This window comes from Lysinibacillus sp. RC46 (assembly GCF_041262385.1).
Taxonomy (GTDB): Bacteria; Bacillota; Bacilli; order Bacillales_A; family Planococcaceae; genus Lysinibacillus.
In genome coordinates, this window is sequence record NZ_JBGCCF010000043.1 from 1 (window position 1) to 40,841 (window position 40,841).

Sequence of the window (40,841 nt, forward strand, 5' to 3'; positions counted from 1 at the left end):
TTTGTTCTTCTGAAGGAGGATGTCGATAAAAATTAAAAGTTAGGTGATAAAACGTGAAAGTTGGTAGATAAAATTTAAAAGTTGGTAGATAAAACGTAAAAGCGGCTCATCGGACGCCCCCAGAAGCTTTGCTTTGCGTGAAAGCGAAGCGACAGCGGCAAAGCCCAGTCGGAACGGAAATCAACCCCGTAGTTTTGTCGAAGAGCATTACTTTATTGCAAATAATTTCATTGACATAGTCTTTCAATAACATAAAGAGCAGACGAAAGTATATTCATCTGCTCTTCCATTTTTTTATTTCATTTGAGCGAAATGCAAAAGTTATACGCTATGTGAAATGGTTGATTGGAGTGGAGGCTGGGCGACTCCTCGGGGATCAGCAATAGAGGAATGAAGGCTAGAACATCACGTCCTGTGAAAACGCCTTCGTGACCAACATCGGTGCTACTGCCGCTACGTTAGCACTACGCTTTCGAGCAAAAAACATTTGTTGGCCCGAGACCCTGCAGCGAAGCGGATGTTTTCTGTGCGAAAGCGAAGCGACAGCAACAAAGCGGCTCATCGGACGCCCCTAGGAAAGCGCCCAGCCGGAACGGAAATCAACCCCACGCTACAGAAAAAACTTTATTTCGGCTGTAACTGTTTTAAATATTCGATCGCATCATCCACAGTTTTAACCGGAACTATTTTCATTTTTGTTCCAATTTCTTTCGCAGTCTTTACTGCTGTAGCATAATTAGATTCCAGTTCAGGATATTTAGCTTTCATTTCTGGAGTAATTTCATCATCTGGTGCAAAAAAGATTTCCATACCATCGCGATCAGCAGCAATGACTTTATAGTCTATTCCACCAATTCTTCCAACAGAGCCATCAACCAGCATTTCCCCTGTCCCTGCAATAGCATAACCTTTCGTTAAATCTTCTTCGAGAAGTTGGTCTAAAATTTCTAAGGTAAACATTAACCCAGCAGACGGACCTCCAATATCCTCCGTTTTCATTGACACATTTGGATTTGTTTCAATAGATTTACTTTCAGTATAAGTAATACCTAACCCTGCCCTTTTCTCTTCTGACTCAGGGATTTCCTTTAATGCAATCGTTACCTCTTGTTCTTTTGTATTACGATCAAATTTAATTGTCACCTTATCACCAAGTTGCTTCGGCTTTAAAAGGTCTACAAGCATTTGTTGGTTTTTAATTTTTTGTCCATCAACCTCAATAATTTCATCACCAGCTTTTAACAAATTATCCGAGGCACCGCCATCTAATACATTTAATACAAAAACACCATTAAAGAGAATTTTTGTTTGGAGGCCAGCCCTCTGAAAAGCTACATACTTTGCATTAAATTGAGAATCAGACATTAATTTTAACTGTCGAACATTATATTCCTCTTCATCCTCTAATGGATTTCGAACTTGTTCAATATCCATTAATTTTTGATATTTTTGAGTTTTCGCCCATACATATGAAAAAGGCGTAGCTTGCTGCATAGCCACCGTCATTAAACTCAAGGATCCTTTATCATCGGTATGGCTATTTTCGACGTTAACAAATTTACTGACATCATAAGCACTTCCTGGCTTCATGATATAAGCGTCTAGTCGGTACAACATTAAAAAACAAATCACGACTAATAACACTGCATAAATACTAATTTTTTTCTTCAAAGAAAAACACCTCCTAGGACGCTCACAAAACCATACGTTCATGTTTTTGCCTTTTTTACATATATTGATTTTAGCATTTGCCTATGTGAATGACAAAAAGTTGAAACGAGATGATAACATGTATGCGATAATTCAAATAGCGATTTGCATAGTTCTTATTCTATTACTCTTGTTATTCCCACAAACTGCTCATAACGGTACTGATTTAGGTTTAAACCTATTTATGGAGGCCCTTTTCCCGTATTTATTACCTTACCTTATTTTAACGCAATGGCTTCTCCGTTTAACGGCTCCTATGCGAACGAAAACAAAAAGAGCTTCTCTATACGTACAAGCCTACATTATTAGCGCACTCGGGGGGTATCCATCTGGAGCAACAACGATTGTTTACTTAAAAAACAGTGGGCAACTACATCCAAAAGAAGCAAATTTTTTATTAGCCGTATGTCACGCACCTAGTCCTCTTTTCGTTCTAGGATTTGTAAGCCTTGATTTATTACACAGTAATACGTTCGGATGGATGTTTTTATGTTTACTACATAGTTTTAATATTTGCTGTTTAATAACTGGTTACTTCTTATTTCGTAAAACAGATCCTCCTAGCATCTCCATACACAATACACCTTTGCATACAGCACCATTTTCTGAAAGCATTAAAGAAACAGCACCGACAATACTATTAGTTGGAACTACAATAATTTTTTTCACTACCATCCAGACGATTGTCCAACAAGGCTTAGACTCACTGCTACCTAAACTTCCCTATACAGCTGAGCTTTCCATAGCCGCTATTCTTGAAGTTACAAATGGTCTTAAAATGACCGTCTCAGCTTTTCCAAACTTTCCATATTTACCGTTACTAGTTGTTATGTTGTTAACAATGCAAAGTATAAGCATTCACTTACAAATTTTCGTAATCGCGAAATCAGCCAAGCTTTCCGTTCGACCCTATATAAAATTCCGCCTACTTAGCATAATCATTGTACCCACTATTTATGCTCTTTTTTTCTTAAAATAAATAATCGTTCTTTAGAGTAAAAAAAGGTTTAGCATTTAAGTTTTTTTGATTGGAGCGAGGAGTAAAGATCGGACTTAGGAGTAAGCACAGCAGAGGAATTCAATCATTTCCCTACTCTTATAACTTCCCTCCGAAGAACCACATAAAATAGCAGAAAATATTATGATAATTCTAGAATCCATTTTTTGTCAAATAAATAAAAACAGGGAAAAATTCACATCCAAAAAGCGCGAGAAATCAACATTGCTAAAATTGATTTCTCGCGCTTTTCAAGGCTTTGGCCAGTTTTGCCCTAGCCTCTCTTTTTTAGTTTATTTTTCAAACCCATACTTTTCTTTTAAAGCTTCTACAACACAAGCAGGAACAAGCTCAGTAACATCACTACCATATTTCGCAACTTCTTTAACAATGCTTGAGCTTAAGAATGAATATTGATTTTTTGTCATGATGAAAAACGTTTCAATGGTTTCATCAAGAAAACGGTTCATCGAAGTAATTTGCATTTCGTATTCAAAATCCGAAACAGCACGTAAACCACGAACAATCGCTTTTGCTTTTTTTTCCTTAGCATAGTCTATTAATAGCCCCGATGAACTTTCAATACGTACATTAGGCAATGCTTTAGTAACCTCCGCCATTAAAGCCATGCGCTCTTCTACTGAAAATAACGGCTGCTTGGATGAATTATTTAAAACAGCAACATAAACTGTGTCAAATACATCTGCCGCCCGTTTTATAATATCTAAGTGACCAAATGTCACTGGATCAAAACTTCCAGGAACTACAGCAATCTTCTCTGACAACTTATTCTCCCTCTCCCTCTATGCAACGATCAATTTCCACGGGTGTTTAGACACCCTCTGAATGAAGATAAACGGATATAATCGTTCCGCCATATGTTTCTTGTCTTTTTAATACAAAATCCCCAAATCTCTGTGGTAATTCTACTTCTTTTGCATGCTCACATAAAATAATGCCATCATGTTGAATTTTATCATTGTCGACAAGAATCTGCACTAAGTCATAATATTCTTTGAGATGATATGGTGGATCTAAAAATACTAATTTAAACGTAATATCACGTTTTAATAACGCTTTCACAGCACGCTTCGCATCGATACGAAAAAGCTCAGAGCAATCCTCGTAACGACATTTTTTTATGTTTTCCTGTAGTACTTGGAACGCCTTTGCATCCTTTTCAATGAAAACGGCGTGTTCAGCCCCTCTACTTAAAGATTCGATACCTAAGCCACCGCTCCCTGCAAATAAATCGAGCGCTATACCTCCATCAAAGAATGGACCAATAATATTAAATATGGATTCCTTTACTTTATCAGTTGTAGGTCTCGTCGTGTTCCCTGCAATTGCCTTTAAAGGCATCCCTTTACGTTCTCCTGCTACAACTCTCATAGGCAAATCACCGTACTTTCTTTTTCCATAAATCAATTTCGCCTTAGCGTAATTGTTGTTGCTGTCGCTTCGCTTTCGCACAGACAAAAAACCTGTTGTTGCTGTCGCTTCGCTTTCGCACAGACAAAAAAACTGTTGTTGCTGTCGCTTCGCTTTCGCACAGACAAAAAAACTGTTGTTGCTGTCGCTTCGTTTTCGCACAGACAAAACCCTGTTGTTGCTGTCGCTTCGTTTTCGCACAGACAAAACCCTGTTGTTTCTGCAACAACAACCTGCTGATTGAAGATAAAAGCATTTTTGCAGCGAAAGACGAACCTCCGCTGCAAAAAATTTATTCTTGTTCTTGTGTTAATAACTTAATATTGATACGACCATCACTTTTTTGTAATTCTACTAAAAATAATCGTTGTAGCCAAGCTTCTTCAACATAATAATTATTGGCAATTTTAATAAGCGGTTCTGAAATAGTCGAATATCTACGTTGATTAAATACATAAAATCCTGGTTCTTTAGGGAAACGGAAGGTACGATTATCACTATTGATATAATATCCATTTTCACCTTCACCAGCAGTATAACCTAAATAAGGTAACAATTTATCAGCGTTATATAATACTTGCCCTTCATAAAGTATCACATGAACATCTTCTCTCAAAACATCATTCACGTAAATACTTCGGTCATCCTCAAATAATAGTGGATATGTGCCACTTTCTTGGGCAGCATTCAACTTAAAATAAGACGTTTTTGCATCTAATACCTCGGATAAAAGATCGTCCATTGAAGCAGGGGAAATCGGCTCTTCCCCAAGTTTATTCAAAGCTTCCTGCCATGCCGACTCTTGATTAGCCGTCATATATTCTTTTAACGTCTTCACGATTTTCTTTGCTTTATCTGAGCCAATCGTATCCTTCACTAAATAGGATGCCACCACTTCTGGCAACCATGCCGGTGAATCTTTAAACTTATATTGCGACTTTATTTGTGACAGTATAACTTCCTGTTCAACAGCTTGTTCAGTTAGCTCTGGTAAAAATAAAAGTCGGTCATCATGTTCTTTCACTGGATTCTTTTCTTGAATAATAGCAATATGTTGATCATTCAAAAACTTAAAATTCTCCAATGATTTCAAGAAATCCTTCGAAATAGCTCCCGGGGCATAAATAGACAACACAGGAGTTTGCTCTTGTACTTTTAAATTACCCGTCTGCCAATAAATATCACGAACTGTACCATAACCACTAAACATTGTATAGTTAACAAGTGATAGTTTTTGCTGACCTACTAAAGGCAAGCCTGTTATCCACTGACCAACAATTTTACTATCCGTTGAAATATGTACAACAGAATAAGATGATTCACCATTCGTTAATGTGGCGAAAACATTTTGGATGAGCATTTTATCTTTTAAGCCACCCTTAATCGGAATTATGTATGAAACAGATTGTGATTTAGTCTCCCCTTTTTCAAAATATGAGACTTCTTTTGATAAGCGATCACAGCTTTTTTCGTTATCGATAAAGCAACTAGGATTTATCGCATTTTCTGGCCACTCTATCTTCACTTTTTGGTTGGGTAAATTTTTAAAATGTTGACGAATATCCAAGCTATTTTCTCGATAGACAATTTCTATCTCTTGTGAATAACGGAATTCGCCATTGCCTGTCTCTAAGTCAGACGAATAAGCATGGTACTGAAAAAATAACGTTCCGGTAATGATTAGTGCTAGAATGGAAAAAAAACTCATTGCAAATTTCATGTGCTTGACCTCCCGCAGCATGATACTATGTGTATTGGAAAGGATGTGCAATTTTTATGCCACAACAATTTATAGAATTAGGTGAGGGCTATGGTGATGTTTATGAGCTACTTGAAATAGTGAAAACCAACCAAGATCGCTTCCACCAAGCCTTTATACTAACATCCACTAAAGAAGAAAAAAAGGTTGCCTCTTTAGCAGTCGCTTTAAAACCAGTCGGTGAAAGTAAATTCATGCCGATTTATATTTGTCGAGAAGGCATCCCTTATAATGAAGAGCAGCCTTCACAGCGACAAAAAATGTTTGAAGAAAGTATTAAACGACTAGATAGAAAAGCGGTTGTTGTAGAAATAAAGCACTCTTCTATATTTTCGGAATCAAAACTATTTTATCAATACCTGATTGGAATAATGAGACTTCATCACTACATCCCGGCGTTGACATAGTATTATAGACCTGCTTTATAGTCATATTCTTTCGCTTTATCTGGTTTTGCATTTTCATACTCAGTTTTAACAAATGGACGATAAGATTTTACAACGTCTTTCACGAATGGAAGGCGTTGTAGTTTTGTTGTCATTGATTCTATTTCCTCTCGCTCGCAATAAATCACCACATATTTTTGCCTCCGAGAAATATAAAGAACATGACCATATTTTCGAAGAGACTTCGCATGTTTTAATTGATGGACGTAAACGATTAGTCCTTGGCGTTCGTTCATAGTATTCCCCTCATTTCTTACATAAAAGAATACCATAGACCGGAAAATGATAGCAACAGAGTTTAGCTGACAGAACGCTCAATTTTCCGTTATAATGGTAAAGCATACAACGTTGACTTAGAGTTTTATATTCACTTATGCAAGTTATAGAGTACTAGTTTACGTAGAACTTTTGTTTGCTCACAATTATGCCTCGGCATAATCGTAGCTGACGCTTTGCTTTCGCTACAAAAACAATTGCTAAAAAAAGTTAAAAAGTGAAATTGCCAGTACTATTTATATTAATTTAATTGTTAAGGAGGACGAATATGGGTAAGAAAACAAAGATTGCGCTTGCAATCGCAGCGGCAAGTGCAGCGGCTTGGGCAGGTAGTAAAGCTATTTCTAAACCTCAACAACGAGAAGGTAAACAAGCATTACAATTTGATCACCCAATTATTCTCGCACATCGTGGCGGTGCTCATATAGCACCTGAGCATACAATGCCTGCTTTTGAAAAAGCCGCACAGTTAGGTGTTGACGGCTTTGAAATAGATATTCGCTTAACCAAAGATGAGGAAATTATCGTTTTCCACGATGATACTGTCGATCGTACGACAGATGGCTATGGACTTGTTGCAGACATGACTTTAGCGGAAATAAATGCACTAAACCACGGCTATCAATTTGAAGATTTAGATATGGAATTTCCTTATCGAGATGAAAAAATAGATGTTGTCACATTACGTGAACTATTAGAAACTTATCCAAACTTGTTAGTAAATATTGATATTAAAGATGCACCAGATACGTATGAAGGAAGTTTAATGCCATCTAAACTATGGCGTTTAATTGAAGAGCTTGGTGCTGAGAATCGAGTAGTTGTCACAAGCTTTTACGGTGAACAGATCGATCGCTTTAATTTATATGCACAAAATCAAGTAGCGCTCGGTGCAGGTGAATCAGATGTTCGTAAAGCATTTGCTTCTTTCTCAAGCCAGTTTGGACACTTATATCATCCAAAGGTAGACGTATTCCAGATACCGCCTAAATCAGGAGTAATCACACTAGAATCTCCAAAGTTTATCCAGTTTCTGAACAATTTAAACATCCCTGTTCATTATTGGACTATCAATGACGTAGCAACAATGAATAAACTAATTCAAAACGGTGCAAAAGGTATTATTACAGATCGACCTGATATTGCTGTAGAATTACTACAAAAATAAGAATAATAAAATGGAGCCTAATCTCCATTTTATTATGGTTAACACATTGATTGGTGAGGGCCTTCTTTTAACAGCCCTTACCTTTTATTAATTTCTCTACCTATATAATTATTGGGTACCGGGGATAAATCTAACTCTCTTACCTACACAGAAAGCTTATATACAAGAATTCACTCTGGAAATTCTAGACGTAATGCTTCTAAAAATATCTCGGCTATCCCATTAGGGTTTCCATTTTTCGTTGTTTCTTCTGAAAACCAAGAATACTCCAAATCGTGAATAATTATGGGTATTTCTCTGTTAAAAGTATGTATAATAACTTTATTGTCGTGTAATCTTTTTGCTACATTAGAAACTACCTGTAAAAACTCAAAATATCCGTTTGGTCCTTTTCCTATATAATTATAATCCTCATCATACATTAATGTTTCGTCCTCGTACCCAATATCTTTTATGCCATTTTCCTTAAACCATTGTAATAATATGTTTGTCGATTCTTCATCGCCAATAATTTCATTTTCATCTTGTCTCCAAAAGGCGTAATTCCATCTTTGCTCACTGAGCTGTGAACTATACTCACAATCTTCCTCGGTATTATAACTGATTACAAAAATAGGGATATTATCTGAAGCTTCATTTGTATATACAAAAAAAGATAATGCATATATTCCTTCCTCATTCCAATTTTCAATAATCGGTTTTATCTTTTTGTACAAATATTCCGTTAAGTTTAACATAGTAATCCTCCTACAAAAGTAGTTAATATATAATCGTTAGTTTATTAAATAATTGTTCATTTGTCTTATCTTTTTATTATTCTACCACGAAGTTGAATAAAAAAAGAGCTGTCTGAACAGCTCAAAGTTCTGCTACTAAAGAACTCGTTAATTTAAGAAGAACAGCGAAGCTTATATTAAACAATCGCGACCTATTGTTGAAGATCACAAAATATAAAAAGTGCATACATACGTCGTAATGAAGTAAACTATATTATTAAAAGCACGAATGATTTTGTGCTTTATTTCTCTTCAACAAGGGTTGGATAATTACAGAATATAAGGTAGGAATTATTAAAAAAAGAAGGAGAGATACGATGTTCGATCAAGTTGCGTATTTTATTTTTCAAGCCCTGGTAATTCTAACGGTTTTGGTTGTTGTGGTTGGAATCCCTCTTGGGGATACATTGTTAAGGAAAAAATAGAGGCTGGGACAGAACTCGTTTATTTTGAAAAATAACAAAAAGAGATAATAATTTTTCGCTTCACCAAAGTGAATTCCCTATTTAAAATCAAAAAAATGTTAGACCGATTATATCTAGGTCTAACATTTCTTTTTGTCCCAGCCTCTTTTGATTTTACACCTCGCTTCGTTTCTATAATAGATTTAGGGATTGGTGTTAATAATTCCTACCCAAAATTAGAAACCCCCACTGTTCCAAAAGTTTTGCTTTATTGTAGATGATGTAATACGGCATCCGTTACATCACGTAATGTCGCTTTTCCTCCCAAATCACCTGTTTTAATACCTTCAGCTAATGTTGCTTCCATCGCATTTAGCACTTTGGCGCCAAGCTCATGATAACCTAAGAAATCAAGCATCATTTTGCCTGTCCAAATTTGTCCAAGTGGATTTGCTATCCCTTGTCCTGCAATGTCAGGAGCAGAGCCATGGACTGGTTCAAACATAGATGGATATTGTCGTTCTATATTTAAATTTGCAGCTGGAGCAATTCCGATACTCCCCATAATTGCACCACCTAAGTCGGTTAAAATATCTCCAAATAAATTGGATGCAACAATAACATCAAAGTTTTCTGGCTTCATTACTAAAAAGGCAGCTAAAGCATCAATATGATTAGATACTTGTCCTATATTCTCGTAATCTTTACCTACTTCTGCAAATACTTCATCCCAAAAAGGCATACTGTATGTAATTCCATTAGATTTTGTGGCACTTGTAACATGCTGGCGTCGAGTTTTTGCCATTTCAAATGCATATCGCATTGCACGTTCTGTTCCCTTCCTTGTGAAAATAGCATTTTGGATCGCAACCTCATCCTGTCCACTATGTATTCTGCCACCACTCTCAGCATACTCTCCCTCTGAGTTTTCACGTACAACAACAAAATCAAAGCCATTTGGATTACGTAAAGGTGAAGGCAAACCTTGAAGTAGCTTTGCTGGACGCACATTAATAGATTGCTTCATCTCACGGCGGATTTTAATAAGTAGCCCCCATAATGAAATGTGGTCTGGTACTAGATCTGGCATGCCTACAGCACCTAAAAAGATTTGATCGTAACCTTTCAAAATTTCAATACCATTATCAGGCATCATTTTACCTGTCTCTAAATAATAATCACAACCCCAAGGGAATGTTGTCCATTCAAATTGAAAGCTGCCATCTAATTGAGCGGCTTTATCAAGAACTTCTATCGCCGCTGGTACAACCTCTTTACCAATCCCATCTCCTGGTATAACGGCAATTCGATAAGTCTTCATCTGTTAATCCTCCTTTAATTTCCATAACGCCTATACAATTACTATACAATTTTTCTGCAGTAATTACACTCTGATGTTTATGGCTGTCGCTACTGTAGCATAGTATAAAAAAGACTGTATAGAAACTCACCCGAGTTTACATACAGTCTAAAAAAAGTATTACCTTGTTTATGCAGAGCAAGAGCATGAACCGCCTGAGCCACATCCTCCACCACATGAAGAACCTGATGCAAAGAACGGATTACTTACAGGAACTTTTACCGCTTCTGAAACAGTTTTCCCTATAAGTAAGCTTATTTGATCAAGTAAATCTTGAAAATCGTTCTCAGCAATTCTTAAAGCTGAAACCTTTTCATTTAAATCGAGTGCGCGCTTTTGCTGACGAATCGATTTCATAATTGTATGATAGTCCGGATGATATTTTCCGAAACGTTGTACATCTTCATACTGCTCTTTCATGCGATTAAATGCATAAATAGCTTCGACTATTTGGACATCGCTATACACAGCATCATATGCTTGCTGCAGCATTTTCGCAGGCTCAGAGGAAAGAATCATCTCACAAAGCGCATCGGCCTCATCCAAAATGATTGCCCAGTCAGAGGTCATCATCATTTTTAATTCCCCCAATCTCTTTCCCATCATAACAGATTTTATGGTAATTTTACATTATTGATATTTTTAAAAGAAGGAGTTTTTAAATTGGTACCATCGTCTAAAAAAGAAATAGAACAATTACTTGCAGAGATTTTACAACATAGTACAGCTGAAGATGAGGAAGTTTTACTACATTTATTGTCTGGCCTTCACGATAAACAACAAGGTATTCATCGACGTTATATTAATGCTGCTTTACACATGGTTGGCAAATTTGAGCCTGAAGTTAGCGAAGTTCGCATTCCCATTACACCTGTTATCCATAATACCATTAAGGTACCACACGGTGGGATTATTGCAACAATTGCAGATGCAGCAATGGGAGGACTTGCTTCACGTTCAGTACCAGAAGGCTTTAATGTTGTCACAACCAATATGAATATCTCTTATATTGCTACAACCACTAATAAAGAACTAATCGCTCGTGGACGTTTCGTACATAAAGGGCGTCAGACACTTGTGATGGAATGTGATATCGAGGATGAGACAGGACGAAAACTTGCTATTGCGACTGGTTCTTTCTTTGTCATTCAACGCCGTCCTTAGACATAAGATTTAAAAAGTAATCTCGAATACATTGTTGATCGGAAAAAGGGAATTTTTGATTTTTTATTTGTTGGGTCTGTTCATGCCCTTTTCCGGCAACAAGTACAATATCACCTTTTTCTGCCTTTGCTATTGCTTGATGAATAGCAACTTTCCGATCTAGATAGATTTCATAATATTGCTGCTCAGTAAAACCAGCAATAATACTTTCATTAATTAAAATTGGGTCTTCATCGCGCGGATTATCAGTTGTTAAAAAAATGACATCCGCATACTTACTAGCTACTGCTCCCATCGCAAAACGTTTCGCCTTATCTCGATTTCCCCCACAGCTAAATACAAGGTAAAGGGTTTTCGAGCGATCAAAAGTTTGCAGAACAGCCTGTAATGCCTCTGCAGTATGTGCATAATCTACATACACATCAATCCCAAATGGATTGTCTATTTTCTCAAGTCTTCCTTCTGGTAGCCTTAACAACCACATATGCTCTGCTATCTCTTCAATTGAGAAACCTAGACGCCATAAAGTCATCAACGCAGCTACAGCATTTTGCACATGATATTTACCAACAAAAGGGATTTCTACAATATGCTCAGTCGATGATGTTTGTAAACAAAGTACCGTTTTTCCAAATGATTCACTGACAATTTGGATATGTAAATCATTATGATTATCAAAGCCAAATGAGCAGGATTTTTTCTTATCATAAATACCGACGGAACGGCAAAAATTATCATCTCCATTTAGCACTAGCTTTTTCGATAAATCTGCCAACCTTTTTTTCGCACGCTTATATGCCTCAAGTCCTCCGTGATCTTCTAAATGGTCCTCCGATAAATTTAAAAAAACACCACAATCGATATCACAATGATCAAGTCTATTTTGCTGTAATCCCATTGATGAAGCTTCTAAAACAACATGTGTAACACCATTTCGTACACATTGCTTTAAAATCGGATGCAACTCTTTTGCCTGTAATGTAGTTAATTGCTCATACACAGTTTGTTGTTTCTGTTCATTGATGAAAAATCCTACAGTTCCAATAACTGCAACGTTTTTATGTAGGGCTCTTAATAATTGGCTCACAAAATGACTCACTGTTGTTTTACCATTTGTACCTGTAATCGCAATGACTGTTAATGCTTCTGCGGGAAAGGCTGAAAGCTTTGCACTCGCATACGATAAAAATAAGGATGTATTTGGAACCCAAACAAAAGGAATATTTTGATCGGTAATAGGCATTGAAATACTTTCCTCTGATACTATCGCGGCAGCACCCCGAGCTAATGCTTCTTTTACAAAACGACTTCCCGATGTTTTCTTACCTTTACGTACAATAAAAATGTCCCCAGGTTTTACTGCCTGAGCATAATCCTCGACTCCTGTAATAGTTGTGCGAATAGATCCTCCAGTTACGCTACATGGCCAATCTTTTAATAGCTCCGCTAATTGCAAGCTTCATTCCCCCTTTCGGTTCTCTATCATATGACGGCGTATGTAACGATGTGACGAAAAATGTAGGCGATTATTGTGCTTAATCTCACCTATAGAGGTGGGAGTCTTATGTACCTTTTCTACGCTTTTCGGTACAAAAGACATTTGTAACTGACGTTTCACTTACGTTACATAAAACATTTGTAGCTGACGCTTCGCTTTCGCTATACAATACAATTGCTGAAAGAAGTTAAAAATGAAAAAGACTGAAAATAAACTTGATTTCGCCAAGTTTATCTTCAGTCTCAAATTTCTATTTATGGTGATGATTCATCAATATTTTCTACTGGTTCCTCAGAGTCTTTATTCTCACTATCCAGCCCCTGAGAAGAAGATTCTAAAAATATTTGCGTATAATAGTTTAAAAATACTCCAGATCCCACTGTCGTATATTTATCATTTAAAATGACATTTCGATGCTCAGGTGAATTAAGCCAGCCATGCATTGCTTCAATCGCATCAAAATAATCAGTCGCAAGATTTTCATTCGCCTCACTATATTCGATTCCCTGTGTTCCTAATCTCTTTTTTAAATCTCCATTTGTTGGTGATTCATGAGCAAGGAAATTGTGAACCTTCATATCTTCACTATGCATTTTTGCAACTTCTTCTAATGAATCATCAATATTTAATGGTGTTAAATCATGTTGAACTCTTGTTACATTTATTAAATCGTCAAGCTGTGCAGCACTTGCTACATTAATTTCCTGCTGTAAAAAGGAAGATGGTGGTGTTGGTATAACTAGCTCACCTTGATAAGTCATTTCATACGGTTGATGAAGAACAAGGGTTTTACTATTAGTAAAGCGTATTCCTTGTAGCTTACCCGTTTCTCTATCTATATAAAGTTGTGCAAAAAGCCCATCGAATTTTACAAGCAGCCGTGTCTGCATATCTTCTTCACTCATCGAGAAAACGAAAATATTTTTACCGACATTCGCAGTTACTTCATAATCAATAATTGTCATTCGGTATATATCATCGCGCTTCTGACCAACCTTAAAAGGAGAAGCATCCAAACCTTCACCAGCAATGTAAACTTGTGTCACAATATTATTGTCAACGCCTACCATAAAAAATGTAGAGGAACTGGAGTTATAGACCCACCAATCATATCCAAAGGAGGATGGTTCCTTTCGTGCTGGTTCACCATATTTCTCCAAAACTACCTTCGCTTCTTGACCGATTAATGTCGACATCCCGCTTTTCGGACGTGTCGTTGCTCCCATTTCAGGCTGTTTTAATTCGGTTTTGGGAATAATATTTGAATTGGCATTTGGGCCTTTTAATGGCTCATTTTCACGTGGTGGTGTATTAAAAAACATAAAGCCAATCAATGCAATTGCAGCACATGCCATAAAAATGCGAAATAAAGCTTTCATACATGACTCCTTCTTATCACATTATTCTATTTACTATATCAATTGTAATTGGGTTGACACAATGTTGTCATTGCAACAATGTCGAATATGCTCTATTATAAAAATGAGCGTATACTTTGTACGAGAACCTAAAGGAGGATTATAGATGTATTTCGAAAATACTAACCTTGAAAATTTAACAGCTGATCAAGAACTTATTGTAAGCGTCATGAAAAAAAACGGTTTAGAATGTGATGGCGGCTGGGATTACGAACGTATGACATTTGATAAGCGTTTCGATACTCGCGAAGGTCGTTATTATCTACGTGTATTCTCATATGCTAAATCTGGTGATGTTGGTGCACACGATGCAATTCTAACATTAATGAAACCAGCACTTGGTAAGTACTACTATCCACACGGTGTTGAGTATGGTGATGATGAAGTTTATCCAGCTCATCTTGTAAAAAAATGTGAAGAAATCTTAAAAAAGGTTAAATTAGACCTAGAAGCTTTTGAAATTCATGCATAATTTTAGATAGTTATTTTCACTTTGCATACATGTCGATTAAACATCGAAATTATTTTATTTTTTTATTAGGGTTAACAGTAAATCGGCAACAGTAGCATGCAGTGCAATAGCTAAATCTGAAAAGACTGGTGGTCCAGTCTTTTTTATTTTGAGTAAAAATTTTATTTCTCCTCATACTAACTATATCTTTTACATGATGTAGGTGAGATAAATGTTACAATTTTTAAAACACCCCTTTTTTCGCCATCCGATCATCGTTATAGCTATCGGAATTGCAATTCTCTGGTTTATATCCCTGTCATTACCCATACTGCTTGCCTACGTAACTGCATTATTATTGGAACCTGTCATCATACGAATTAGTAAACGGTTCCGAAAAAAACGCAAAATAGTCGCATCTATTTTTTTCTTGTTCTTTTCAAGCATGACATTACTATTATGTATTCTCATTATATTTATAAGTTGGAAACAATTTTCAACATTTATCATTCATATTCCAGAGTACCTCAATCAGCTATCAGCAATATGGATTCAAACACAATCCAAGCTTTCCAACTATACTTATCACTTGCCCTTAGATCTTGTTATACAGATTCAACTTATGATAGCACGGGCTCTATCTTCAATCGAGAAATATGCTCTTTCTTTAACAAATGTAAATGTTTGGTCATCTTCAATTACGTATATAACTTCTCGCTTGTTCGATATTTTTGTTTATTGGATTGTACTATATATGTTTCTTTTAGAACTACCGAATATTAACCGTAAAATGTTAGCACCTATTTCGTTTCACTATCATCAAAAAATACTATTTATTGGACAGCGTGTAAAACTGGCTTTATTTGGTTTTGTAAAAGCACAATTTTTAGTTGGTATTTGCATTTTTGCTATAGCTTTTGGAACCTTTTATTTTCTTAAAACACCATTCCCATTTATTTTAGCACTCTTACTAGTCATTTTAGATTTCGTACCTTTTTTAGATTCATTTATTTTACTTATTCCTTGGGCAATATACAAAGCCTTTACAGGCGAATATATCTATGCTTTTATATTAGTCATACTTACGATCGCACAATTTTTAGTTCGACGAATGATTGAGCCTAGAGTTATTGGAAATAAAGTTGGACTCTCCTCACTAACAACCTTTATTGCCATGTTTATCGGTTTTAAAATGTTTGGATTTTTCGGTATTTTAATTGGTCCTTTACTCGTTGTTGTCATCGTTTCCCTATTTAATCAAACATCCATAAAAAATCTCCCACCTTCTCAAAAATAAGGAGGGAGATTTTTTTTTATCAATTATGCCTCAGCATAATTGCGTCCTGAATTGGCTTTGTGTTTAAGCCGGTAGATGTTCTTTGTGCGAAAGCGTAGTACTAAATGTTTAAACACCTGCCGAAAGAGGTTAAATGCCTAATATAGCTTTAAAGACAGATGTTGTTTCACCTGGTTCAAACATTACGTATAGTAAAATGTATACTAAAACTCCGGTAATAGCTACGAAGAACCAAATAATACTTGTAATCGGTCCAATACGACGGTGAAGCTTGAGATTAGTTTTCAAACCAGAAATAATACTAACAATTCCAAATACTGCTCCAGTTGTTGCGAGAGTAATGTGGAAAATTAAGAAGAAAGTATAATATGGCTTTAAATCTTCTCCGCCACCAAAAGCCGTGTTACCAATAAAGACTGTACGTGTAGCATATATAATAAAGAAGATAAGTGCTGCAACTCCTGCTGCAAGCATTACTTTTTTATGTGCCTCTACTTTTCCTTTTATAATTAAGCCCCAACCAATAGCTACAAGTACAGCACTAATAACGATGAATGACGTACTTATAGTAGGCAAAATTTGCAATTCCATTTACAAAACCCCTTATACAAATTTAAGTTTCTTTTTACAACTGATGTTGTTGTTGACTTTCCCATTTCTTTTGATGTTCTTTTAATGCATCAGCAGTAATTTTATCAGGATCCTTTTGTTCTGAACGATACCATTTAATAAAGATTGATCCGAGTAATACCCCAAAAATAAGCTCTTGTAAAATCTTCATTAAAACACCGCCTAGTTGCTGATCGGCAACAGCTGACATATTTGTAAAGAGCTCTGGTCCTGAAAGAGATAAACTAGATAATGTGGAAACTGGTACGCAAAGTTCCATTGCCTTTAGCCATGCATCACCATTTGTATATGTTTCATACATAGCGTTTGGTGCAAAAATTATTAACGCACACGCAGGTGTAATTAATACCGCATTCGCAATGATATAGCCTAATTTATACAAAGGTTTCATTTGCGGACGATTAGGCATCTTTTGAATCAAAGGCCAGTACATTAAAACTGCAGAAACAAATAATACAAACGTATATGTACCATGTAAAGTTTCGGTTAATTTAATGTAGTCTAATACTGCAGGTAAGTGGTAAAAAGAAAATAAACCAATAAACACAAATACCGCAACGACAGGGAGTGTAAATACTTTAAATAAAGATTTAACAACCGGTGCTTCAATCGCTACTTTCCATACCCACCAAGGAATTCCCTTAATTATGAAAATCGGTACAAGTAACAATAAAATAGCCATTTGCACCATATGCATCGTAAACATAATATGCGCCATTAAATCTATCGGTGATCCTTTAATAATATAAATCGTTACCATTGCCAGTACAAAATAAATAGCCTCTTCCTTTTTCAAAGGCTCACTTACTTTAAAATCCTTGCGCCACTTTGTTGTGACTAGAAAATAGATGACTGTTATGAAAACAAGAACCCCTATTAAGTATGGGCTCCATAAAGCTTGGAAACCAAATATACTAAGTGGCATACAGAACGCACTCCTTTAACTTCAGTACCCCTATTATAGAACGCTTACACTTATTCTGCAATGAACGAAAGGTGAACAAATTACTATCTACAGTTTACCTCTCTTACAGGATTATCATATTTATAGAAAAAATATTCAGAGTATAAAAACCCAACATGAATTATATTATTTTTTGCTAGCTCATCATCATAACGTGGGGTGATTTCCGTTCCGGCTGGGTGCTTTCCTGGGGGCGTCCGATGAGCCGCTTCACTCGCGCTGCTCGCTCCAGGGTCTCATCTGTGACGCTAATCCCCAAGGAGTCACCCAGCCTCCACTCCAATCAACTGATTCACATGACATACGTTTTAACAAAATGTCATCCTCAACTTTCAATGATGTACCCAAATTTATTGGAAATTCCAGCTCCTCAGCATAGCGTAGGGTTGATTTCCGTTCCGACTGGGCGCTTTCCTGGGGGCGTCCGACGAGCCGCTTCACTGCACTCCAGGGTCTCGGGCCAACACGATGTTGGTCACGAAGGCGTTATCACAGGACGTGATGGTTTTAGCCTTCGCTCCTCTATTGCTGATCCCCGAGGAGTCGCCCAGTCTCCACTCCAATCAACTGATTCACATAGCATGTATTCTCTTAATTTAAATGAAAACGTATCTTTAGCAAAAGGGTTTGTCTGTGTAAAACCAACAGAAATGTACAATTACGTCACTGTTACAAGTCTATTCTATTCATTATGGTGTGTTATCCATAGCGTCCACTATTGAAATGAATAAAATTTATAAAAATTCTACGCTATTGCTGATTAGAGTGGAAGGCTACTCGACTCCCGTGGGAAAGCGAGACAGGCGAGACCCTGCACGGAGCGGATGTTTTCTGTGCGAAAGCGTAGTGCTAACGTAGCGGCAGCAAATGTTTTATCTGTGCGAAAGCGTAGCGACAGCAACAACAACAGCGAAGGAAGCGGCTCGACGCTCGCCCACAGGAACGCGAGTAACCTGGAACGAAAATCATTCTCACATGAATTATATTAATTCATACCGGCTCATCACTATAACGTGAATAGAACCCAAAAAGAAAAGCACGTTCCTACCGAAGTAGAGAACGTGCTTTTTTGGTGATTACCACCAAATAATTGTTAAAAATGCTAAGAAGAATGTAAATGCGATTAAAATACCCATCCACATGAAGAAGCCAATTACACCACCGAAGTGTGTTTTTTTGTCTTCTAAGTGCATGAAAGCGTAAAGTTGAAGAACAACTTGAACACCAGCAAGCAATAAAATAAGCGGTAATATTAAGTATTTAGAAAAATCAGCTGCAACTACTGCGAATGCGATAAACGTAAAGAAAATCATAATCGCAAAGTTGATAACTTGTTTACGCATATGAACGGCATTATGATGACGATCATACTCGTATTGTGCCTGAGACTTAGCAACTATAGGTGTATCGTGTGAAGACATATTATCCGATCACTCCCATCAAGTATACTACCGTAAAGATGAATACCCAAACTACGTCGATAAAGTGCCAGTATAAAGCAGCCACGAAGAATTTAGGTGCATTGTATAAGTTAAGACCACGCTTAGCATTACGAAGCATTAACGTAGCAAACCACACAAGACCTAATGTTACGTGGAAACCATGTGTACCAACTAATGAATAAAACGCAGTTGAGAATGCAGATTGGTCAAATGTAAAACCAAGACCTACATAATGATTGAATTCATAGATTTCAAGACATAAGAATCCAAGACCTAAAAGTAATGTTATACCAAACCAAGTTTGCATAGCTTTAAAGTTAAAGTTACGCATATGGTAAATGGCATAAACAGATGTTAGTGAAGATGTTAATAATAACATCGTCATAGCAAAAGCTAAAGGTAATTCAAATAAATCTTGTGTTGTGAACTCCATGCCAGCAGGCCCTTTGTTCTTAAGTGCTAGGTAAGTAGCGAATAAACTTGCGAAAAGTACAACTTCACAGGCAAGGAAAATCCAGAAACCAACAACTTTATTTTTCCCTTCCATCGTCGCTTGTTCAGGATGATCTGGCCAAGTATGAGGAGTAAATTTAGTATTGAAATCCATTATTTATTTCCTCCTTTGCCGTAAAGATGTTCTTCAATTTCAAGAATTTCCTCTTTGTGTAAGTGGAAACCGTGATCGTCCTTAACAGAACGGAAAATCATAGCACCAAATGTAATTGCAAGACCACCAATTAAAATATAAATTGACCATGGTTTATCTGCATCTTGATTATAAAGAGCACCGAATGCTGCGATAAACAAGCCCATAGAAATAACAAATGGGATAGCTGAGTTGTTTGGCATATGAATATCACCGATTGGCTCAGCAAATGTAACTTCTTTATTACCTTCTTGCTTTTCGATCCACCATGGATCTAAACCACGAACAAGTGGTGTTTGACGGAAGTTATAGAATGGGATTGGTTGTGGAATTGACCATTCTAATGTACGTCCATCGCCCCATGGATCGCGACCTGCTGGTTTGCCTTTGATCGACATTAAGCAGTTGATTACCATTAAGATAACCCCTACACCCATCATTAATGCACCGATTGTAGAGATATAGTTGAACGAATCCCAACCTTGACCTTCCATGTAAGTGAATACGCGACGTGGCATACCCATTAGACCTAAGAAGTGTTGAACGAAGAACGTTAAATGGAATCCAATAAAGAATACCCAGAAAGTAATTTTACCAAGTGTCTCGTTTAACATACGGTTGAAGAAAATTGGCCAGTAGAAGTGCGCTGAACCAAATAACGCTGTTACGATACCACCAACGATTACGTAGTGGAAGTGAGCAACGATAAAGTAAGAATCGTGTAATTGGTAGTCAAGAGGTGCAGATGCTTGCATTACCCCTGTAACACCACCCGCAACGAATGACGGGATGAAACCAAGTGCATAAAGCATTGGTGTTGTAACTTTAATAGATCCGCCCCAAATAGTTAAGATCCAGTTGAATACTTTCATACCTGTTGGAACGGCAATTGCCATTGTTGCAACAGCAAAGATTGCGTTGGCTGTTGGCCCAAGACCAACTGTAAACATGTGGTGAGCCCAAACCATGAACCCTAAGAAACCGATTAAAATTGTTGCGAATACCATTGAAGAGTATCCAAATAAACGTTTACGAGAGAACGCTGGAATAATCTCAGAGAATAAACCGAACGCCGGTAATACTAAGATATAAACCTCTGGATGTCCGAAGATCCAGAACAAGTGTTCCCAAATAATTGTATTACCACCCATTAAATGGTCAAAGAAGTTACCACCGAACATACGGTCAAATAACATCATTAATAAACCAATTGTTAGTGGAGGGAATGCGAATAGAATTAATGCACTTGATACTAGCGCTGTCCAAGTGAATAATGGCATACGCATGAATGTCATACCTGGAGCACGCATCGTAATAATCGTAACGATAAAGTTAAGACCTGATATTAATGTACCCGCCCCTGATATTTGTAAACCGAGAACATAGAAGTCAATACCATGTCCAGGAGAATATAAAGATAATGATGCATAAGACGTCCAGCCCGCATCAGGCGCGCCACCCATAAAGAATGATAGGTGAAGGAATAATGCACCTAGGAAGAATAACCAGAACCCTAAAGAGTTAAGGAACGGGAATGCTACGTCACGCGCACCAATTTGTAATGGTACAAGCATGTTCATAAATGCAAATAGTAATGGAGTCGCAGCTAGGAATAACATTGTTGTTCCGTGCATTGTTAATAATTGATTGAAAAAACCAGCTGAGACGAAATCGTTATTTGGTTTCATTAATTGAATACGCATTAATAACGCTTCAAAACCAGCGATAGCGAAGAACAATGTACCGGCTAATAAATACATTACTGCTAACTTTTTATGGTCAACAGTTGTAATGTATTCCCAGACAGTTGCTCCAAAGCCCTTTTTCTGTGTGTATGAGCTCACAACTTTTACCTCCCTCAAAGTTTGTTACATAAAAGTTAAAATTATTTCTCAACAGATAAGCCCATGATATAAGTTGCTAGAGCTTGAATTTCTTCGTCAGTTAAATCGCCATAAACTGGCGCAGTACCTTCTGCGTTCATCATTAAGTTACCTGGCTTGAATTGCTCAGGATTCTTAATCCAAGCTTTTAAGTTTTCTTCATCATGATCTAAGAAACCAGCGACACGGTTACGGTCACCAAATGTAGCTAAGTTAGGACCCGCTGAACCTGAACCGCCTGTACCAGATACAGCATGACAACCCATACAGCTATTAGCAAATGTTGCCTCGCCTAGATCAGCTGAAGTTTTATCAGGCATTTTTTTATCTGTTGTTTTCATTGAAGCTACCCATGCATCGAATGCATCCGGGCTCAATGCTTTAACTTTGAAGTCCATTAATGCGTGTGAAGGACCACATAACTCAGCACATTTACCATAGAACACGCCGTCTTTAAGGTCTTTTGATTCTTTATCGAATTCTAGATAGAACTTGTTTAAGTTATCAACGTTCGTATCCATTTTACCGCCTACAGCAGGAATCCAGAATGAGTGCTTAACATCGGCAGCTTTTAAGTTAAAGTAAACTTTTTGACCTGTTGGTACAACTAATTCTTGTGCAGTTATAATACCTTGGTTAGGGTATTCAAACTCCCACCAATATAAATGTGCAGTTACATTTACAGTAAGTGCTGTTTTGTCACCGTTTTCATCTACTTCTTCCATCGCAGCAACATCTGCAAATTTGTAAGTAGCCGTAACAACTGGTACAGCTAAGATTAATAATAAAATAATTGGAATAACTGTCCAAATTATTTCAAGAGTGTGACTTCCTTCTACTTGCTTAGGAATAACGTTTTCGCCAACTTTTGAACGGCGGAATTTTAAGAATGCAAGTAAATAGATAACGGATACTACCACTACAACTAACGTCATAATTCCAGTAGCTAGCATTAATAGATTGAATTGTTCTTTACCTACTTGACCAGATGGTTTCAGTGCAGAAATATATTCTTCACCACAACCAGAAAGGAAAACCATCATCACTGCTAGTAGTGAAAAAAGACGCCATTTTTTAAGCCCTTTCATCATAGCTTAATTAAACCCCTCTTTCTTTGTTGTATTTTTCATGTGTACCTAGGAAATAAGTTCTGTCTATATGAATTCTTTAGGAAAAGAAAGAATTCCTAAATTTAGCTAAACAACGCAAAAATTATGATAGATACAAATAGTATGGTCATATGATTCAAAGAATAGATAAACATTTTATTTGCCCATTTCATATCATCTTTTGTGGTAAAGCCTTTACAAGCTAGAATCAACCAGCCCAAGTTCAATGCAGTGGCAAGAATTAAGAAGCCAACCCCAAGCTCTGGTAAAAGGAATGGTAATGGTAATAATAAAAGAATCCAGAAAAACATTGAGTACTTTGTACGTTTAAATCCTTTTACTACAGGTAGCATTGGTATATTAGCTGCACGATATTCCTCAGTACGTTTCATAGCAAGTGCATAAAAATGCGGTGGTTGCCATGCAAACATAATAAGAAATAGGGCAAGTGCTCCAGGACCTAATGCAGGTTCAACTGCTGCAAACCCAATAACTGGTGGGATCGCCCCTGAAATACTTCCTACAACCGTGTTACTAACATGCTTCCTCTTTGACCACATTGAGTACAGAACGACATAAGCAAATATCCCTACTAGTCCCCACATGCCGGCAGCAAACGATGCCGCAAATAACAAAATTTCACCTACAATTAAAAATGAGAGGGCAATAGTCAATACAAAATTCGGCTTAAATCTACCCGTTACTGTCGGTCTACCCTTTGTTCTTTTCATGATTGGATCAATATCCTGATCAATAAAGTTATTCATTGCGCCTGAGCCACCTATAATTAATGCCGCACCCAGCATGGTGAACAATATGACATCAAGCTCTTGCAAGAAGTGTCTACTAGAAAATTGAAATGCCAGCCACATCCCTGTAAACGTTGTGACAAGATTCGAGTTAACGATTCCAATTTTTATTAGTGCTAAGAAATCTTTTACAACAGATGTAGATGCTGGTCCATTATTTCTAGTAGCCGTCAGTGCACGACCGTTTGACATGATACCTTCTCCTTTCATTTTTGTAAGCATATTCCGCTACCAATTACTATAGCGAAATTTGCGATTGATTTCTAGACATTAAGTGAAATTTAGATGAAGTTGTAAAAATTAGCTTTGTCTAGAAATATATTAAAAACAACATATCTATAGTAAATCATTTTCTAAAATGAATTGTGAAGGTTAGAGTACGAAATTATGAACAATTTGTGAAATGGAATCGACATCTAATACTCCCTACTCATTACAAGTTGTATTTTAATTGTATTTTCGATATTATCTAGTAGCAGAAACATTACTTTCATGTAATGTCCATAGATAAAGTAGGTGACTCATTTTATGCAACACAACAGGTATATGAAATGGTTTGCTGTTGCCGCTACAGTTGGAATGCTCCTTGTTTTACTAGGTGGGGCACTAGTTACCAAAACAGATAGTGGCTTAGGCTGTGGTCGAAACTGGCCTGATTGCAATGGTTCTCTTATTCCAAAAGAAATTACATCAGCAGTCTTAATTGAATTTTCACATCGTCTTGTAACTGGGGTCGTATCTATTTCAATTCTTGCGTTAACAGTTTGGACATGGCGTAAACTCGGTCATATTCGCGAAGTAAAATTATTAGGTTTCTTAGCGATGTTTTTCTTAATCGCACAAGCTCTTATCGGAGCAGCTCAAGTGTTGTGGGGACAAGGTGATTTCATATTAGCGCTCCACTTTGGGATTTCTCTTATTTCCTTTGCTGCTGTACTCCTTCTTTCTATGATTGTATTTGAAGTCGATCGGAAATTTGATGCCGATAACGTTTTTATTGGAAAAAAATTGCGTTGGCATACGATTGCTGTCACAATTTATTCTTATTTAGTCGTTTATACAGGGGCGCTTGTTCGCCATACAGATTCTAGCTTAATATGTCCTGACTGGCCATTTTGCTATAACGACACACCATTCGCAGCTTTTAATAATATGTATGAATGGGTGCAAATGGGACATCGTCTAGCTGTTCTTATCTTTTTCATTTGGATTGCATACATAACGTGGCACGTTGTAAAAGAATATAAACATCAACGTGTTATTTACTACGGCTGGATTATTGCCTTTACGATAGTAATTTTACAAGTAATTGCTGGTATGCTAGTAGTTCTAACTAAATTGAATTTAACAGTCGCATTACTTCATTCATTATTTATTTCAATTCTATTTGGTCTACTTTGCTATATGGTAATGCTAGTTGCACGTAGCAATTATAATGAAAAAAACAAATAATAGTAGAAAAAGATTCGCCATATTTTCGATGGCGAATCTTTTTCTTTTCAAACGCTTCTGCCTCAATAATATGTCAAAAAATCGACAAGTTTATTATTAAACAATAGTAATATTTATAGGTACATCATCAAAAGTTGGGAATGGCATTTATTAAAACGTGTCATATGAAAATGTTAGTTGCGACAAAATAAAGTTTTGTGTGTGAATCTTTTTTGCTCTCTGGAAGGTGGATGTCGATAAAATTTAAAAGTTGGGTGATAAAACGTGAAAGTTAGTAGATAAAACGTAAAAGTTAGTAGATAAAATTCAAAAGTTGGTCGATAATTCCTGAAAGTGTTCCGATAAAACCAACATCCTGTTGCTGTCGCTTCGCTTTCGCACAGAAAACATTTGTTGCTGTCGCTTCGCTTTCGCACAGAAAACATTTGTTGCTGTCGCTTCGCTTTCGCACAGACTTGTTGCCCCGACGCCCCCGGGAAAGCAATCCTACATTATGCTGATGAATCAATATAGCAAAGAAAAAGGTTATTAGTATGCTATAAAAGCCATCTAATAACCTTCTTTTTTATCAATTATTCAATTTCAATTAACAAATCACCTGTTGAAATGGCGTCGCCCGCACTTGCGTAAACTTCTTTCACGATGCCATCTTTCGGTGCTTGGACGGTCGTTTCCATTTTCATTGCTTCAGTAATCAATAAGTGATCCCCACGTTTTACATGGCTTCCTTTTGATACGACTACCTTTAAGACCGTACCTGGCATCGTTGCACCAATTTGATTTGGATTGCTTGGATCAGCTTTCAATGCCAAGCTACCATCTACTTCGACAGTCATATCTTGAATGACTAGTTCACGGGATTGACCGTTTAGCTCAAAGTAAATAACACGCGTACCATCGTGCTGTGGTTCACCAATGGAAACAAGTTTTATAATCAGTGTTTTTCCTTTTTCGATCTCGACTTCGATTTCTTCGCCTAGTTTTAACCCATATAGGAATGTTGGCGTATCTAATACCGAAATATTACCGAAGGAGTTCACTGTTTTGGCATACTCTTCAAACACTTTTGGATACAAAGCAAACGCTAGCACATCCTGTTTCGTCACGGCACGATTTAATTTTTCCTCGAGTACCGCCTCTAGTTGCTCAAAATTCACAGGCCCTAATAGCTCGCCAGGACGTACAGTAATTGCTTCACGATCCTTTAACACAACCTTTTGCAGTGCCTCTGGGAAGCCGCCATGCGGTTGTCCTAAATACCCCTGGAAGAACTCAATCACAGAATCTGGGAAGTCGATAGTTTGCCCTCTTGTCAGTACAGAATTTTCATCTAAATCATTTTGTACCATAAATAACGCCATATCACCGACAACTTTCGATGATGGGGTTACTTTGACAATATCGCCAAATAGAAGGTTTACACGGGAATACATGTGCTTCACTTCTTCCCATCTGTCCCCAAGGCCCACTGCTTTGGCCTGCTGCTGCAAGTTACTGTATTGGCCTCCTGGCATTTCGTGGACATAAATTTCTGAATGCGGGCTAATCATGCCGCTTTCAAAATCCTTATAATATTTACGCACATCTTCCCAGTAGTACGATAACTTTTCAAGCGCATCAATATCGGCACGAACCCCACGCTTACTGCCCTTCATTGCATAGTACAAGGAATTTGCACTTGGCTGGGACGTTAAACCTGCCATCGAACCGAGCGCCGTATCAATGATGTCCACTCCCGCCTCGATCGCTTTGGCATATAAATAAATACCATTGCCACTTGTATCATGCGTATGCAGATGGATTGGTAGGCTTGTCGTCTCTTTCAACTCGGAAATTAAACGATATGCTGCTTCTGGTTTCAATAATCCAGCCATATCTTTTATCGCTAAAATATGGGCACCTGCTGCTTCCAGCTCTTTTGCCATTTCCTTGTAGTATTGAACTGAATATTTCGATCTTGTTTCATCAAAAATATCTCCTGTGTAACAGATCGCAGCTTCAGCAATTTTACCTGATTGACGTGCAGCATCAATGGCTACTTCCATTCCTTTAATCCAGTTCAAGCTATCGAAAATACGGAAAACATCAATGCCTGATGCCGCTGATTCAGCGATAAATTCACGAATTAAATTGTCTGGATAGTTTGTGTAACCAACTGCATTCGCACCACGTAATAACATTTGGAATAGCACATTCGGTACTTGTTCGCGCAACTTGGCAAGGCGCTCCCATGGGTCTTCTTTTAAGAAACGGTAAGCCACATCAAACGTCGCGCCTCCCCACATTTCGAGTGAGAAGAAATCATGCATCATACGCGCTGTTGCATCTGCAATTTCGAACATATCCTGTGAACGTACACGTGTCGCAAGAAGTGATTGGTGCGCATCTCGGAAAGTTGTATCCGTTAATAGCACGTCCTCTTGCTCTAGAATCCATTTCACAAGCCCGTCTGCTCCTTGGGCATCTAAAATTTGCTTCGTCCCCGCTGGAGGAACGATTAGTTTATCGACTCTCGGAATGCTCGGCTGTATAAAAATTGGTTTCGCTTTCTGCTCTACTCCAGGGAAGCCATTTAGCGTCACATTACCAATATAGCTTAAGAGCTTTGTCCCACGGTCCTTGCGCTCAGGGAAAATGAATAGCTCAGGTGTTGTATCGATAAAGCTTGTATCAAATGCACCTGTTAAAAATTTCTCGTGCGTCACGACATTATTTAAGAATGGGATATTCGTTTTCACCCCACGAATACGGAACTCTTTTAAATTTCGATCCATTTTTGCTGCAGCTTCTTTAAACGTCATCCCTGTCGTTGAAATTTTCACCAGCAATGAATCATAGAACGGTGTTACTACAGCCCCTTGGAAGCCATTTCCGGCATCTAATCGAACGCCGAAGCCACCGCTTGAACGATACACCATAAGCTTCCCTGTATCTGGCATAAAGTCATTAGCAGGGTCTTCCGTTGTAACACGTGCTTGAATAGCATAGCCAATCATTGGAACATCTGCCTGTTGTGGAATGTGGATTTCCTCACTATGCAGTCCGTAGCCTGCTGCTACTTTAATTTGGGCATGCACAATATCAACACCCGTAATCATTTCAGTAATCGTATGCTCTACTTGAATACGAGGGTTGACTTCGATGAAATAAAAATCCTCGCCTGCGACTAAAAACTCTACTGTCCCTGCATTTATGTATGAGACATTTTTCATTAATTGAACCGCTGCATCACAAATTCGGTTTCTTAAATCTTCCGAAATTGAATTAGATGGTGCAATTTCAACAACCTTTTGATGACGACGTTGAATCGAGCAATCACGTTCATATAAATGAATGATATTACCTTGTTGGTCGCCAATAATTTGGACTTCAATATGCTTTGGCTTAATAATAGCCTTTTCTACATATACCTCATCAGAGCCAAATGCTGCCTTCGCCTCTGATTTTGCACGTTCATAGGAGGAAGCTAGCTCCTCTTCTGTATGAACAAGACGCATTCCACGACCACCGCCGCCTAATGCTGCCTTAATCATAATTGGATAGTCATATGCGCTAGCAAAAGCCTTTACCTCTGCTAAATTATCTACTGGACCATCTGTTCCAGGAATAACAGGAATGCCTGCCGCAATTGCTTGTTCACGCGCCTTCACCTTATCTCCAAACATATTTAAATGCTGAGAAGTCGGCCCAATGAAGACAATCCCCTCTTCTTCACATCGACGTGCAAATTCTACGTTTTCCGATAAAAAACCATAACCCGGATGAATCGCATCAACATTAGCATCTTTGGCAATCGAAATAATGCCCTCGATGTCCAAATAAGCATCAATTGGTTTCTTGCCAGCTCCTACTAAATAGGCCTCATCTGCTTTAAAGCGATGGAAAGCCCCACTGTCCTCCCGCGAATAAATGGCTACTGTTTGGATATTCAACTCCGTACATGCACGGAAAATACGAATTGCAATTTCTCCTCGATTGGCTACGAGAATTTTTTTGATTGACTCCATTGATATCCCCCTTTATGATTGTGTCTTTCTCCTTTCTACCTTTTCAAACATAGAAACATTGATTAATATTCCCATTGCTAAAGATAGAATAATTATAGATGTCCCGCCATAGCTAATAAAAGGTAGCGTTACACCGGTTAACGGGATTAACCCAGTTAGACCCCCAAGATTGATAAACGTTTGCCAGCCAATCCAGCTCGCAATACCAGCCGTAATCATACGTGCTAGTGGATCTTTCGTGCGCAACGCAATCGAAAATCCTTTATATACAATAAATCCTATACCACCTAAAACGATAAGAACGCCCCAAATTCCTAGTTCCTCCATAATAATCGCCATAATAAAATCGGTTTGTGGTTCAGGTAAATACCCCAATTTTTGAATCGATTGACCGAGACCTCTTCCCTCTAGACCGCCTCCGCCAATGGCATAATAACTATTGACAACTTGGTGACCACTACCACTCTCATACTCAAACGGGTTTATGAAAGAATGAAGACGTCCCATACGGTTTGGCGTTAACATATTTCCTTTAAACAGCATTAGTATACCAAAGATGACTCCTCCAAACGCACCCAATACCCCAAAAAACTTCCAAAACGTTTTAAATGGAATGCCACTCGCTGCTACAACAGAAACAGCAATTCCACATAAAATAATACTTGCTCCCAAGTCGGTTTCAAACGCTACACCAGCAACAACCATAATCCAGATAAATATTGGATAAAATATTTCTGTTGGTTGTAGCTTTTCAAGTGTATATTTTTGTCCCTTCCGATAAAAAGCAGCAGCAAAATATAAAATTATAAATAGCTTCGCATATTCAGAAGGCTGAAAGTTCCCAAAACCAGGGACATGAATCCAACTTTTAGACCCTATTCCTACTTCATCACCATTACCAGCAATTTTTACCCAAGTAAATAGTACAACTAATACAGCGGTAAGTATCAACATAACTTTTTTATTCGCATAATGCTTATACGGGAAAAATGCCGCTACTAAAAATCCAAGAAAAGCTACAGATAAATTGATTACTTGCTTGTGGTAATAATAATCTGGCGCCTTTTCTTTTATTGCAATCGCTACCATCATACTTGAACTATAAATCATTACTAATCCAAATAAGCATAAAAATAGGACAGTAAAAAATAATGGGTAATCAAAATTTTGTGCATAACGTTTTAAATATTGTTTCATCGGAAAACCTCATTCTAGAAAAAAAACTCAAATCGCAAATTGCGTTTGAGTTTTTTCTTTTTATTTGTCTGTATACGCGTCATGTAGTACAGAAAGCTCTTTCTCGAGTGAATCGAGAATTTCTTTGCCTTTTTCGCGATCAACGAGTCCAAGCTTCACAGCAAAGTCAATTTCACGTGAAAGGCCGAACATTTGTGTATCTAATACTTCTTCATATAAAGGGCATTGTGGCATTGTTAAATGATCCATTTGTACTCGAATGAGGCGAGCAATTTTGTCTGCATCAGCAACTAAAAGCTCCAAAGCCTTCTCCTGAAAAGAAGTTTGTGATTTAGTATCCATGAGGACGCCCCCATTATCTGATATTTCTTCGATTCTATCTTAATAAAGTTTATCTTTTAGTCGTTAAAAATGCAAGTGTCTACATTGGAAAATAGAGAAATCGAATTATATTTCTTTATTATCTCTAGTCATTAGCGTTATACTATTTCATGGATATACAAGATTTGAGGAGGATTTCTATAATGGAAACAATAATTCCTATCAAGGGCGCAGTTACATTCCAACTAACATTAGATCCCACTGTTTGGATTTTCGATGATCGTAAATTAGATTTAAAAACGTACTTCGATACAAAAGAAGTTGAGGAAGATTCGGATATTAAATATATGCGTGAGGTAGGTGCTCACTGGTCGCGTGAGATTATGGAAGGAGCTACTTTCCCACCAACATTGAAATCAGAACGAAAATTTGACCGCAAAGGGATGGAAACAGGTACTTTCGGGATTGAATTAAGTCACTTCTTGAAAAATGCTGAGATTAAACCTGAAGCAACAACAATCGTCATTGAATGTGAAGATGGCAAAGAATATTCATTTACAATTGAAGAAGCTTACACATTAATTTTAAAATATAGCCAAGATGGCAAGCCATTAATGGAAGATGGCCCTGTTCATGTGCTATTTAGAGACGGTTCAAATGTAGACAACCCTATCAAAAATATAGTAGCAATTCGTGCTGAGTAGGAGGGAATGCAATGCGCGTAAAATGCGTTATTTGCGATACAATTAACAATTTAGATGATAATTTACCGTTAGCAAAAAAATTACGCAATCGACCAATTCATACGTATATGTGTGGCACATGCCATGATCGTATTGAAGAAAATACCGTTGCACGCATTGAAACAGGAAATTTCCGTTTTTATCGTACTTCACCACAAATGGATAAAGAATTTTAACAGCAATTGAAGGAGGTGTCTCATTATTTGAGACACCTCCTTTATAGTGTTGAAAAATAAAATGGTCAAGGACATTTTTGTGAATGTTGCGGTGCTTTAGATAAAGGTGATTTCAGGCTCTCTAATCGAATGGAAAGACTTATAACAGTGATACGATCGTAACCCTGGGCCGCTGACACTTCATTTCATTGAAGAAAACATTTGTTGCTGACGCTTCGCTTTCGCACAGAAAACATTTGTTGCTGACGCTTCGCTTTCGCACAGAAAAAATTTGCTGCTGAAATTTTGGTTTATCACTATAAATTAGAGCAACATGCCAGAAGATACGCGCTATGTGAAGTGGTTGATTGGAGTGGAGGCTGGGTGACTCCTAGGGGATTAGCAAAAGAGGAACGAAGGCTAAAAGCATCACGTCCTGTGATAACGCCCTCGTGACCAACATCGTGCTGTTGCTGTCGCTTCGTTAGCACTACGCTTTCGCGCAAAAGACATCTGTTGGCCCGAGACCCTGCAGCGAAGCGAAGCGGCTCATCGGACGCCCCTAGGAAGCTTTGCTCTGCGCGAAAGCACCCTGTCGGAACGGAAATCAACCCCCGCACTTTGCCGAAGAGCCATACTTTATATAATGGGAAACCTTAATTTCATCAATATAAGAGTTTTTCAACAACTGAAGGAAGTGTCTCATTATTTTTGAGACACCTTCCTTCGTCGTCTAATCATTATTTTTTACAATCGCCTTCTCAATTAACTCGACAACCTGATACATAATCGTAGCAAAGAAAGCAATGATGAGAAGTGACATAAGCACAAGATTAAAATTAAACACCTGGAAGCCATAAATAATTAAATAACCTAGCCCTTTGGAAGCAACTAAAAACTCACCTACAATGACACCTACCCAAGAAAGTCCTACATTTACTTTCAAAGTAGAAATAATCGTTGGGAACGAAGCAGGTAAAATAACTGCCCTAAATATTTGCCATCTAGTTGCCCCAAAAGTTTGTAATACTTTGCTGTAGTTTGGATCTACCCCTTTAAAAGCTGTATAAACTACGATGGTTGTAATAATGATTGAAATCAACGCACCCATCGCTATAATTGAAAAATACCCCGGACCAAGAGCGACTATTAAAATTGGCCCTAAGGCAACTTTCGGCATGGCGTTTAAAATTACTAAATATGGATCCAGCACCTTTGATAGCATCGGTGACCACCACAATACGATTGCTATTAAAGTACCTATTAATGTACCAGCAATAAAGCCAATGATTGTTTCCATTAACGTTACACCAACGTGCAGTGTTAACGTACCATCACTCACTTTTTCTACTAATGTGTGCCATACCTGCGTTGGTGAACTAAAAATTAAACGGTCAATCCATCCAAATCTTGAAAGAAGCTCCCACCCACAAAAAAATACGAGTAAGATAATAAGCTGATATAATCGAACATAGCGCTTTTCTTTTTTTAGCATTTGCAGATACTGTTTAAATAAAGCATTATCCAAGACTCTCCAGCTCCTTCCAAATAGTTTGGAATATATCTGAATATGCTGGATGCTGTCGAACATCAAAAGGTGAAAGCTCTTGTAACTCCGAAGGTATTTCAAAAACTCTATGCAATGTACCCGGATTTGCCGAGAATAGAAATACCCGTTCACTCATCGCAATGGCTTCACCAATATCATGTGTTACAAGAACTGCAGTTTTTTGATAGGCCTTTAACGTTTCAACAACCAAATCCTCCAGTTTTAATTTAGACTGATAATCAAGTGCCGAAAACGGTTCATCTAGCAATAAAATTTTAGGGTCCACCGCTAAAGTTCTTGCCAGTGCTACTCGTTGACGCATGCCACCTGATAACTCTCTCGGATAGTTATTCCCTACGTGCGGTAAACCAATTTCTCGCAAAAGTGCATTTGCAGTTACTTTATGCGTTTTAGTGCTTCGCTCCATGATTTTCAAACCAATCGTGACATTTTCCTCGATAGTTTTCCAAGGAAATAAATAATCTTGCTGAAGCATGTAACCAATGAGAGACTGATTGTGTGATGAAATTTCCTCACCATCAATGTATACCTTACCTTCTGTAGACGCAAATAAGCCCGCAATAATTGATAATAGCGTCGTTTTCCCACATCCGCTAGGCCCTATAAAAGAAACAAACTCACCTTCACGAATATCTAAATTTATATCACGTAAAACTTCCTTAGCCTGCGTTTTTGAAAAATAGCTATGGTGAATATTTTCTACTTTTAAAATTTCCATATTACTCAGCTGCCTTTTTAGCAAAGGTTGTATTCACAAGCTTTTCATAATCCACCCGTTGAGGAAGTTCACCTGCTTCCTCCATGATCTTTTGCAAGTTATCCCATTCCCCCTTATCCAAAATAGGATCTGTAGCATAGGAACCTTGTGATTTATAACGCTCAACCACTGTTTCAATTAATCCAACATCGACATTTTCAAAGTATGGTTGAATAATTTTCGCTATTTCGGCCGGACTCGCTTTTTGTACAAAATCCTGTGCTCGTTTCAATGCATTTGTAAAGCCTTGAACTGTCTTCGCATTGTCTTTTAAATAGCTGCTTTTCGCCATAAATGATGTATAAGGTAATTGCCCAGATTCAGTACCAAATGAAGCGACAATATAGCCTTTACCTTCTTTCTCAAAGATACTAGCTTGTGGTTCAAATAACTGTACATAGTCCCCTGTTCCAGAAGCAAAGGCTGTAGAAACATTAGCAAAATCAATGTTTTGAATGAGCTTTAAATCATTCGCAGGGTCAATGCCATGTTTTCTCAGGACAAACTCACCAGCCATTTGTGGCATTCCACCTTTACGTTGTCCTAAAAATGTAGAGCCTTTTAATTGATCCCATGAAAAATTATCCATCTTTTTACGCGCCACTAAAAATGTGCCATCAGTTTGAGTTAACTGCGCAAAATTTTGAATCGGGTCATTGGCGCCTTGGAGCGTTACATAAATAGAAGTTTCCGATCCAACTAAGGCGATATCAATGCCATTAGAAAGTAACGCCGTCATTGTCTTATCGCCACCTGCAATTGTTTGTAGCTCAACGGAAAGCCCTTCATCCTTGAAGTACCCTTTTTCAAGTGCTACATACTGCGGCGCATAGAAAATCGAGCGCGTCACTTCCCCAACTTTGACTTTTTCAAGCTCTGTTTTATTGCACGCCGTCAAAGAAAGGAATAATAAAGCAATAACACTAAATAGTAAACCTTTTTTAAGCCACCGCATTCCATTTCCTCCTTGATTGATGAAATAAGCCTATCGACATTAACTTATTCACACTAGAAGATTTCGGTGCCAATCAATTTAGGTTTGAGAGACACAATCGATTGAAAATGGGTTCCGTAGCCAATCGTTTATATGTAGATGGCTAAAAACGATAAAATTTTTTACTATACCAAATAAAACAGCCTTAGCAAATTAATGCTAAGGCTGTTTTATTACTTAAAAACTCAATACAAGTTTCACGGTATAGGAGCCAAGCTACCCTCATCGATTTGCAGCTTGTTGCTCTTCTCTTTTTTCACGCCACATACGTGTTTTATATACAATCAAAATTAACGCCGCTACGATGAGACCCTCAATCATAGGTAGGAACAACGCGAAAAATGTCAACATAATACATCCTAGGAACAGGAATACATAAATGGCAATATTTTGAGATAGCTTTAACTTCTTTGCAAAGCCTAATTTATAGACAATAGCAGAAAGTACAAATACAAGAAGAAATACAACGTAGCCTGCAATGTCATAGCTCGGTAAATTTTCATATAAAAATCTTGTTATACCAGCCATTCTCTCATAAACCTTTGTTGTTTCCTCTGCATTTGTTGATGCAGCAACTTGAATAACATTTAGTTCACCCAATAAAGCGGACTTTATATCCAAGACTCCTCTTCCTTTCATGTCAGCGGAAAATTATTGTTCTGCGTTACGTAATTTTTTCGCTGCTTTCTCACGTTCGTTTTTATCTAGAATTTGTTTACGAAGGCGAATAGATTCTGGTGTGATTTCTAAGTACTCGTCATCACCTAAGTATTCAAGCGCTTCTTCTAGTGATAGAATACGTGGCTTTTTAATAACATTCGTTTGGTCTTTGTTTGCTGAACGGATGTTTGTTTTTTGTTTCATTTTTGTGATGTTTACAGTGATATCAGCGTCACGAGTATTTTCTCCAACGATCATACCTTCGTAAATATCTGTACCTGGCTCCAAGAACAGTGTACCACGGTCTTCAATTTGCATCATACCATAAGTTGTTGATTTACCAGTTTCCATTGAAACTAGTACACCTTGGTGACGGCCACCAATTCTTCCTGGTAATAATGGCTGATAGCAATCGAACGTATGGTTGATAATACCGAAACCTTTTGTCATCGACATGAATTCAGTTGTATAACCGATTAATCCACGAGCTGGTACTAAGAACGTTAAACGAACTTGACCACTGCCGTTGTTCACCATATCAAGCATTTCACCTTTACGTGTACCAATTGATTCAATAATTGAACCAACATTTTCTTCAGGCACATCGATTTGAACGCGTTCGAAAGGTTCACATTTCACGCCGTCGATTTCACGCACGATTACTTGTGGTTTTGACACTTGTAATTCGAAGCCTTCACGACGCATGTTTTCGATAAGGATAGATAAGTGAAGCTCTCCACGACCTGAAACTGTCCAAGCATCTGGAGAATCAGTATCTTCAACACGTAAAGATACGTCTGTTTGTAATTGAGCACGTAAACGCTCTTCTACTTTACGAGAAGTAACCCATTTCCCTTCACGACCTGCGAATGGAGAATTGTTTACTAAGAAAGTCATTTGTAAAGTTGGCTCATCAATACGTAATGGCGTTAGCGCTTCTGGGTGCTCAACAGGGCAAACTGTTTCACCAACGTTGATGTCTTCCATACCTGAAACGGCGATTAAGTCACCAGCTTTTGCTGTCTCAACTTCTTCACGTTTTAAGCCGAAGAAACCAAAGATTTTCGTTACACGGAAGTTTTTCACTGTTCCGTCTAACTTCATAAGAGATACTTGTTGACCTACAGAAATTGTTCCGCGGAATACGCGACCAATACCGATACGTCCAACGAAGTCATTATAGTCAAGTAAAGCTACTTGGAATTGTAATGGCTCTTCTGAGTTATCAATTGGTGCTGGAATAGCTTCGATAATTTTCTTAAATAGACATTTCATATCCGCTTCTTGCTTAGATGGATCAGCGTCTAAAGAAGCTGTACCATTTACACCTGAAGCATAGACAACAGGGAACTCTAATTGATCTTCATCTGCACCTAGTTCAATGAATAATTCAAGTACTTCATCTACTACTTCTAGTGGACGAGCTGAATCTTTGTCTACTTTATTAACAACAACGATTGGTGTTAAACGTTGTTCTAATGCTTTTTTCAACACAAAACGTGTTTGTGGCATACAACCCTCATACGCATCGACAACTAGTACAACGCCATCTACCATTTTTAAAATTCGTTCTACCTCACCACCGAAGTCAGCGTGTCCAGGCGTATCAAGGATGTTGATACGAGTTCCTTCATAGTTTACTGCTGTATTTTTAGCTAAAATCGTAATACCACGTTCGCGTTCAATATCGTTAGAGTCCATTGCACGTTCTTCAACACGTTCGTTTGAACGGAATGTACCTGATTGTTTTAGTAATTGGTCGACTAAAGTAGTTTTACCATGGTCAACGTGGGCGATTATTGCGATATTGCGAAGATCTTGACGTAAGTTTGTCATTATTCCACTCCATATTCTTTTTTCGAATGTTTAACTGTGATATTATAGCACAAGAAGGATAGAAATGTCCTTATTAGAATTTTCCTCATTCTAAAAAATATATTTTATTTACAAATTTTTAATATAGGAGGCTCGGCTATGAATCGTGCAAAATTCGTAATGGCCATTTACGCATTAGCAGCTGTTTTAGCAATGTGTTCTATCGGATATTCAGTGGCAATTGACAGTGTATTAGGTATAATAGCAGGCATTGTTGCTACTTGTGTCATTTTCATGACAGCCTTTAAAATGAAACGTAAACTACGTGAGCAAGGTTTACTTTAATAAGAGTTGATTGCTAATGTAAGAAGGAGCCTGTCTAAAAAATAGACAGCTCCTTTTTTATTCATAAGGCACAATATATTTTTCTAATAACTCTTTGTGTATAGAAGGATTGGCAATAATAAACGTATCCTGATGCAAGAAATCAAAGCCCTCTCCGTGTAAATTAGTGGTAATAGCACCAACTTCCTTGGCGATAATCGTACCTCCAGCTATATCCCACGGCGATAGTCGCATTGATACATAAGCATCTAATTTACCACTGACAACAAACGCTATTTCCATTGCGGCTGAACCATATGACCGCGTTCCACGTATTTTCCGAACCATTTCAATTACTTTTTCATTGTGAATATGTCGATTTGGTGCTACCCAGTGTGCGTTTATACCAATGACCGATTCTTCTATTTTGACTGACTGCAATTTACGTAATGGTGAGTCATTGTACCATGCCCCTTCACCTGCAATAGCATAAAATAAATCTTCACGCATTACATCAAATATGTAACCAAGCTTGCCTACCCCATTAACAAAAATACCGATAGAAATCATAAAATGACGATGTTGTTTCACAAAATTCATCGTGCCATCGATTGGATCAATAATCCATACAACACCATCTAACGACTCAACTTTCTCTCCCATACCCTCTTCCCCTAAAATTTTGTGGGTTGGATCGAAACCTCGTATTTTTTCGATAAAAAATAATTCTGTTTCACGGTCAATATTTGTGACAAGGTCGTTTGCACTTGATTTTGTCTCGATAACTAGATTGTACGAAAAGGCCTCTCGAATACGGCTACCCGCTTCATATATAATACTTTTCGCAAATTGATCAATTTGTTGTAAATCCATAAAAACCCACCCTTCGATTATAAGAAAAGGTCCTATGCTTTTAGCCTACTTAATAAGCAGCACATAATTCTTCCCTGAAAATATAACTTTCCATTATGATATACTGTCTATTTTACCCTTTATAGCAATAAAAATCACCTGCTGTCGGAATATTCAGCAAGTGATTTTTCAAATCGGAATATTATTTTTATTACGCATAGGCGTGCAAGCTTTCAAGTTCCAGCTGAATTTCACCAAGACGTTTTTTACTTTTTTCAATTTCAATTTCATTTTTTTCATTCATTGCCGAGAATAGCGAGGCTAATTCATAATCTAATTCTAATTGCAAAATGTGTTCATATTGCTTTTCAATGTCGACTTTACGTATAATTTTTACGATTGGTTTCATAAAAATCACTTCCTTTTTTTATTTTTTCACAAAACTTGTCACATTCGATAAAATGCTTGTTATAAGATTTTTTCCCATTTTCCTTATAAAATAAACCTTATAAATCGAAAGGAGTTAATAAAAATGCCGAAAATAAAGTGGACTAACAAAGACTTCAATGTTTTTCAAATAGACGGTTTAGAACAGAGAATGGATGCTTTAAATGTATGTGTACGTCCAAAATTCCAATTGCTTGGAGAGGATTTTTCTTCCTTCTTTTCGAGTCATCTCGGAGAAGAATTTTATCCTCATGTTGCGAAGCATGCGCGTAGAACAGTAAATCCCCCAAACGACAGCTGGGTTGCTTTCGCTCCGTACAAAAGAGGTTATAAATCATTACCTCACTTTCAGATTGGACTTTGGAGCACACATTTATTCATCGTCTTAGCTATTATTTATGAAGCTCCACAAAAAAATGTGATGGCAGAACGTTTAATTGCCAACAGAGCAATGCTGCAGCAGCTTCCTGAGGATTTCATTGTCTCTGGGGACCACATGTCTCCAGCAGCCATTTCCATGCAAGATGCAAAGGAAGACAAGCTAGATGAATTACTTATCCGTTTACGTGATGTTAAAAAAGGCGAGTTTTTAGTAGGTCGCCATATTCCAAAAGATCAAGCTGTCAAGCTGTCAGCTAGCCAACTTCATCAATTAACGGAAGAAACCTTTAGCCATTTACTCCCTATTTATAACATCATTGTTGGAAAATAAAGTTTGACGGATTGTGCTTCAAGCTTTGTGACATAATAACTAAAACAATTTTAATGATATTTATATATTGTGGAAAATTTTCGTTATTATTCCTAGCTATTGAAAATTTATTTGAGGAATATTCTTATGGATGAGGGTTTGAGGAAATTATTTATTTTTTCTCTTCTTTTCAAAAAATTGGGATGTTTTATATTGTTTATGTAGTATATGAAATACGCTTATTTTTAACACAGGGATAGTGTAAAGCTAGCAGATAAAAAATGTGGACGTGAGTATTTCTCACGTCCACATTTTTATCGACGTTGCTTCGGGGCAACTTTAATAATCGTGCCATCAGTTCCTTCTTTTGCTTGTTTCACAACAGGGTAACTGACATAGCCACTTGCTTCTTCAAACTCACGGAAAATTGTTTTTTCCTCGGACTGTGAAGGAACAATTTCTTTAAAACGACGATATTTCGTCATCATTACTTCACGCTTAATGCCTTTTTCATAAGCTTGTTCAATTCCTTCAAAAAATTGGACAACATCAACAATTTCCTCAGTTGACCAATCAGTTGAAAATGGATAAGAGTATTCCATTGGACATAACCACCTTTATCTTACTGACACCATTTTACCCGGATACTTTCTGCTTCTGCAAGCATTCGAGTGATTAGCTCCTCGACTGTTGGAATATCGTGGATCATTCCTGTAACTTGTCCAGCCCAGCCAATTCCTTCATCTTTTTCGCCATCATAAATAAAACGTTTATTTGCTTTCCCGCTAATATAATCTTTTAATGCCTCATACGTAGGTGTAGTACGCTCAATTTCTAATATCTTTTCCGTAAATTCACTGCTCAACGCTCTTGCCGGTGCGCCTATAGAGCGTTTTATAACAGTCGTATCTGCCTCGGTGCTTCCGATTAAGGCTTCTTTATAAGCCTCAGAGGCATCAACACATTCCTTTGTCGCTATAAAACGAGTGCCGATACGAAAAACATATACATTTCTTAAAAAATGTAGACATCTCTACTGTGACACAACTTATATCTTCCGACTTTCGTATTTTGTGTCTTCCTTATTCTCTGAGTCTGGTTTCGCCAAAGCTACTGCCATTTAGTATGACTCTCCAAAGGCTTAAATTCCGCAGTATCGTTGCGTACACATCTAAGGTTAAGTGTCAGTTAAATTCCTTAGATTGAGTAATTTGCTAA

At 37.5% G+C, this 40,841-nt stretch carries 39 protein-coding genes and 1 pseudogene; 11 read left to right on the forward strand and 29 right to left on the reverse strand.

Features of this window, described 5'->3' with window-relative positions:
• Positions 1 to 624: 624 nt before the first annotated feature.
• On the reverse strand, positions 625 to 1,671 hold the full coding sequence (locus tag ABH966_RS24530) for a SepM family pheromone-processing serine protease (RefSeq protein ID WP_370083070.1): 1,047 nt from the start codon (positions 1,669 to 1,671) through the stop codon (positions 625 to 627).
• A 118-nt stretch (positions 1,672 to 1,789) separates the two neighbouring features.
• On the opposite strand from ABH966_RS24530, the gene ABH966_RS24535 reads away from it, so the two are divergent.
• The gene (locus tag ABH966_RS24535) at positions 1,790 to 2,689 is read left to right on the forward strand and encodes a hypothetical protein (protein ID WP_370083072.1); all 900 of its coding nucleotides are present in this window, start codon (positions 1,790 to 1,792) and stop codon (positions 2,687 to 2,689) included.
• Between the two features lie 311 nt (positions 2,690 to 3,000).
• Here ABH966_RS24535 and coaD read toward each other — a convergent pair whose 3' ends face one another.
• From coaD to ABH966_RS24550, 3 genes are all read right to left on the reverse strand, one after another.
• Positions 3,001 to 3,492, reverse strand: a complete 492-nt coding sequence (gene coaD / locus ABH966_RS24540; protein ID WP_370083074.1) for a pantetheine-phosphate adenylyltransferase — start codon at positions 3,490 to 3,492, stop codon at positions 3,001 to 3,003.
• Positions 3,493 to 3,538: 46 nt separating this feature from the next.
• Positions 3,539 to 4,099: a 16S rRNA (guanine(966)-N(2))-methyltransferase RsmD gene (gene rsmD, locus ABH966_RS24545; protein ID WP_370083076.1), complete on the reverse strand. Its 561-nt coding sequence runs from the start codon at positions 4,097 to 4,099 to the stop codon at positions 3,539 to 3,541.
• A gap of 331 nt (positions 4,100 to 4,430) precedes the next feature.
• Positions 4,431 to 5,858 (reverse strand): RNA polymerase II, encoded by a 1,428-nt coding sequence (locus tag ABH966_RS24550; RefSeq protein WP_370083078.1) that lies wholly within the window; start codon positions 5,856 to 5,858, stop codon positions 4,431 to 4,433.
• Between the two features lie 56 nt (positions 5,859 to 5,914).
• On the opposite strand from ABH966_RS24550, the gene ABH966_RS24555 reads away from it, so the two are divergent.
• Positions 5,915 to 6,304, forward strand: coding sequence for a DUF7147 family protein (locus ABH966_RS24555; protein ID WP_370083080.1), 390 nt, complete (start codon positions 5,915 to 5,917; stop codon positions 6,302 to 6,304).
• Between the two features lie 2 nt (positions 6,305 to 6,306).
• Here ABH966_RS24555 and ABH966_RS24560 read toward each other — a convergent pair whose 3' ends face one another.
• Positions 6,307 to 6,579 carry a YlbG family protein gene (locus ABH966_RS24560; protein ID WP_132357596.1) on the reverse strand — a complete coding sequence of 91 codons (273 nt, stop codon included), beginning with the start codon at positions 6,577 to 6,579 and terminating at the stop codon, positions 6,307 to 6,309.
• A 308-nt stretch (positions 6,580 to 6,887) separates the two neighbouring features.
• Between ABH966_RS24560 and ABH966_RS24565 the strand changes: the two genes are divergently transcribed.
• The gene (locus ABH966_RS24565) at positions 6,888 to 7,787 is read left to right on the forward strand and encodes a glycerophosphodiester phosphodiesterase family protein (RefSeq protein ID WP_370083082.1); all 900 of its coding nucleotides are present in this window, start codon (positions 6,888 to 6,890) and stop codon (positions 7,785 to 7,787) included.
• Between the two features lie 170 nt (positions 7,788 to 7,957).
• Here the strand turns inward: ABH966_RS24565 and ABH966_RS24570 are convergent, their stop codons facing one another.
• From ABH966_RS24570 to ABH966_RS24580, 3 genes are all read right to left on the reverse strand, one after another.
• Positions 7,958 to 8,524, reverse strand: a complete 567-nt coding sequence (locus ABH966_RS24570; protein WP_370083084.1) for a hypothetical protein — start codon at positions 8,522 to 8,524, stop codon at positions 7,958 to 7,960.
• Between the two features lie 711 nt (positions 8,525 to 9,235).
• Positions 9,236 to 10,288, reverse strand: a complete 1,053-nt coding sequence (locus ABH966_RS24575) for a tartrate dehydrogenase (protein WP_370083086.1) — start codon at positions 10,286 to 10,288, stop codon at positions 9,236 to 9,238.
• Positions 10,289 to 10,456: 168 nt separating this feature from the next.
• Positions 10,457 to 10,903: a YlbF/YmcA family competence regulator gene (locus ABH966_RS24580; protein WP_370083088.1), complete on the reverse strand. Its 447-nt coding sequence runs from the start codon at positions 10,901 to 10,903 to the stop codon at positions 10,457 to 10,459.
• Positions 10,904 to 10,990: 87 nt separating this feature from the next.
• Here ABH966_RS24580 and ABH966_RS24585 point away from each other — a divergent pair, with 87 nt between their 5' ends.
• Positions 10,991 to 11,491, forward strand: coding sequence for a PaaI family thioesterase (locus tag ABH966_RS24585; RefSeq protein WP_370083090.1), 501 nt, complete (start codon positions 10,991 to 10,993; stop codon positions 11,489 to 11,491).
• On the opposite strand, the gene ABH966_RS24590 is transcribed toward ABH966_RS24585, so the two are convergent.
• Positions 11,472 to 12,947: a UDP-N-acetylmuramoyl-L-alanyl-D-glutamate--2,6-diaminopimelate ligase gene (locus tag ABH966_RS24590; protein WP_370083092.1), complete on the reverse strand. Its 1,476-nt coding sequence runs from the start codon at positions 12,945 to 12,947 to the stop codon at positions 11,472 to 11,474. The genes ABH966_RS24585 and ABH966_RS24590 overlap by 20 nt on opposite strands.
• Before the next feature lie 296 nt (positions 12,948 to 13,243).
• On the reverse strand, positions 13,244 to 14,368 hold the full coding sequence (locus ABH966_RS24595) for a CAP domain-containing protein (RefSeq protein ID WP_370083094.1): 1,125 nt from the start codon (positions 14,366 to 14,368) through the stop codon (positions 13,244 to 13,246).
• 145 nt (positions 14,369 to 14,513) lie between these two features.
• Here ABH966_RS24595 and ABH966_RS24600 point away from each other — a divergent pair, with 145 nt between their 5' ends.
• On the forward strand, positions 14,514 to 14,879 hold the full coding sequence (locus ABH966_RS24600; RefSeq protein WP_370083096.1) for a YugN family protein: 366 nt from the start codon (positions 14,514 to 14,516) through the stop codon (positions 14,877 to 14,879).
• 211 nt (positions 14,880 to 15,090) lie between these two features.
• Entirely contained in the window at positions 15,091 to 16,155 is a 1,065-nt protein-coding gene (gene ytvI, locus ABH966_RS24605) for a sporulation integral membrane protein YtvI (RefSeq protein WP_370083098.1), read from the forward strand.
• Positions 16,156 to 16,284: 129 nt separating this feature from the next.
• Here the strand turns inward: ytvI and ABH966_RS24610 are convergent, their stop codons facing one another.
• The 7 genes from ABH966_RS24610 to cyoE all read right to left on the reverse strand — a co-directional run bounded on the left by ABH966_RS24610 (position 16,285) and on the right by cyoE (position 23,830).
• Positions 16,285 to 16,746, reverse strand: coding sequence for a DUF420 domain-containing protein (locus tag ABH966_RS24610; RefSeq protein ID WP_370083100.1), 462 nt, complete (start codon positions 16,744 to 16,746; stop codon positions 16,285 to 16,287).
• A gap of 34 nt (positions 16,747 to 16,780) precedes the next feature.
• Positions 16,781 to 17,710: a cytochrome c oxidase assembly factor CtaG gene (gene ctaG, locus ABH966_RS24615; RefSeq protein WP_370083102.1), complete on the reverse strand. Its 930-nt coding sequence runs from the start codon at positions 17,708 to 17,710 to the stop codon at positions 16,781 to 16,783.
• 1,115 nt (positions 17,711 to 18,825) lie between these two features.
• Positions 18,826 to 19,170: a cytochrome C oxidase subunit IV family protein gene (locus ABH966_RS24620; RefSeq protein ID WP_053594672.1), complete on the reverse strand. Its 345-nt coding sequence runs from the start codon at positions 19,168 to 19,170 to the stop codon at positions 18,826 to 18,828.
• 1 nt (position 19,171) lies between these two features.
• On the reverse strand, positions 19,172 to 19,798 hold the full coding sequence (locus tag ABH966_RS24625) for a cytochrome c oxidase subunit 3 (RefSeq protein ID WP_370083104.1): 627 nt from the start codon (positions 19,796 to 19,798) through the stop codon (positions 19,172 to 19,174).
• A complete protein-coding gene (ctaD, locus tag ABH966_RS24630) occupies positions 19,798 to 21,681 on the reverse strand; it encodes a cytochrome c oxidase subunit I (protein WP_370083106.1) in 1,884 nt (627 codons plus the stop codon). Before ctaD ends, ABH966_RS24625 begins: the two co-directional genes overlap by 1 nt.
• A gap of 41 nt (positions 21,682 to 21,722) precedes the next feature.
• The gene (coxB, locus tag ABH966_RS24635) at positions 21,723 to 22,811 is read right to left on the reverse strand and encodes a cytochrome c oxidase subunit II (RefSeq protein WP_370083108.1); all 1,089 of its coding nucleotides are present in this window, start codon (positions 22,809 to 22,811) and stop codon (positions 21,723 to 21,725) included.
• 101 nt (positions 22,812 to 22,912) lie between these two features.
• The gene (gene cyoE, locus ABH966_RS24640) at positions 22,913 to 23,830 is read right to left on the reverse strand and encodes a heme o synthase (protein ID WP_370083110.1); all 918 of its coding nucleotides are present in this window, start codon (positions 23,828 to 23,830) and stop codon (positions 22,913 to 22,915) included.
• A gap of 336 nt (positions 23,831 to 24,166) precedes the next feature.
• Here cyoE and ABH966_RS24645 point away from each other — a divergent pair, with 336 nt between their 5' ends.
• Positions 24,167 to 25,090 carry a COX15/CtaA family protein gene (locus ABH966_RS24645; RefSeq protein ID WP_370083112.1) on the forward strand — a complete coding sequence of 308 codons (924 nt, stop codon included), beginning with the start codon at positions 24,167 to 24,169 and terminating at the stop codon, positions 25,088 to 25,090.
• Positions 25,091 to 25,662: 572 nt separating this feature from the next.
• On the opposite strand, the gene pyc is transcribed toward ABH966_RS24645, so the two are convergent.
• Genes pyc through ABH966_RS24660 form a run of 3 tightly spaced genes read right to left on the reverse strand, consistent with a single transcriptional unit; the run spans position 25,663 to position 30,636 of the window.
• Entirely contained in the window at positions 25,663 to 29,097 is a 3,435-nt protein-coding gene (gene pyc, locus ABH966_RS24650; protein WP_370083114.1) for a pyruvate carboxylase, read from the reverse strand.
• A 12-nt stretch (positions 29,098 to 29,109) separates the two neighbouring features.
• A complete protein-coding gene (locus ABH966_RS24655) occupies positions 29,110 to 30,294 on the reverse strand; it encodes an FtsW/RodA/SpoVE family cell cycle protein (RefSeq protein ID WP_370083116.1) in 1,185 nt (394 codons plus the stop codon).
• Positions 30,295 to 30,354: 60 nt separating this feature from the next.
• The gene (locus ABH966_RS24660; protein WP_049668302.1) at positions 30,355 to 30,636 is read right to left on the reverse strand and encodes an Fpa/YlaN family protein; all 282 of its coding nucleotides are present in this window, start codon (positions 30,634 to 30,636) and stop codon (positions 30,355 to 30,357) included.
• A gap of 182 nt (positions 30,637 to 30,818) precedes the next feature.
• Between ABH966_RS24660 and ABH966_RS24665 the strand changes: the two genes are divergently transcribed.
• A complete protein-coding gene (locus ABH966_RS24665; protein ID WP_370083118.1) occupies positions 30,819 to 31,319 on the forward strand; it encodes a molybdopterin-binding protein in 501 nt (166 codons plus the stop codon).
• Between the two features lie 11 nt (positions 31,320 to 31,330).
• A complete protein-coding gene (locus ABH966_RS24670; protein ID WP_053483434.1) occupies positions 31,331 to 31,534 on the forward strand; it encodes a YlaI family protein in 204 nt (67 codons plus the stop codon).
• 712 nt (positions 31,535 to 32,246) lie between these two features.
• On the opposite strand, the gene ABH966_RS24675 is transcribed toward ABH966_RS24670, so the two are convergent.
• From ABH966_RS24675 to typA, 5 genes are all read right to left on the reverse strand, one after another.
• Positions 32,247 to 33,041, reverse strand: a complete 795-nt coding sequence (locus ABH966_RS24675; protein WP_370083120.1) for an ABC transporter permease — start codon at positions 33,039 to 33,041, stop codon at positions 32,247 to 32,249.
• Positions 33,034 to 33,801: an ABC transporter ATP-binding protein gene (locus tag ABH966_RS24680; protein ID WP_370083122.1), complete on the reverse strand. Its 768-nt coding sequence runs from the start codon at positions 33,799 to 33,801 to the stop codon at positions 33,034 to 33,036. The genes ABH966_RS24675 and ABH966_RS24680 overlap by 8 nt, the downstream gene beginning before the upstream one ends.
• Before the next feature lies 1 nt (position 33,802).
• Positions 33,803 to 34,795, reverse strand: a complete 993-nt coding sequence (locus ABH966_RS24685) for an ABC transporter substrate-binding protein (RefSeq protein WP_370083124.1) — start codon at positions 34,793 to 34,795, stop codon at positions 33,803 to 33,805.
• A gap of 261 nt (positions 34,796 to 35,056) precedes the next feature.
• Positions 35,057 to 35,455 (reverse strand): YlaH-like family protein, encoded by a 399-nt coding sequence (locus ABH966_RS24690; RefSeq protein WP_370083126.1) that lies wholly within the window; start codon positions 35,453 to 35,455, stop codon positions 35,057 to 35,059.
• A gap of 30 nt (positions 35,456 to 35,485) precedes the next feature.
• The gene (typA, locus tag ABH966_RS24695) at positions 35,486 to 37,330 is read right to left on the reverse strand and encodes a translational GTPase TypA (protein WP_370083128.1); all 1,845 of its coding nucleotides are present in this window, start codon (positions 37,328 to 37,330) and stop codon (positions 35,486 to 35,488) included.
• Between the two features lie 138 nt (positions 37,331 to 37,468).
• On the opposite strand from typA, the gene ABH966_RS24700 reads away from it, so the two are divergent.
• The gene (locus tag ABH966_RS24700; RefSeq protein ID WP_370083130.1) at positions 37,469 to 37,654 is read left to right on the forward strand and encodes a DUF5325 family protein; all 186 of its coding nucleotides are present in this window, start codon (positions 37,469 to 37,471) and stop codon (positions 37,652 to 37,654) included.
• Positions 37,655 to 37,711: 57 nt separating this feature from the next.
• Here the strand turns inward: ABH966_RS24700 and ABH966_RS24705 are convergent, their stop codons facing one another.
• Both ABH966_RS24705 and ABH966_RS24710 read right to left on the reverse strand, forming a co-directional pair.
• Positions 37,712 to 38,506 carry an inositol monophosphatase family protein gene (locus tag ABH966_RS24705; RefSeq protein WP_370083132.1) on the reverse strand — a complete coding sequence of 265 codons (795 nt, stop codon included), beginning with the start codon at positions 38,504 to 38,506 and terminating at the stop codon, positions 37,712 to 37,714.
• A 190-nt stretch (positions 38,507 to 38,696) separates the two neighbouring features.
• Complete coding sequence (locus tag ABH966_RS24710) at positions 38,697 to 38,894, reverse strand: hypothetical protein (protein ID WP_370083134.1); 198 nt, start codon at positions 38,892 to 38,894, stop codon at positions 38,697 to 38,699.
• Between the two features lie 123 nt (positions 38,895 to 39,017).
• Between ABH966_RS24710 and ABH966_RS24715 the strand changes: the two genes are divergently transcribed.
• The gene (locus ABH966_RS24715; protein WP_370083136.1) at positions 39,018 to 39,644 is read left to right on the forward strand and encodes a YktB family protein; all 627 of its coding nucleotides are present in this window, start codon (positions 39,018 to 39,020) and stop codon (positions 39,642 to 39,644) included.
• A 293-nt stretch (positions 39,645 to 39,937) separates the two neighbouring features.
• On the opposite strand, the gene ABH966_RS24720 is transcribed toward ABH966_RS24715, so the two are convergent.
• Together ABH966_RS24720 and ABH966_RS24725 are read right to left on the reverse strand one after the other, a co-directional pair.
• A complete protein-coding gene (locus ABH966_RS24720) occupies positions 39,938 to 40,225 on the reverse strand; it encodes a UPF0223 family protein (RefSeq protein WP_370083138.1) in 288 nt (95 codons plus the stop codon).
• Positions 40,226 to 40,245: 20 nt separating this feature from the next.
• Positions 40,246 to 40,617 (reverse strand): annotated as a pseudogene (locus ABH966_RS24725) (NAD(P)H-dependent flavin oxidoreductase); the annotation flags it as partial.
• Between the last annotated feature and the right edge of the window lie 224 nt (positions 40,618 to 40,841).

Coding starts and splice junctions, on each gene's coding strand:
- ABH966_RS24655 (WP_370083116.1), bottom strand. CDS start 30,294: ATGAAACAATATTTAAAACGTTATGCACAAAATTTTGATTACCCATTA.
- ABH966_RS24660 (WP_049668302.1), bottom strand. CDS start 30,636: ATGGATACTAAATCACAAACTTCTTTTCAGGAGAAGGCTTTGGAGCTT.
- cyoE (WP_370083110.1), bottom strand. CDS start 23,830: ATGTCAAACGGTCGTGCACTGACGGCTACTAGAAATAATGGACCAGCA.
- coxB (WP_370083108.1), bottom strand. CDS start 22,811: ATGATGAAAGGGCTTAAAAAATGGCGTCTTTTTTCACTACTAGCAGTG.
- ABH966_RS24600 (WP_370083096.1), top strand. CDS start 14,514: ATGTATTTCGAAAATACTAACCTTGAAAATTTAACAGCTGATCAAGAA.
- ABH966_RS24535 (WP_370083072.1), top strand. CDS start 1,790: ATGTATGCGATAATTCAAATAGCGATTTGCATAGTTCTTATTCTATTA.
- ABH966_RS24620 (WP_053594672.1), bottom strand. CDS start 19,170: ATGTCTTCACACGATACACCTATAGTTGCTAAGTCTCAGGCACAATAC.
- rsmD (WP_370083076.1), bottom strand. CDS start 4,099: ATGAGAGTTGTAGCAGGAGAACGTAAAGGGATGCCTTTAAAGGCAATT.
- ABH966_RS24595 (WP_370083094.1), bottom strand. CDS start 14,368: ATGAAAGCTTTATTTCGCATTTTTATGGCATGTGCTGCAATTGCATTG.
- ABH966_RS24700 (WP_370083130.1), top strand. CDS start 37,469: ATGAATCGTGCAAAATTCGTAATGGCCATTTACGCATTAGCAGCTGTT.
- ABH966_RS24705 (WP_370083132.1), bottom strand. CDS start 38,506: ATGGATTTACAACAAATTGATCAATTTGCGAAAAGTATTATATATGAA.
- ABH966_RS24550 (WP_370083078.1), bottom strand. CDS start 5,858: ATGAAATTTGCAATGAGTTTTTTTTCCATTCTAGCACTAATCATTACC.
- ABH966_RS24565 (WP_370083082.1), top strand. CDS start 6,888: ATGGGTAAGAAAACAAAGATTGCGCTTGCAATCGCAGCGGCAAGTGCA.
- ABH966_RS24575 (WP_370083086.1), bottom strand. CDS start 10,288: ATGAAGACTTATCGAATTGCCGTTATACCAGGAGATGGGATTGGTAAA.
- typA (WP_370083128.1), bottom strand. CDS start 37,330: ATGACAAACTTACGTCAAGATCTTCGCAATATCGCAATAATCGCCCAC.
- ABH966_RS24560 (WP_132357596.1), bottom strand. CDS start 6,579: ATGAACGAACGCCAAGGACTAATCGTTTACGTCCATCAATTAAAACAT.
- ABH966_RS24685 (WP_370083124.1), bottom strand. CDS start 34,795: ATGCGGTGGCTTAAAAAAGGTTTACTATTTAGTGTTATTGCTTTATTA.
- pyc (WP_370083114.1), bottom strand. CDS start 29,097: ATGGAGTCAATCAAAAAAATTCTCGTAGCCAATCGAGGAGAAATTGCA.
- ctaG (WP_370083102.1), bottom strand. CDS start 17,710: ATGCCACTTAGTATATTTGGTTTCCAAGCTTTATGGAGCCCATACTTA.
- ytvI (WP_370083098.1), top strand. CDS start 15,091: ATGTTACAATTTTTAAAACACCCCTTTTTTCGCCATCCGATCATCGTT.
- ABH966_RS24665 (WP_370083118.1), top strand. CDS start 30,819: ATGGAAACAATAATTCCTATCAAGGGCGCAGTTACATTCCAACTAACA.
- ABH966_RS24715 (WP_370083136.1), top strand. CDS start 39,018: ATGCCGAAAATAAAGTGGACTAACAAAGACTTCAATGTTTTTCAAATA.
- ABH966_RS24610 (WP_370083100.1), bottom strand. CDS start 16,746: ATGGAATTGCAAATTTTGCCTACTATAAGTACGTCATTCATCGTTATT.
- ABH966_RS24720 (WP_370083138.1), bottom strand. CDS start 40,225: ATGGAATACTCTTATCCATTTTCAACTGATTGGTCAACTGAGGAAATT.
- ABH966_RS24645 (WP_370083112.1), top strand. CDS start 24,167: ATGCAACACAACAGGTATATGAAATGGTTTGCTGTTGCCGCTACAGTT.
- ABH966_RS24670 (WP_053483434.1), top strand. CDS start 31,331: ATGCGCGTAAAATGCGTTATTTGCGATACAATTAACAATTTAGATGAT.
- ABH966_RS24570 (WP_370083084.1), bottom strand. CDS start 8,524: ATGTTAAACTTAACGGAATATTTGTACAAAAAGATAAAACCGATTATT.
- ABH966_RS24625 (WP_370083104.1), bottom strand. CDS start 19,798: ATGGATTTCAATACTAAATTTACTCCTCATACTTGGCCAGATCATCCT.
- ABH966_RS24555 (WP_370083080.1), top strand. CDS start 5,915: ATGCCACAACAATTTATAGAATTAGGTGAGGGCTATGGTGATGTTTAT.
- ABH966_RS24710 (WP_370083134.1), bottom strand. CDS start 38,894: ATGAAACCAATCGTAAAAATTATACGTAAAGTCGACATTGAAAAGCAA.
- ABH966_RS24580 (WP_370083088.1), bottom strand. CDS start 10,903: ATGATGATGACCTCTGACTGGGCAATCATTTTGGATGAGGCCGATGCG.
- ABH966_RS24680 (WP_370083122.1), bottom strand. CDS start 33,801: ATGGAAATTTTAAAAGTAGAAAATATTCACCATAGCTATTTTTCAAAA.